48 protein-coding genes and 1 other RNA gene (2 of these 49 running past the window's edge) are annotated in these 57,194 nt (G+C 71.7%); 17 read left to right on the top strand and 32 right to left on the bottom strand.

Annotated features, from left to right (window positions below):
• Window positions 1–498 carry the 3' portion of a VC0807 family protein gene (locus ABZ860_RS09820; protein WP_357217537.1) on the top strand. Its footprint begins 186 nt before the window's first position, so the window shows 498 of its 684 coding nt (coding positions 187–684); its start codon lies off the left edge, out of view; its stop codon occupies window positions 496–498.
• Window positions 495–1,481 carry a hypothetical protein gene (locus ABZ860_RS09815; RefSeq protein ID WP_357217534.1) on the top strand — a complete coding sequence of 329 codons (987 nt, stop codon included), beginning with the start codon at window positions 495–497 and terminating at the stop codon, window positions 1,479–1,481. The genes ABZ860_RS09820 and ABZ860_RS09815 overlap by 4 nt, the downstream gene beginning before the upstream one ends.
• Here ABZ860_RS09815 and ABZ860_RS09810 read toward each other — a convergent pair.
• From ABZ860_RS09810 to ABZ860_RS09790, 5 genes are read right to left on the bottom strand one after another with little or no spacing between them, the layout of a single operon-like run.
• Entirely contained in the window at window positions 1,469–3,064 is a 1,596-nt protein-coding gene (locus tag ABZ860_RS09810; RefSeq protein WP_357217531.1) for an acyl-CoA synthetase, read from the bottom strand. The two genes, ABZ860_RS09815 and ABZ860_RS09810, sit on opposite strands and share 13 nt — an antisense overlap.
• 36 nt (window positions 3,065–3,100) lie before the next feature.
• Complete coding sequence (locus tag ABZ860_RS09805; RefSeq protein WP_357217528.1) at window positions 3,101–4,249, bottom strand: thiolase domain-containing protein; 1,149 nt, start codon at window positions 4,247–4,249, stop codon at window positions 3,101–3,103.
• A gap of 9 nt (window positions 4,250–4,258) precedes the next feature.
• Window positions 4,259–5,299, bottom strand: a complete 1,041-nt coding sequence (locus ABZ860_RS09800) for a thiolase domain-containing protein (RefSeq protein ID WP_357217525.1) — start codon at window positions 5,297–5,299, stop codon at window positions 4,259–4,261.
• The gene (locus ABZ860_RS09795; protein ID WP_357217521.1) at window positions 5,299–6,213 is read right to left on the bottom strand and encodes an OB-fold domain-containing protein; all 915 of its coding nucleotides are present in this window, start codon (window positions 6,211–6,213) and stop codon (window positions 5,299–5,301) included. Before ABZ860_RS09795 ends, ABZ860_RS09800 begins: the two co-directional genes overlap by 1 nt.
• A 1-nt stretch (window position 6,214) precedes the next feature.
• Complete coding sequence (locus tag ABZ860_RS09790) at window positions 6,215–7,762, bottom strand: acyl-CoA synthetase (RefSeq protein ID WP_357217518.1); 1,548 nt, start codon at window positions 7,760–7,762, stop codon at window positions 6,215–6,217.
• 273 nt (window positions 7,763–8,035) lie between these two features.
• Here ABZ860_RS09790 and ABZ860_RS09785 point away from each other — a divergent pair, with 273 nt between their 5' ends.
• The 3 genes from ABZ860_RS09785 to ABZ860_RS09775 all read left to right on the top strand — a co-directional run bounded on the left by ABZ860_RS09785 (window position 8,036) and on the right by ABZ860_RS09775 (window position 11,090).
• Window positions 8,036–8,851, top strand: coding sequence for a crotonase/enoyl-CoA hydratase family protein (locus ABZ860_RS09785; protein WP_357217514.1), 816 nt, complete (start codon window positions 8,036–8,038; stop codon window positions 8,849–8,851).
• A 70-nt stretch (window positions 8,852–8,921) separates the two neighbouring features.
• Window positions 8,922–10,346: a serine hydrolase domain-containing protein gene (locus ABZ860_RS09780; RefSeq protein ID WP_357217511.1), complete on the top strand. Its 1,425-nt coding sequence runs from the start codon at window positions 8,922–8,924 to the stop codon at window positions 10,344–10,346.
• Between the two features lie 15 nt (window positions 10,347–10,361).
• Entirely contained in the window at window positions 10,362–11,090 is a 729-nt protein-coding gene (locus ABZ860_RS09775; protein WP_357217508.1) for a MerR family transcriptional regulator, read from the top strand.
• A gap of 42 nt (window positions 11,091–11,132) precedes the next feature.
• Here ABZ860_RS09775 and ABZ860_RS09770 read toward each other — a convergent pair whose 3' ends face one another.
• Window positions 11,133–12,356 carry a damage-control phosphatase ARMT1 family protein gene (locus ABZ860_RS09770; RefSeq protein ID WP_357217505.1) on the bottom strand — a complete coding sequence of 408 codons (1,224 nt, stop codon included), beginning with the start codon at window positions 12,354–12,356 and terminating at the stop codon, window positions 11,133–11,135.
• A gap of 47 nt (window positions 12,357–12,403) precedes the next feature.
• Window positions 12,404–13,519 carry a nitronate monooxygenase family protein gene (locus tag ABZ860_RS09765; RefSeq protein ID WP_357217502.1) on the bottom strand — a complete coding sequence of 372 codons (1,116 nt, stop codon included), beginning with the start codon at window positions 13,517–13,519 and terminating at the stop codon, window positions 12,404–12,406.
• Between the two features lie 260 nt (window positions 13,520–13,779).
• On the opposite strand from ABZ860_RS09765, the gene ABZ860_RS09760 reads away from it, so the two are divergent.
• The gene (locus ABZ860_RS09760) at window positions 13,780–14,742 is read left to right on the top strand and encodes a LysR family transcriptional regulator (protein ID WP_357217499.1); all 963 of its coding nucleotides are present in this window, start codon (window positions 13,780–13,782) and stop codon (window positions 14,740–14,742) included.
• Between the two features lie 117 nt (window positions 14,743–14,859).
• On the opposite strand, the gene ABZ860_RS09755 is transcribed toward ABZ860_RS09760, so the two are convergent.
• Window positions 14,860–15,177: a transcriptional regulator gene (locus tag ABZ860_RS09755; RefSeq protein WP_357217496.1), complete on the bottom strand. Its 318-nt coding sequence runs from the start codon at window positions 15,175–15,177 to the stop codon at window positions 14,860–14,862.
• Window positions 15,174–15,620, bottom strand: coding sequence for a hypothetical protein (locus ABZ860_RS09750; protein ID WP_357217494.1), 447 nt, complete (start codon window positions 15,618–15,620; stop codon window positions 15,174–15,176). Before ABZ860_RS09750 ends, ABZ860_RS09755 begins: the two co-directional genes overlap by 4 nt.
• A 295-nt stretch (window positions 15,621–15,915) precedes the next feature.
• Between ABZ860_RS09750 and ABZ860_RS09745 the strand changes: the two genes are divergently transcribed.
• On the top strand, window positions 15,916–17,070 hold the full coding sequence (locus ABZ860_RS09745) for a S1 family peptidase (RefSeq protein ID WP_357217492.1): 1,155 nt from the start codon (window positions 15,916–15,918) through the stop codon (window positions 17,068–17,070).
• Window positions 17,071–17,129: 59 nt separating this feature from the next.
• On the opposite strand, the gene ABZ860_RS09740 is transcribed toward ABZ860_RS09745, so the two are convergent.
• The 4 genes from ABZ860_RS09740 to ABZ860_RS09725 are packed head-to-tail and all read right to left on the bottom strand — an operon-like array spanning window position 17,130 to window position 21,158.
• Window positions 17,130–17,906 (bottom strand): decaprenylphospho-beta-D-erythro-pentofuranosid-2-ulose 2-reductase, encoded by a 777-nt coding sequence (locus ABZ860_RS09740; protein WP_357217490.1) that lies wholly within the window; start codon window positions 17,904–17,906, stop codon window positions 17,130–17,132.
• Between the two features lie 22 nt (window positions 17,907–17,928).
• Window positions 17,929–19,284, bottom strand: a complete 1,356-nt coding sequence (locus tag ABZ860_RS09735) for an FAD-binding oxidoreductase (protein WP_357217488.1) — start codon at window positions 19,282–19,284, stop codon at window positions 17,929–17,931.
• Window positions 19,263–20,177, bottom strand: coding sequence for a decaprenyl-phosphate phosphoribosyltransferase (locus tag ABZ860_RS09730; protein ID WP_357217631.1), 915 nt, complete (start codon window positions 20,175–20,177; stop codon window positions 19,263–19,265). The genes ABZ860_RS09735 and ABZ860_RS09730 overlap by 22 nt, the downstream gene beginning before the upstream one ends.
• A gap of 51 nt (window positions 20,178–20,228) precedes the next feature.
• Window positions 20,229–21,158 carry a DUF3068 domain-containing protein gene (locus tag ABZ860_RS09725; protein ID WP_357217485.1) on the bottom strand — a complete coding sequence of 310 codons (930 nt, stop codon included), beginning with the start codon at window positions 21,156–21,158 and terminating at the stop codon, window positions 20,229–20,231.
• Window positions 21,159–21,373: 215 nt separating this feature from the next.
• On the opposite strand from ABZ860_RS09725, the gene ABZ860_RS09720 reads away from it, so the two are divergent.
• Window positions 21,374–22,651 (top strand): acyltransferase, encoded by a 1,278-nt coding sequence (locus tag ABZ860_RS09720; RefSeq protein WP_357217483.1) that lies wholly within the window; start codon window positions 21,374–21,376, stop codon window positions 22,649–22,651.
• A 1,938-nt stretch (window positions 22,652–24,589) separates the two neighbouring features.
• The gene (locus ABZ860_RS09715) at window positions 24,590–25,327 is read left to right on the top strand and encodes a class I SAM-dependent methyltransferase (RefSeq protein WP_357217480.1); all 738 of its coding nucleotides are present in this window, start codon (window positions 24,590–24,592) and stop codon (window positions 25,325–25,327) included.
• On the opposite strand, the gene ABZ860_RS09710 is transcribed toward ABZ860_RS09715, so the two are convergent.
• The 5 genes from ABZ860_RS09710 to ABZ860_RS09690 form a co-directional block, all read right to left on the bottom strand.
• Window positions 25,268–26,263 carry a DUF3068 domain-containing protein gene (locus tag ABZ860_RS09710; RefSeq protein WP_357217477.1) on the bottom strand — a complete coding sequence of 332 codons (996 nt, stop codon included), beginning with the start codon at window positions 26,261–26,263 and terminating at the stop codon, window positions 25,268–25,270. The two genes, ABZ860_RS09715 and ABZ860_RS09710, sit on opposite strands and share 60 nt — an antisense overlap.
• Complete coding sequence (locus tag ABZ860_RS09705) at window positions 26,260–30,399, bottom strand: alpha-(1->3)-arabinofuranosyltransferase family protein (protein ID WP_357217475.1); 4,140 nt, start codon at window positions 30,397–30,399, stop codon at window positions 26,260–26,262. The genes ABZ860_RS09710 and ABZ860_RS09705 overlap by 4 nt, the downstream gene beginning before the upstream one ends.
• An 8-nt stretch (window positions 30,400–30,407) precedes the next feature.
• On the bottom strand, window positions 30,408–31,697 hold the full coding sequence (locus ABZ860_RS09700) for a glycosyltransferase family 4 protein (RefSeq protein WP_357217472.1): 1,290 nt from the start codon (window positions 31,695–31,697) through the stop codon (window positions 30,408–30,410).
• Window positions 31,698–31,920: 223 nt separating this feature from the next.
• Window positions 31,921–32,052, bottom strand: coding sequence for a hypothetical protein (locus ABZ860_RS09695; RefSeq protein WP_357217470.1), 132 nt, complete (start codon window positions 32,050–32,052; stop codon window positions 31,921–31,923).
• A gap of 134 nt (window positions 32,053–32,186) precedes the next feature.
• Window positions 32,187–33,791 carry a hypothetical protein gene (locus ABZ860_RS09690; RefSeq protein ID WP_357217466.1) on the bottom strand — a complete coding sequence of 535 codons (1,605 nt, stop codon included), beginning with the start codon at window positions 33,789–33,791 and terminating at the stop codon, window positions 32,187–32,189.
• Between the two features lie 144 nt (window positions 33,792–33,935).
• On the opposite strand from ABZ860_RS09690, the gene ABZ860_RS09685 reads away from it, so the two are divergent.
• Window positions 33,936–34,559, top strand: coding sequence for an NAD(P)H-dependent oxidoreductase (locus ABZ860_RS09685; RefSeq protein ID WP_357217463.1), 624 nt, complete (start codon window positions 33,936–33,938; stop codon window positions 34,557–34,559).
• A gap of 129 nt (window positions 34,560–34,688) precedes the next feature.
• On the opposite strand, the gene ABZ860_RS09680 is transcribed toward ABZ860_RS09685, so the two are convergent.
• Window positions 34,689–36,896, bottom strand: coding sequence for an acyl-CoA dehydrogenase (locus tag ABZ860_RS09680; RefSeq protein ID WP_357217628.1), 2,208 nt, complete (start codon window positions 36,894–36,896; stop codon window positions 34,689–34,691).
• 169 nt (window positions 36,897–37,065) lie between these two features.
• Between ABZ860_RS09680 and ABZ860_RS09675 the strand changes: the two genes are divergently transcribed.
• Together ABZ860_RS09675 and ABZ860_RS09670 are read left to right on the top strand one after the other, a co-directional pair.
• Window positions 37,066–38,148 (top strand): trypsin-like peptidase domain-containing protein, encoded by a 1,083-nt coding sequence (locus tag ABZ860_RS09675; RefSeq protein ID WP_357217460.1) that lies wholly within the window; start codon window positions 37,066–37,068, stop codon window positions 38,146–38,148.
• Window positions 38,149–38,226: 78 nt separating this feature from the next.
• Window positions 38,227–39,267 (top strand): adenosine deaminase, encoded by a 1,041-nt coding sequence (locus ABZ860_RS09670; RefSeq protein ID WP_357217458.1) that lies wholly within the window; start codon window positions 38,227–38,229, stop codon window positions 39,265–39,267.
• Window positions 39,268–39,282: 15 nt separating this feature from the next.
• Here ABZ860_RS09670 and ABZ860_RS09665 read toward each other — a convergent pair whose 3' ends face one another.
• From ABZ860_RS09665 to ABZ860_RS09655, 3 genes are read right to left on the bottom strand one after another with little or no spacing between them, the layout of a single operon-like run.
• The gene (locus ABZ860_RS09665; protein ID WP_357217456.1) at window positions 39,283–39,687 is read right to left on the bottom strand and encodes a type II toxin-antitoxin system VapC family toxin; all 405 of its coding nucleotides are present in this window, start codon (window positions 39,685–39,687) and stop codon (window positions 39,283–39,285) included.
• A gap of 14 nt (window positions 39,688–39,701) precedes the next feature.
• Complete coding sequence (locus ABZ860_RS09660; protein ID WP_357217453.1) at window positions 39,702–39,989, bottom strand: hypothetical protein; 288 nt, start codon at window positions 39,987–39,989, stop codon at window positions 39,702–39,704.
• A gap of 48 nt (window positions 39,990–40,037) precedes the next feature.
• Window positions 40,038–40,592 carry a UTRA domain-containing protein gene (locus tag ABZ860_RS09655; RefSeq protein ID WP_357217450.1) on the bottom strand — a complete coding sequence of 185 codons (555 nt, stop codon included), beginning with the start codon at window positions 40,590–40,592 and terminating at the stop codon, window positions 40,038–40,040.
• A gap of 134 nt (window positions 40,593–40,726) precedes the next feature.
• On the opposite strand from ABZ860_RS09655, the gene ABZ860_RS09650 reads away from it, so the two are divergent.
• Both ABZ860_RS09650 and ABZ860_RS09645 read left to right on the top strand, forming a co-directional pair.
• Window positions 40,727–41,323, top strand: a complete 597-nt coding sequence (locus ABZ860_RS09650) for a helix-turn-helix domain-containing protein (protein WP_357217447.1) — start codon at window positions 40,727–40,729, stop codon at window positions 41,321–41,323.
• A 107-nt stretch (window positions 41,324–41,430) separates the two neighbouring features.
• The gene (locus tag ABZ860_RS09645) at window positions 41,431–42,603 is read left to right on the top strand and encodes an MFS transporter (RefSeq protein WP_357217444.1); all 1,173 of its coding nucleotides are present in this window, start codon (window positions 41,431–41,433) and stop codon (window positions 42,601–42,603) included.
• Between the two features lie 52 nt (window positions 42,604–42,655).
• On the opposite strand, the gene ssrA is transcribed toward ABZ860_RS09645, so the two are convergent.
• The 5 genes from ssrA to ftsE all read right to left on the bottom strand — a co-directional run bounded on the left by ssrA (window position 42,656) and on the right by ftsE (window position 47,409).
• Window positions 42,656–43,041, bottom strand: a transfer-messenger RNA (tmRNA) gene (ssrA, locus tag ABZ860_RS09640).
• A 313-nt stretch (window positions 43,042–43,354) separates the two neighbouring features.
• A complete protein-coding gene (locus ABZ860_RS09635) occupies window positions 43,355–45,262 on the bottom strand; it encodes a penicillin-binding transpeptidase domain-containing protein (protein ID WP_357217441.1) in 1,908 nt (635 codons plus the stop codon).
• A 3-nt stretch (window positions 45,263–45,265) separates the two neighbouring features.
• The gene (gene smpB, locus ABZ860_RS09630) at window positions 45,266–45,748 is read right to left on the bottom strand and encodes an SsrA-binding protein SmpB (RefSeq protein WP_357217438.1); all 483 of its coding nucleotides are present in this window, start codon (window positions 45,746–45,748) and stop codon (window positions 45,266–45,268) included.
• A 57-nt stretch (window positions 45,749–45,805) separates the two neighbouring features.
• Window positions 45,806–46,705 (bottom strand): permease-like cell division protein FtsX, encoded by a 900-nt coding sequence (gene ftsX, locus ABZ860_RS09625; RefSeq protein WP_357217435.1) that lies wholly within the window; start codon window positions 46,703–46,705, stop codon window positions 45,806–45,808.
• A 14-nt stretch (window positions 46,706–46,719) separates the two neighbouring features.
• Window positions 46,720–47,409 (bottom strand): cell division ATP-binding protein FtsE, encoded by a 690-nt coding sequence (gene ftsE / locus ABZ860_RS09620; protein ID WP_079315626.1) that lies wholly within the window; start codon window positions 47,407–47,409, stop codon window positions 46,720–46,722.
• A 179-nt stretch (window positions 47,410–47,588) separates the two neighbouring features.
• Between ftsE and ABZ860_RS09615 the strand changes: the two genes are divergently transcribed.
• Complete coding sequence (locus ABZ860_RS09615; RefSeq protein WP_182898828.1) at window positions 47,589–47,777, top strand: hypothetical protein; 189 nt, start codon at window positions 47,589–47,591, stop codon at window positions 47,775–47,777.
• On the opposite strand, the gene prfB is transcribed toward ABZ860_RS09615, so the two are convergent.
• The gene (gene prfB, locus ABZ860_RS09610) at window positions 47,771–48,889 is read right to left on the bottom strand and encodes a peptide chain release factor 2 (RefSeq protein ID WP_357217432.1); all 1,119 of its coding nucleotides are present in this window, start codon (window positions 48,887–48,889) and stop codon (window positions 47,771–47,773) included. The two genes, ABZ860_RS09615 and prfB, sit on opposite strands and share 7 nt — an antisense overlap.
• Before the next feature lie 83 nt (window positions 48,890–48,972).
• Here prfB and ABZ860_RS09605 point away from each other — a divergent pair, with 83 nt between their 5' ends.
• A complete protein-coding gene (locus ABZ860_RS09605) occupies window positions 48,973–50,061 on the top strand; it encodes a hypothetical protein (RefSeq protein WP_357217430.1) in 1,089 nt (362 codons plus the stop codon).
• A gap of 13 nt (window positions 50,062–50,074) precedes the next feature.
• Here the strand turns inward: ABZ860_RS09605 and ABZ860_RS09600 are convergent, their stop codons facing one another.
• The 4 genes from ABZ860_RS09600 to ABZ860_RS09585 all read right to left on the bottom strand — a co-directional run bounded on the left by ABZ860_RS09600 (window position 50,075) and on the right by ABZ860_RS09585 (window position 56,829).
• A complete protein-coding gene (locus ABZ860_RS09600; RefSeq protein ID WP_357217428.1) occupies window positions 50,075–55,018 on the bottom strand; it encodes an NAD-glutamate dehydrogenase in 4,944 nt (1,647 codons plus the stop codon).
• A gap of 26 nt (window positions 55,019–55,044) precedes the next feature.
• Entirely contained in the window at window positions 55,045–55,866 is an 822-nt protein-coding gene (locus ABZ860_RS09595; RefSeq protein WP_357217425.1) for a tryptophan 2,3-dioxygenase family protein, read from the bottom strand.
• 187 nt (window positions 55,867–56,053) lie between these two features.
• Window positions 56,054–56,251, bottom strand: coding sequence for a zf-HC2 domain-containing protein (locus ABZ860_RS09590; RefSeq protein ID WP_357217423.1), 198 nt, complete (start codon window positions 56,249–56,251; stop codon window positions 56,054–56,056).
• Entirely contained in the window at window positions 56,251–56,829 is a 579-nt protein-coding gene (locus ABZ860_RS09585) for a sigma-70 family RNA polymerase sigma factor (RefSeq protein ID WP_319018409.1), read from the bottom strand. The genes ABZ860_RS09590 and ABZ860_RS09585 overlap by 1 nt, the downstream gene beginning before the upstream one ends.
• A gap of 129 nt (window positions 56,830–56,958) precedes the next feature.
• Between ABZ860_RS09585 and ABZ860_RS09580 the strand changes: the two genes are divergently transcribed.
• A protein-coding gene (locus tag ABZ860_RS09580; protein ID WP_357217420.1) for a DUF4142 domain-containing protein crosses the window boundary here: on the top strand, window positions 56,959–57,194 show its 5' end (the start). Its footprint extends 367 nt past the window's final position; only the first 236 of its 603 coding nucleotides appear in the window; it begins with the start codon at window positions 56,959–56,961; its stop codon lies beyond the right edge, outside the window.

Here is a 57,194-nt window from a genome sequence, read left to right as displayed (position 1 = left end):
GTGGTCGCCGGGATCGTCAGGGACCGCACCCTCAACGGGCTGGCCGGGCTGACGCTGGCGGTGAACGTTGTGGGCATCGCGCTGAGCTTCGTCGCCGGCGACGCCCGCATGATGATCGGCAGGGACTCGGCGCTCAGCGGCGTGATCAGCCTGGTCATGATGCTCTCGGCGTTCACCGCGCGCCCGGTGATGACCCCGGGCATGCGCGCGTTCATCACGCGGGGGAACGCGGTGCGGGAGGCCGCCTGGGAACGGCTCGCGAGCACCGCCCGGTTCCGCCGCGCCGAGCGCCTGTTCACCGGGATCTGGGGCGGGGCGATGCTCGCCGATTGCGTGGCCCGGCTCATCGGCGCGTTCACGCTGCCGGTGTCCACCATGGTCTGGCTGTCCAACGTGATGCTGGTCGCCGCCCTCGTGGTCGGGCTCCTGGTCGCGGGCGCGTTCGGCTCCGGGCCGATCATGATGATGGTCAACGTCGAGGCGAAGGAAGCGCGATGAGGGGCAGGGGCATCAACTACGACACCGGTTTCCTCCCGGGCGGGCACATCAGCCGGGAGACGTTCGACCCGGAGACGGTCCGCGCGGAGATGCGGGTCATCGCCGAGGAGTTGCACTGCACCGCGGTCCGCATCACCGGCGGGCACCCGGAACGGCTCAGCGTCGCCGCGCGGCACGCCGCCGACGCGGGGCTGGAGGTGTGGTTCGCGCCCTTCCCTTGCGAGATGACGACCCGGGAGCTCGCGCCGTTCTTCCTTGAGTGCGCCGAGCGGGCCGAGGAGGTGCGGCGCGACGGCGCGGAGGTGGTGCTCGTGACCGGGTGCGAGCTGAGCTTCTTCTGCGCCGGATTCCTGCCCGGGGAGACCTTCTTCGACCGCATGGCCGCACTCGGCACGGGGGATCCCGAGCTGTACGCCCGGTTCGCCGAGATCCCCGCGCGGCTGAACCCGTTCCTGGCGGAGACCGCCGAGGCCGTCCGCGCCGCCTTCGGCGGGCGGGTGACCTACGCCTCGGGCGACTGGGAGGACGTCGACTGGAGTCCGTTCGACCTCGTCGCGGTGGACGCCTACCGCGACGGGCGCAACGCCGCGACCTACCGCGAGGAGCTGCGCTCCCGCTTCCGGTTCGGCAAGCCGGTGGCGGTCACCGAGTTCGGCACGTGCGCCTACACAGGGGCAGGCGCACGCGGCGGCATGGCGTGGGCCATCGTGGACTACAGCGTGAATCCGCCCCGGCTGAACGGCGACTACCGGCGCGACGAGGGCGAGCAGGTCCGCTACCTGCGCGAACTGCTCACCGTGTTCGAGGAGGAGGGCGTGGACAGCGCCTTCTGGTTCACCTTCGCCGGCTACACGACGACGTACGACCCGGACCCGCGCAGCGACCTCGACATGTCCTCCTACGGGGTGGTCCGGCTGCTGAAGGACGGCGGACGCGAGCCGAAGGAGGTCTTCCACGCCCTCGCCGCCGCCTACTCCGGCTGACGCGCTCCGGACGCGATCCGGCCGGCCCACCGGTAGTCGGCCTTGCCGGCCGGGGAGCGGACGATCTCCTCCACGAACGCGTAGGTCCGCGGCACCTTGTAGCCCGACAGCCGGGTGCGGCAGTGGGCGTCGAGCTGCTGCGCCGTCGGCGTGGTCCCGTCGTACGGCTGGACGACGGCCGCCACCCGCGAGCCCCAGCGTTCGTCGGGGATGCCGGTGACGACGGCGTCGAACACGGCGGGATGTCCCTTGAGCACCGCCTCGACCTCCTCGGGGAAGACCTTCTCCCCGCCGGTGTTGATGCACTGGGAGCCGCGGCCCAGGATGCGGATCGTGCCGTCCTCCTCGACGGTGGCGAGGTCTCCGGTGAGCAGCCACCGGACGCCGTGGGCATCGGTCACGAAGGTGCGGGCGGTCTTGTCCGGGTCGTTGTGGTAGCCGGAGGCGATCCGGCCGGTCCTGGCCACCGTGCCGATCCGCTCCGAGCCCGGCTCGACCGGGGTCAGCGTCTCGTCCAGCACGGCCAGGGAGGCGCCGGCGTTGGGCCGGTAGCGCAGGCCCGACTCGGGCGACGACCCGTCGACGGCCGACGCCGTGTATCCGGACTCCGTCGAGCCGAAGTTGTCGAGGATCATCCGGCCCGGCAGGAGCTCCTCCAGCCGGGCGCGTACGGCCCCGCTGAGGATCGCCCCGGTCGAGCTGAGCGCGAACAGCGACGACAGGTCGTAGGAGCCGGCGGCGAGCTCGTCGGCGAGCGGGCGGGCCATCGCGTCGCCGGTGATGTTCAGGCTGACGACCCTCTCCCGTTCGATCGCGCGCAGCACGGCGGCGGCGTCGAACCTGCGGACGTACACCATCGTGCCGCCCATCCACCAGGCGATGAAGGTGCCCACCTGCGCGGCGCCGTGCATCAGCGGAGCGGCCGTCATCATGACGATCGGCGACGCCGCGCCGCGCGCCTGCTCGATCACCGCCTCGGGCGTCTTCAGCGGCTCGCCGTACGGGTTGCCGCCGCCGAAGGCGTAGAACAGGTCCTCCGACCGCCACATCACGCCCTTGGGCATGCCGGTCGTGCCGCCGGTGTAGATGACGTACAGGTCGTCGCCGGACCGGGGCGGGAATCCCCTGCCCTCGGGCTGCCCCGCCACCGCCTCCTCGTACGGCACCGCGCCCGGCACGGCCGTGGGGCCGCCGACGGCGACAAGGTGGCGCATCCCGGGGACCTCGGGCGCGGTGGCCGCGACGCGGTCGCCGAACTCCACGTCGAACAGCAGGGCCGCGATCCCGGAGTCCCGATAGAGGTAGAGCAACTCCGACTCGACGTACCGGTAGTTGACGTTGACCGGCACGGCCCGCAGCTTCAGCGCCGCCAGCAGGCCCGCGACGTACTCCACGCCGTTGTAGAGCTGCATGCCCACGTGCGTGCCGTGGCCGACGCCGTGCGCGGTCAGGTGGTGGGCGAGCCGGTTGGCGTGGGCATCGAGCTCGGCGTAGGTCAGGCGGTCGTCGCCGCAGACCACCGCCACGCGGTCCCCGATGGCGTCGGCGAGCCCCTCGAAAAGATCGGCGTGGTTGAACTCCATCCGGCGGACCTCCCGCTCGTCAGGGTCTGAGCTAACTCACGGTCTGCTGCTTCCGACGATCCACATCGCGAAGAACTGGGCGCCTCCGCCGTACGCGTGGCCGAGCGCGAGGCGCGCCCCCTCGACCTGGTGCTCCCCCGCCATGCCCCGCACCTGGAGCGCCGCCTCGGCGAACCGGATGAGCCCGGACGCCCCGATCGGGTTGGACGACAGCACGCCGCCGGAGGCGTTCCAGGGGGTGTCGCCGTCGAGGGCCGTGCATCCCGCCTCGGTGAGCTTCCAGCCCTCCCCCTCGGCGGCGAAGCCGAGGTTCTCCAGCCACATCGGCTCATACCAGGAGAACGGGACGTACACCTCGGCGACGTCGATCTCCCGGCGCGGGTCGGCGACGCCGGCCTGGCGGTAGACGTCGGCGGCGCAGTCGCGGCCGGCCCGGGGGCTGACGACGTCGCGACCGGCCAGCATGATGGGCTCCGAGCGCATCGCCGTGCCGTGGATCCACGCGGGCGTGCCGGTCACCTTGTCCTCGGCCGCGAGCACGATCGCGCAGGCGCCGTCGGACGACGGGCAGGTCTCCAGGTAGCGGATCGGCTCCCACAGCATCGGGGTCGACTCGACCATCTCCCGGTCGATCCCGGGGATGCGCAGGTGGGCGTAGGGGTTCTTCAGCGCGTTCAGCCGGTCCTTGACCGCGACCAGCGTGCCGATGTGGCCGGGCGCGCCCGACCTGCGCATGTACTCCCTGATGTGCGGCGCGAAGTAGCCGCCCGCGCCCACGACCAGGGAGGCGTTGAAGGGCAGGTGCGTGGACAGGGCCCAGGTGGCGTTCGACTCCGACTGCTTCTCGAAGGCGACCACCAGCACCCGCCCGTGCACCCCGCCCTGCACCAGCGAGGCGCCGACCAGCGCGGTCGAGCCGCCGACCGAGCCCGCCGTGTGCACGCGCATCACCGGCTTGCCGGCCGCGCCGAGCGCGTCGGCGAGGTAGGCCTCCGGCATCATCACGCCCTCGAACAGGTCGGGGGCCTTGCCGATGACGACGGCGTCGATGTCGGCGAACGTCAGGCCGGCGTCCTCGAGCGCCCGCAGGGCGGCCTCGCGGACCAGCCCGGCCAGCGACACGTCCCGCCGTCTGGTCTGGTAGCGGGTCTGGCCCACGCCGATGACGGCACAGCGGTTTCCCACGGCGACTCCCTACGCGGACGTTTCGAGCACGGCGACTTCGAGCACGGCGACGAGGTTCTGCTGCAGGCACGGTCCCGAGGTGGCGTGCGCCACCGCACGGCCGGCCGAACCGTCGAGGATGCGCCGGGCCGCCTCGCCCACGCGGATCAGGCCGGTGGCCATGACCGGGTTGGCCGCGAGCGGCCCGCCCGACGGGTTGACCGTCACCTCGCCGGACAGGCCGAGCGCCGCGCGCAGGATCGGCTCCTCGTGGCTGAACTGGGCGTGGAGCTCCGCCACGTCGACCGGGCCCTTGCCCACCCCGGCCGCCCGGCCCGCCTCGGCCGTGGACACCGACCGGGAAAGGTCGCGCATGCCCAGGTAGTGGGGCTCGGCGCGGTGCGCGATGCCGGTGATCCAGGCGGGCCGCCCGGCCAGCTCGCGGGCGCGGTCCCCCGCGGCCAGCACCACGGCCGCCGCCCCGTCCGTGACCGGCGCGACGTCGTACGGCCGGAGCGGCTCGACCTCGTAGTCGTCGCCCGACGGGTCCGGCAGATCGAGGGCGTACGGGTTGGCCCGGCCGTTCGCCCGGCTGCGCCGGACGATCTCGTCCAGCGCCGCCCTGTCCGCGTTCGCCACGGAGGCCTGCAGCGCGGCGTACGACACCTGGTCGAGTCCCAGCGGCGCCAGATAGTACGGGTCGAGCTGGAGCGTCATGATCTCCCGGATGTCCGACATCGACGACTTGCCGAAGCCGTAGACCAGGGCGGTGTCGATGTCGCCGTGCTGAAGGCGCACCCACGCCTCGTACAGCGCGAAGGCGCCGTCCATCTCGACGTGGCTCTCGCTGATGGGCGGCCAGGCCCCGACCGCGTCGAGCGCCGAGACGAACGAGAACGGCGCCCCGGCCAGGTAGTCGCACGAGCCGGAACACGTGAAGCCGAACCTCTTCAGCCCGGTCGCCCGCTTGACCTCGTCGATCACCGGCAGCAGCAGCTCCGGCTCGGCCAGCCCGGTGTCGTGACCGGTGTGGACGGTCTGGGCGAAGGCGACGACCGCGACGTCCCGCATCAGGCACCACCTCCGCTTTCGTCGAGATCGGCGTCCGGCTCCCCGGTCGGCTCGAACCACTTCACGTTGGTCATCGACAGCGTCCGCTCCTCGGGCGGCACCCACACGGCGCGCACCCGCATGCCCTGCCGCACCTCGCGCGCCGGCACCCCGCCGATCAGCGCGATCATCGGGGTGTCCGCGTCGTCCAGCAGCACGTACGCGGAGACGAACGGCACCTCGGGGGCCCGGGGGTCGGGCAGGTTGTTGATGGCGAAGGTGGTGACCGTGCCGGTGTCGGCGACCTCCACCTCCTCCTCGATCACCGAGCCGCACGCGGGGCACGACTCGCGGTAGGGCACGTAGACGGCGGCGCATTCGGCGCACCGGCCGCCGACGAACCTCCCGTCGCGCACGCCCTCGAGAAAACGGGTGAGCGCCCGGCCGGGCGTGACGCGATACTCGGCGCGCACGGGCGCGACGAGCGAGGTGACCTCGGGCAGGAAGCACTCGATGTCGGTGATGTGCCCGGTGGTGGCGGCCCGCCAGCGCGGGCGCACCCGCATGCCCGGCCGCAGCGCCTTCGGGCTCCCGGCGTCCACCGCGTGGACGAGGGCGGTGTCGGCGCCGTCGAGCCGGATCAGCGCCCAGGCGAACGGCCGGTCGAGCGGGTGGCCGGGGCGCGGGGAGCTCACCCAGGCCCACGCCTGGACGGTCCCGGCCGGCCCGACCTCCACGTACTCCTCGGTGACCGGCTCGCCCGTGTCCGGGTCGTACTCCAGCGGCGGCACCAGCACCCGCCCGCCGGCCGTACGGACCCCGACCAGCCGCCGGTCGCGCAGTTCGGTGAGGAACCGCCCGATGACGGGCCCGGTCGTCCGGGTGTAACCGCCGGGGAACTCCAGGACGTGCGTCGCGACCAGGTCCTCGGACATGTCAGATGGCACGGTCCCTGCCTTCCCAGTAGGGGGCGCGGAGCTTGCGTTTGAGCAGCTTGCCGTTCGGCTCGCGGGGCATCTCGTCGATGAAGTCGATCGAGCTCGGCCACTTCATCCGCGCCAGGCGGCCCTCCAGCGAGCCGAGGATCTCCGCGGCCAGCTCGGGCCCGGGCACCGCCCCCGGCGCGGGCTCGACGACGGCCATGATGCGCTCGCCCCACTCGTCGTCCGGGATGCCGAACACGGCCACGTCGGCCACCTTCGGGTGGACCATGAGCTCGTTCTCGATCTCGGCGGGGTAGATGTTGGCCCCGCCCGAGATGATCATGTCGGCCTTGCGGTCGCAGAGGAACAGGAAGCCGTCCTCGTCGAGGTAGCCGATGTCGCCGACGGTGAAGTACTCGCGAAGCCGGTTGGCCGCGGTCTTCTCCGGGTCGCCCTTGTACTCGAAGGAGACGCCCATCTTCATGTAGACGGTGCCGGGCGTGCCGGTGGGCACCGGCGCGAGCTCGTCGTCCACGATCAGCAGCTCGCTGCCCGGCCAGGCCTTCCCGACCGTGCCCGGCCGCTTCTTCCAGTCCTCGGGAGTGGCGATCGTGCCGCCGCCCTCGGTGGCGGCGTAGTACTCGTAGATCACCTCGCCCCACCACTCCAGCATCTGCCACTTGACCGGCACCGGGCAGGGCGCGGCGGCGTGGATCATCCACCGCAGCGACGACAGGTCGTAGGAGCGCCGCGTCTCCTCCGGCAGCGACAGCAGCCGTTTGAAGTGCGTCGGCACCATGTGGGAGTTCGTCACGCGGTGGCGCTCGCACAGGCGCAGGGTCTCCTCGGCGTCCCACCTGTCCATGAAGACGAGCGTGTGCCCCATGTGCAGGGCCGTACCGGCGAACTGGGTGACCGCCGTGTGATAGCTCGGCGAGGTGACCAGGTGGGCGTTCGGGCGGCCCGGCGTCACGCCGAACAGCCGCAGGAGCCCCGTCATCAGCTCGGCGGAGTCGTCGGGGTCGAGGCCGGTGAGTGCGCGCCGAACGCCCTTCGGCCTGCCGGTGGTGCCGGAGGTGTAGTGCATGGTGGCCCCCGCCGTACGGCCGGGGGGCGTGGTGTCCGGCCTGCCGTCGGTCAGCTCGGCCACCGGCCGGAAGCCCTCCACCTCGCCGTGGGAGAAGCACCGGTCGGCGGCGATTCCCGCCTCCCGGGCGCCTCTGACGGCCTCCGCGGCGTACCGCTCGTGGGCGAAGAACGCGGCGGCCTCGCTATCGGCCACGATGTAACCGATCTCGGGCCCGGTGAGGTGCCAGTTGACCGGTGTGTAGTACCACCCCGCCTGCAGGGCGGCGAGATAGAGCACGAGGCCGTCCGCGCCGTTGGGCAGCAGGCCGCAGATGCCGTCGCCCGGCCGCAGGCCCAGCTCACGCAGGCCGTGGACCATGCGGTTGGCCCTGGCGAGCAGTTCGCCGGCGGGATGTTCCGTTCCGTCGGGATCGACCGCGGCGATCCACGCCGGGTCGGCCTGCGCCAGCCTCCAGAAACCGAGTGAGCCCATATGCCAGCTCCTTATGTGGCCGCGTCTCCCGCTCACCATCGGGGCGCTCACACCGCCCGGTCGTGCCGGAGGATCGCTCGGGCCCCGCGACCGGGCGTCCGCGGCGTGAGCGGCCCCGGAGTGAAGCACGCCGGCACGACGCTGACAAGACCTGGCAATGCGGAGCGACTCAGACGAGAATCGGTTCTAGTTCTTGCGGGCAGACTAACCCCGCGCGCCATGTCTAACAAGCGCTTGATTGAATCGGTGACGCCGCCCAGCTGGAGGACACCTGTGGAGCTCCTGCCCATCAGCACCCCGCACTGCCGGATCGAGCGCGACGGTCACGTGGTGATCGTCACGATGGACCGGCCCGAGGCCAGGAACGCGCTCTCGCAGGACATGCTGGTGGGACTCGCCGAGGCATGGCGGTACATCTCGGACGAGCCGGAGGTGCGGGTCGGCATCCTCACCGGCGCGGCCGGCACATTCTGCGCCGGGGCCGACCTCAAGGCCATGGGCACGCCGTCCGAGGACGAGCGGGTGCGCCGGCGGGCCGCCGAGATCCCCGACTACCACTGGAAGGGCCTGCTGCGCGATCCGGAGGCGCTGCCCGCCAAGCCCGTCGTGTGCGCGGTCGAGGGGTACGCCGTGGCGGGCGGCACCGAACTGCTCGTCGGCACCGACCTGCGCGTCGCCGGCGAGAGCGCCACGCTCGGGCTGTTCGAGGCGCGGCGGGCGCTGTTCCCGATGGGCGGCAGCGCCGTACGGCTGCCGCGCCAGATCCCGTACGCGTTCGCCATGGACGTGCTGCTCACCGGCCGGGCGATCACGGCGGCCGAGGCGCTCGCGATGGGCATGGTCAACCGGGTCGTGCCGGACGGTCAGGCGCTCGCGGCGGCCCGTGAGATCGCCGATCAGGTGGCCGCCTGCGGGCCGCTGGCCGTACAGGCGATCCTGCGCGCCTACCGCGAGACGCTGGGCATGCCGGAGGCCGAGGCCTTCAAGGTCTCCGACGCGATCGGCTGGCCGGTCATCGGCTCCGAGGACGCCAAGGAGGGCTCCCGCGCCTTCCGCGACAAGCGCCCGCCGGTCTACCAGGGGCGTTGACGCCCTCCCCTGCGGGCGCCCACGCCGCCTCTTGACCTTGCCCCAGGGTCAAGGTTCGACGATGCTCCGCATGAACGACAACGCACTGCGCACCGTCGCAGCCCGGATCCGCGAGCTGGCCGCCGACCACTGCGAGTCCGGGAACATCCCCGGGTTCGTCGCCGGCGTCCACCACGCGGGCGAGCAGGTGATCGTCGCCCATGGCACCGCGAACGCCGCCACAGGCGCCCCGATGCTCGAGGACACCGGATTCCTCCTCGGCTCCGTCACCAAGGTCCTGACCACCACGCTGGTCCTGCGGCAGGTCGACCGGGGACTGCTCGACCTCGACACGCCGGTGGTGAAGTACCTTCCGGACTTCGCCCTGACCACACCGGGCGTGGCGGACAGGATCCTGGTCCGGCACCTCGTCTCACACACCAACGGCATCGACGCGGACCTGTTCTTCCCCGACGCCAGGGGCCGCGACGCGCTGAAGACCTACGTCCAGGGCCTCGCGGGCAACTGCGGCTCCCTGTTCGAACCCGGCGAGCGGCTCAGCTACAGCAACGGCGGCATGATCGTCGCGGGCCGCCTGCTGGAAGTGGTGACCGGCATGCCCTTCCCCGAGCTGCTCGGGCGCGACGTCTACGCGCCCGTCGGCATGGAGAGCTCCGGCACCTCGGCCGAGCAGGCCATCCTTCGCAGCACCGCCATCGGTCACTTTCCCGATCCCGAGACGATGGCGGCACGGCCCACGGGCATGTTCATGCTGCCCGACACCTGGGGGCCGGCCGGGGGCACACCGATCGGCACCATCGCCGACCTGCTCGCCTTCGGGCGCACCCACCTCGCGGGCGGTCTGTCCCCATCGGGCGCACGTGTCCTGTCGGCCGAGTCGACCGCGCTGATGCAGCAGGTCTCCTACGACATGGCGACCCCGAACGTCCCGCCGATGGGCCTGGGCTGGGTGCGGTACCCGTTCGGCGACACGACCGTGCTCGCCATGTCGGGCGCGTCGCCCGGCGGCGTGTCCATCCTGTGCGTCGTACCCGAACACGACCTGGTCTTCGCCGCCTACGGCAACACTCCGGGGGCGATCGTGCTGCACGACCGGATCCTGCGGCGGCTCCTGACCGAGCATCTCGGCGTCCGGATCCCCACCTTGATCACCGAATCGGTCCAGGGCGTCGACCTCACCCCCTACGTGGGCACCTACCGCTCCAACCAGCTCCGCATCGACGTCCGCGTCGTGGACGGTCAGCTGGAGGAGCGGACGACGTACGAACCGGCGGACGAATCACAGAAGCGGATATTCACCGAGTTCGCCGGCGGCATGACCTCCGCCCCGCCGCAGCGCTACGTGCCGATCCGGCCCGGCCTTTTCGCACCCGCCGGATACCCACTGGAGACGTTCGACGGATACCTGCGGCTGCTGCTCGTCTCCTACCACGACGTCCGCGACGGCCGGGCGCGATTCCGCAACGGCGGCGGCCGCCTGACCCGACGGGCGTGACGGTCCGGTGGGAGGATGTCCGGCGTGATCACGATTGGCCGGCTCGCGGACTACGCCGGAGTGACCGTCAAAGCCATCCGGCACTACCACAAGCGCGGGCTGCTCCCCGAGCCCGGCCGTGACTCGTCCGGCTACCGGCGCTACACCGCCGAGGACGCCGTCGACCTCGTCAAGATCAGGACTTTGGCGCAGGCGGGCGTGCCGCTGGCCCGCGTCAAGGACCTCCTCGACGCCGACCCCGACGCGCTCACGGCGGCCATCGAGGAGATCGACCGCGATCTCCGGGACCGCATCGCGCAGCTGCAGCACGTCCGCGACCAGCTCGTGCAGCTGCGCGGCGGCGACGGGCTCTTCGTCTCCCCTGAGGTCGCCGGCTATCTCGACGACCTGCGCCGGCTCGGCGTCAGCGAGCGCCAGATCCACCTGGAACGCGACGGCTGGATCCTCATGCAGACGGCCTCACCCGAGGACGCCGCCCTGTGGATCGCCGAGAAGCGCGAGCTCATGACCGACCCGGACTTCCGCGCGCTCTACCTCGAACACGACGCCGCCTACGACTGGCCGCCGAGCGATCCCCGCCTCCCCGCCCTCGCGGACCGTACGCGGGACTGGTTCGCCAGGCATCGGAGCCGGTCCGAGACCCGCCCCGTCCGCAACCCGGACATCGCCCGGCTGGCCGTGCAGACCCAGCCCGGAGCCTCGTCCCCGGCCTGGGACCGGCTGACCCGACTCATGGAAGGCTAGGCGCGTGTCCTGAGCGCGGCACCGGCGGACGAGAAGGCCCGGTCAGGGGCGGGCCTGGACCATGGCGTGGGTGCCGGTGGTGCGCCAGGGCCGGCCGGTCGCGTCCAGCTCTGCCAGCGTCCGCTCCGGCACGCCGACGAGCGCGTCCGACTTCAGCGTGCGCAGCGCGACGACAGGCCCGGGGAAGTAGGCGGTGACCGCGGCGAACGGTGTGGTCGCCGGCCACATCCGGTCGCCGACGAGCCGCCGGTAGTTCAGGTCGCCCTTCATGACGGTCAGCGAGGCCGACGCGAACTCCCCCCGCAGGTCGTCCGGCATGTCCGAGTAGGGCAGCGGAGCGCAGGCGAAGGGATGCGCCCGCAACCTGAGACGCCCCTCCTCCATCGCGGTCCACAGGCGCGCGCCGGCCTCCCCCGCCCGGCCGGGGGCCGCGGCGAGCCGCCGCAGGCACGCGAGCACGTCGGCGGGGGTGGCGTCGGACACGAAGTACGGGAACGGCTTGACGTGGAGGACGACCTCGCCCGCGAGCCCGCAGGCGAGAAGGTGGTCGGCCAGCACGAGGTCGGGCAGCAGCTCGCGCCCCGCGTTGTCGGCGACCAGGCAGATCCTTCCCGGCGCGGCGGCCTCGATCAGCGACCACAGCAGCGGGCGGTCGTCCACCACCAGGTCCGTCGCTGTCTCCTGGTCGCCCTTGAGGGTGATGCCGAAGGACAGGTCCGCGCGGTTGCCCCAGAGCGAGCCGAGCAGCAGCGCCTCGGCCCTCTCGCCCCGGGAGAGCGTCGCCGTCCCGTCGAGCGCCGCCAGCTCCCCGTCCACAACCGGGCCGTCGAGTTCGGCCTGCTTCATGGGGCCGAACGGATCGACCCCGCGCCACGGGCCGTCGCCGAAGTATCCGGTGGCCTCGATCACCTTCCGGTAGAAGTAGCTCTCCCCCCACAGGAACGGCACGTCCACGTAGCGGCGGCCGATCTTGCCGTGTCCCCACTCGGCCCAGGCGGCGCCGTCGTGCGCCGACGGCTCCAGCGGCGTCATGACGTCGCGCACGACCTCGTCGAGCAGCCGGTCGAGCGCGCGCCGCCGGTCCGGATCGTACGGCAGCGCCCGCGCGACCTGGCGGACGAGCACGGGATGCCGCTCCCTGAAGACGCTCAGGGCGTAGGAGCCGGGAACGTTCCCCATGATCGGCGGCGGGATGGGCGGGGCCTGCGCCACGGTCTCGTCACCGGCACGGCTCATCGCGGCGTCCTCCCCGAGCTCGCGGAACATCCCCAGCAGTAAAGCAGCAGGGCGTCGCGCGAGCGGGGGGCGGGGCCTCACTCGTCGCGGGTGATGCGGCCGAGGCGTTCCATGGCCTCGATGTACTCCTCCACCATCTCGAAGACGACCTGTCTGGCCGGCTTGACCTGGTTCATCGCGCCGATGATCTGACCGGCGGGGAACGTGGCCAGCTCGGTCGCGTCCGACCTGCCGATCCGCCGCAGCGCGTCGGAGATCAGCATGAACTGCAGCGGCATCGGCAGCGTGCCGGGCGACTCGGCCGACTCCCACGCGTCGGTCCACTCGTTCTTCAGCAGGCGGGCGGGCTTGCCGGTCCAGCTCCGCGACCTGACCGTGTCGCGGGAGGTGGCCGCGATGATGCGCTGCCGCACGGTCTCGGAGGTGTCGGCCTCCTCCACGGCCAGCCAGATCGAGCCGGTCCAGACGCCTTCGGCGCCGAGCGCCATGCCCGCGGCCATCTGGCGGCCGGAGCCGATGCCGCCCGCGGCCAGGACCGGCACGTCCACCGCGTCCACCACCTGCGGAATCAGCACCATCGTGGAGATCTCCCCGGTGTGGCCGCCCGCCTCGGTGCCCTGCGCCACGACGACGTCCACGCCGACCTCGACCTGCTTGATCGCGTGCCGGGGCGTGGAGGCGAGCGCCGCCACCTTCACGCCCTTCGCGTGCGCCTGCTCCACGACGTCGGCCGGCGGCGGGCCGAGGGCGTTGGCGAGCAGCGCGATGGGATGCCGGAGCGCGACCTCGACCTGCGGCCGAGCGGTCGCGTCGGTCCAGCCGAGCAGCACCTTGCCGGAGTCGGAGCCGTCCAGCGGCGGCACACCGTGCCGGGCCAGCAGGTCCTCCACGAAGGCCCGGTGCCCCTGCGGGATCATCCCCTGCAGCCGTGCCACCAGTTCGGCCGGGGAGTCCACGTCGAGGTCCGCGCCCTCGTAGGAGGCGGGCATCACCACGTCCACGCCGTACGGACGGCCGTCCACGTGGTCGTCGATCCACTTCAGCTCGATCTCGAGCTCTTCGGGGGTGAAGTACAGGGCGCCGAGCACCCCCATGCCGCCGGCGCGGCTGACCGCGGCGACGACGTCCCGGCAGTGGCTGAAGGCGAAGATGGGGAACTCGATACCGAACATGTCGGTGACACGTGTCCGCATGCCTTCGAACGTACGACGCCGCCCAGTGAACTGCAACGCGTTCTAGTAAGCCGGGCCGGACGGAATCCTACCAGCCGGTAACTAGCCGTCGAGTGGCGGCCGAAAGCCGTGCGAGAACACGTTCCACACGCTGGCCGCCTCCCTGGGAGCGGCCCAGGCCGCATCAGGAGTCACAGTGGTGACGGCATCTCACGGACTTAAGTCAAATTTCGTGACAATGCGGGATTGCGGCCATACCACCGGGGTCGTACCGTCCCTCTATGGATCTGGAGATCCGCCACCTGAGAATCGTGCACGCGGTCGCCGAAGCCGGGAGCGTCACGAAAGCGGCCACCCGGCTCGGCCTCGCCCAACCGTCGCTCACCGCTCAGCTCAAGCGCATCGAGCGCTCACTCGGGGGTCCGCTGTTCGAACGCGATCGCAACGGCGCCCGTCCCACTCCTCTCGGCGAGATGGTGCTCGCCCGTGCCCGGGTGCTGCTGCCCGCCGTACGGGACCTCCAGGAGGACGCGGTGCGGTTCGCCAACACCTCCGTCAAACTGCCCGGCTACCGCCTCGGCGCGACGAACGGGCCCATACTCGGCGGGCTGGTCGAGCGCCTGACCGCCGACCAGCCGGGCATCCCGGTCACCACGCGCACGTCCTGGTCGGCCGGTGAGCTGACCTCGCTCGCGGTGGCCGGCCGGCTCGACTTCGTGCTGCTCGGGACGTGCGGCGACAGCCCGCCTCCTCCTGCCGAGGCGATGAACTGGACCACGGTCGGCACCGACCCGGTCTTCGTGCTCCTGTCCGAGGATCACCCCCTCGCGGGGGAGAAGGAGCTGGAGCTGTCCAGCCTCGCCGGCGAACACTGGACGGTCGCCCCCGGCGACGGCTGTTTCGCCGACTGCTTCGCCGCCGCCTGCGCCCGGGCCGGCTTCGTCCCCGAATCCATCTACGAGACGGACGTGGCGACCTGCCTGCATCTGGTGGGGGTCGGCAAGGCGGTCGCCCTGTGCCAGGCCACCTTCCGGCTCACCTCCGGGCTGGTCATGATGCCGCTGGCCGGTGCGCCGCTGCGCTGGCGGCACCTGCTCGGCTGGCACGCCGACTCGATCGGCGCGCGGGCCGCCGCCCCCGTCATCGCCGCCCACGCCCGGGCCGCGTACGCCGACGCCGTGCGGCGCAGCGCCCGCTACGCCGACTGGCTCGTCACCAACCCCGAATACGGCACCGTTCCCTGACATTGCGACGGCGGCGGGCCACCAACACCCGCCGCCTCGGTGCGCGGACCCGAGTGGAGGGTCCCAGAGGGTGACCACGGAGAGTGATCGCGAGGAGACGAAGACGAGGCAAGTCGATCAATCCTGCTCCTGCGGGTCGCCGACGATGACGCGCAGGGCCGCGACGTGTGCATGATAGGCAGCGCGGCCCGACTTGGTCAGGGACAACCACACCCGCTGGCGGGTGTCGCGCACGGCCTTGATCTGCTGGACGTACCCGGCCTCCATCAACACGCTGACGTGCTTGCTCAGCACTGAGGCACTGACCTGCAGCCACTGTTGCACCACGCCGAACTCGACCTTCTCCGCCGGCTCCAGCAAGGCGCAGATCCGCAAGCGGTTGGGCGCGTGGATGATGGCGTCGAAGCCGTCGTCGGCCCCGCCTGCGGCCTTCATGCCGATGCCCGCGCCCGCCGGTTGTGGAGGATGCCGTAGACGATCGTCCAGCACGCGCCTGTCACGGCGGCGATCAGCCAGGCTGTCGAGCCCCACCGTTCGTCAAGGAGCTCGCCGGCGAGCCAGAGCACGGCCAGCGGCGTCGCGAGGACCAGTTGCTGGCCTAGCGTGAGTTCCCGCGGCGCGACGCCGGACCGGTCGACCTGCCTGTTGTAGATGCGCTCGGTCACCAGATACCCGACGACCAGGACGGCGATCAACGCCAAGCCGACGATCTCATGCAGCGCCTGGAGGAGCAGGACTCCCCCCACCAGCAGACCGAGCGTGGGGAAGAACCATGCGGGGATTGGCGTGTATCCGGCGGAACGGGCCTGCTGGGCGGTCTGCAGTGCGGCAGCGGCCTCGACGGGGGAGGGACGCGGAGAGTCCTCTTGTGTTTCCATGATGGAAAGAATCTCCCAGACTTTCCAACCTGTCAACAGTAGAGTTTCCCGCATGGAAAGCCTGAGGGCGTTCGCCGGTCGCGGGCGCGTGCGTCCGACTCCCCGCTCACACCTGATGTGCCTCTCGGTCGCCGCGCTCGCGCGCCCGGAGGTTCGGGAGCGGTTATTTCCGGGCCAGCGAATCCCCAGACGGGGGCGGTTCCATAACTCGGCGGTAGGGGCGAATTGATAGATCCACCTGACAGTGGAGGTCGGTTACGTTGACGGCACCCCCCGAAGACAAGGAGAGCCCCACATGCTCCACAGACGCACCGTACTCGCCGGATGCGCTCTGGCCGTCACGGCCCTCGCCACGGTCGCCACCCCCGCCATGGCCGCGCCGAACGACTCTCCCGCCTCCTCCGCCGTCAAGCCCCCGCCCGCCATGGTGGACGCCATGCAGCGCGACCTCGGGCTCACCCCCGCCCAGGTCGACGCCCGCCTGGCCAACGAGGCGAAGGCCATGTCCGCCGACGCCAAGGTCCGTGCCGCGATCGGTGACGCGTACGCGGGATCCTGGGTCTCCGGCGCCACCTCCGAGAGCTTCATCGTCGCCACCTCCGACGCCTCCAAGGCGGGTGCGGTGCTGGCCGCCGGCGCGCAGCCGAAGATCGTCAGCCGCAACCTCGCCGCCCTCGACTCCGCCGAGGCCGCGCTGGACCGGGCCGCCGCCAAGGCGCCCGCGTCCACGTCCGTCTGGTACGTCGACGTGCTCAGCAACAGCGTCGTCGTGCTGTCCTCCAACACGGCCGAGGCCGAGGCGTTCGTGGCCGCGAGCGGCGCCGACAAGTCGGCCGTACGCGTCGAGCAGTCGAACGAGCAGCCGCAGACCTTCTACAACGTGCGCGGCGGCGACGCCTACTACATCGGCAGCTCGGCCCGGTGCTCGATCGGCTTCTCCGTACGCAGGGGAACCACGCCCGGCTTCGTCAGCGCCGGCCACTGCGCCACCGTCGGCAGCACGCTGTACGGCTACAACCGGGTCTCCATGGGCAGCTTCCAGGGCTACTCGTTCCCCGGCAACGACTACTCGTGGGCCGCGGTCAACAGCAACTGGACGGTCACGCCGTACGTCAACAACTACAGCGGCGGCAACGTCACCGTGAAGGGCTCGTCCGTGGCCCCCGTGGGCTCGTCGATCTGCCGGTCCGGTTCGACCACCGGCTGGCACTGCGGCTCCGTCCAGCAGCTCAACGCCAGCGTCCGCTACTCGCAGGGCACCGTCAGCGGCCTGACGCGGACCAACGTCTGCGCCGAGCCCGGCGACTCCGGCGGCTCGTTCATCTCCGGCAACCAGGCCCAGGGCATGACCTCCGGCGGCTCGGGCAACTGCTCCTCCGGCGGCACCACCTACTTCCAGCCCGTCAACGAGGCCCTGTCGGTCTACGGCCTCACGCTGGTCACCGGCTGATCCAGCCCATCGGAGGAGGCTCCCCCGCCGCCCGTTCCCGGGTTCGTCGGGGGAGCTGCTCAGCGGGGGAGCCTTCGCCACAGCGGCCGGGGCAGCATCCGCATGACGGCGAACGCGAGCCGCAGCCGCGCGGGGACCCACACGGTCCCCTTCCGCGTGTCCAGGGCCTCCACGACCGCGTCCGCGACCTCGGCCGCCGTCACCGACATCGGGGCGGGGGTCATCCCCCGCGTCATCCGGCCGATCACGAACCCCGGCCGGACGACCACGACCCGGGCCCCGGAGCCGTGCAGCGCGTCGGCCAGCCCCTGGGCGAAGCCGTCCAGCCCGGCCTTGGCCGAGCCGTACACGAAGTTGGCCTTCCGCACCCGCACCCCGGCCACCGACGACAGCACGACGAGCGTGCCGTGGCCCTGCTCCCTCAGGCGCCGTGCGGCGGCCAGGCCGATCGAGACGTGGCCGCCGAAGTTGACCGCGACATCGCGGGCGGCGGCCACCGGGTCGGCGTCGTAGACCGCCTGGCTGCCGAGCACGCCGAACGCCGGGATCACCACGTCGAGGTCACCGGCCTTGGCGGCGGCCTCCTCGATCAGGGCGGCGTGCGTCTCCGGCCGGGCGGCGTCGAAGTCCAGCACGTGGACCTCGGCCCCGAGCCGTTCGAGATCCTCCGCCGGCGCGGCGGCGCCGCCGTCCTTCATGGACGCGGAGGCGCCACGTGCGGCGAGCACGACCCGGCGGGCGCCCCGCCGGACCAGCCGCTCCACGATCGCGAGGCCGATCTCGCTGCGCCCGCCGAGCAGCAGGACGGTGTCGACCGAGCCCAGCGCGTTTCTCATCGCCACTCCTATCGCCGCTCCTTCAGCACAGGCGCAGCCTACGGGCCAGGTCGGAGACGAAGACGCCGTCCGGGTCGGCCCGGCGCCGGATCTCCCGCCATTCCCCCAGCCGCGGGTACGTCGCCGCCATGGTGGCGGCCGACATCCGGGAGTCCTTGGCCAGGTAGAGGCGGCCCCCGGCCGCCGCGACCCAGCCGTCGAACTCGGTCAGCATGGCGGCCAGCCCGCGCTGCCCGGCCGGGATGTCCAGGGCCAGCGTCCAGCCCGGCATCGGGAACGACAGCATGCCGGGCGTCCCCTCGCCGAACCTCTTCAGCACGGTCAGGAACGACACGACCCCCGCGCCGGACAGCCGCTCGACCACCCGGCGCAGCGTGTCCTCCGCCCCGAGCGGCACCACGAACTGGTACTGCACGAAGCCGCGCGGGCCGTACATCCGGTTCCAGCCGGCCACGCCGTCGAGGGGGTGGAAGAACGGCGCGACGCCCTGGACGATCCGGCGCGGGGCGGCGGGGGCCTTGCCATACCAGGCGGCGTTGAAGGCCCGCACCGTCGCACGGTTGAGCAGGCCTCCAGGCGCCCAGGGCGGAGCCGCAAGCAGCGGCCGCGGCGCGAAGGCGAGGGGGTTCCCGCGCGCGCGGGCGGGCAGGTCGCCGGGCACGGCGTGGTCGCCGCGGGTGAGCACGCCCCGGCCCATCCGCCCGCCCCGCGCGAGCAGGTCGATCCAGGCGACTGTGTAGCGGTGGCCGCCATCGGTCGCGGCCATCGTCTCCAGGGTCTGGTCGAGGTCGCGGGTGCGCTCGACGTCCACCCGCATCCACGCGGTCTCGATCGGCACGCACTGGAACGTCGCCTCGACGATGACGCCGGTCAGCCCCATGCCGCCCACGGTGGCCCAGAACAGGTCGTCGCCCGGTCGAAGCGTGCGCACACTTCCCTCGGCGGTGAGCAGGCGCAGCGCGCGCAGGTGGGCCCCGAAGGAGGAGTCCACGTGGTGGTTCTTGCCGTGCACGTCGGCCGCGACGGCCCCGCCGACCGTGACATACCGGGTGCCGGGGGTCACCGGGACGAACCAGCCGCGCGGGACGAGCGCGGTCATGAGGTCGTGGAGGCTGACCCCCGCCGACGCGGTGACGAGCCCCGTGGCACCCAGGCTCCACGACGGCTCGAGCGCCGTGCAGTCGAGCACGAGCCCGCCCGCGTTCTGCGCGGCGTCGCCGTACGCGCGTCCGAGGCCGCGGGCCACGACTCCGCGCCGGCCGGCCTTCGCCACGAGTTCGGCGGCCTCCTCGGCGGTGCGCGGGCGGGCCACCGTCGCACGCGTGGGCGCCGTGCGCCCCCATCCCGTCAGCAGCGTCATGCCAGTTGGATACCGCATGCCAGCAGGATCAGCATCAGTGCGAGGAAGACCTGGAGCGGGCGGTCGCGCAGCACCAGTTCCTCGGGCTCCTCCCCCACCCCGCGGTCGACCAGCAGCGCGTGCCGCAGCACGACGAGCACGAACGGCACGATGCTGAGCGCGCAGAACGCCTTGGCCGGCCCGGTGTGCTCCTGGAGCGCCCACAGGCAGTAGGTGACGATCATCGCGCCCGAGGCCATGACGCGCACGTGACCGAGGTAGCTCGCGGTGTACGTCTCCAGCGTGGCCCGGGCGACCTGGCCGTCCCCGGGCCGGGCGCGCAGCTCGGCCTCCCGCTTGCCGGCCACCAGCAGCAGCGAGCCGAGCGAGACGACGACCAGGAACCAGCTCGTCACCGGCACGGCCACGGCGACCGCCCCCGCGTACGCGCGTACGACGTGGCAGCCGGCCACCGCGACCAGGTCCACCACGGGCTGGTGCTTGAGCCAGAGGGTGTAGGCGAAGGTGAGTGCCAGATAGGCGGCGACGACCGCGGCGAGCGGCCACCCGCCCGCGAGCCCGGTGAGCAGGCCGGCCGCCAGCAGCGCCGCGCCCGCGGTCCGCGCGAGCCGTACGGACACGATCCCGGCCGCGATCGGGCGCAGCCGCTTGCGGGGGTGGCGCCGGTCGGCGGCCACGTCGGCCGCGTCGTTGAAGAGATAGGACCCGCTGGCGGCCAGGCAGAAGGCGGCGAACGCGACGAGCGAGCCGCGCAGCCCGGCCCCGGTGGTCAGCACGCCGGCGGCGGCCGGAGCGGCGAAGACGAGCGCGTTCTTGAGCCACTGCCGGGGCCGGCAGGCCCGCAGCAGGCCCGCCGCGCGCGAGCGCCGGGAGGGGGTGCCCGCCGGAGGCGCCGCCACCGGCGGGCCCATCGGCGGGTTCAGCGCGCTGTCCCGCTTCACGGGTCGGCCGGCTTTCCCCGGTCAGTCCACGCGGCCCGGCCGCAGCAGCAGCCACACCCCGACGACGGCGAGCGCGAGCCCGAGGATGAGCGCCACCAGCGGGAGCGTCGTCTTGATCAGCGTGATCTGGGCCATGTTGTCGCGAGCCGTCTGGACGAGCTCGCCGACGGTCTGCGGCGTGAACGAGGCGGTGGCGATGAGGGCGGGCATGCGCTCGACGCCGTCGGCCGTCTTCAGCACCTCATGGCGCTGCTGCTCCTGCTTGACCGGGACGCCGGTGGTCGGCTCGACCCAGAAGGTGTTCACGCCGTCGTAGACGCGGTCGACCTGGATGTCGCCCTTCCCCTTCATGCCGAGCACGGAGGCGGGCGCGCTGAGCTTCTCGATGGGCGTCGGCGGGACCTTCTGCACGAACCGGTAGACCGGCAGGCCGTCGACCGTGTCCTCGCCGTCGAACGTGGCGTCGTACGCCTTGCGGGTGTCGGTGTTGAACACCTGGTAGGTCTTCTTCTCGACGCCGAACGGGAACAGGAAGATCTGGCCCTGCAGCTGCACCGGCTGGGCTCCGGAACCGCTGTTCACGCTCGTGCCGCAGCAGGTGACGCCCTGGCCGTTGTATTTGTTGAACGCGCTGCGGAACTGCGTCATGGAGATCTGCGGGTTGTTGTTGGTCACGTCGTTGGCGTTGGTGAACTGGTCCCACACGACGTGGTCGTCCTTGGCCTCCTTGACATCGCCCCTGGTCGTGACCGTGATGTCGAGGGTGCCGGTGAGGACCTTCAGATCCCGCTTGCTGAAGTACCGCGCGTTCTCGGCGGTCAGCCGCGTGATGCTGTACTGGTTCGCCGGCGCCTGCACGAGTTTGTCCGCGACCTGGAACCTCAGCAGCGGCGCGAGAACGACAAGGAACGCCCCGAGTCCTACGAGGACCACTCCCAATCCGCGGCGCATCGCTCCTCCTGGGGCAGGCCAGTTACTGCCTATTTGTCCTGAAACACGTTCCTATTTCGCTGTATGTTAGACGGGGCGGTGACCAACGTCACGAGGGATGCGGAAAAGTGACCGAAACAGGTTCTAGCTCGACGGCGACTCGTGACATGTTACCGGCCGGTTCGCAACCCGTTCGTGACACACCCGTGCTTTCCGGTCAGGTGCCCTCCGGCCATGTGGACGCCCTCGACGGCGTGCGGGCGCTCGCGGCCGTCGCCGTCCTCGTCTTCCACGTCGCGATCGAGTCGGCGGCGGCGCTGCGGGACAACTTCTTCAGCAGCCTGCTCGCCCGGGGAGACGTCGCGGTCCCCATCTTCTTCGCGCTGTCCGGGCTGCTCCTCTACCGGCCCTACGCGCGCGCGGCGCTGCTCGGCGAGCGTCCCCCGGGCACCCGCGTCTACCTGATCAAGCGCGCCCTGCGCATCCTCCCGGCCTACTGGCTGGTCGTGGTCGTGGCGATGACGCTGTGGGCCGGGCCCCACCTGGGCGACGTCAAGACGTGGCTGCAACTGCTGCTGCTCGGCCAGACCTACGAGATCCACCCCTGGTGGTTCGGCCTGGGGCCGCGCGGGCTCGCCCAGATGTGGAGCCTGTGCGTCGAGGCCGCCTTCTACGTGCTGCTGCCGCTGGTCGCCGCCGCGCTGGCGGCGTACGCCCGGCGCGGCGGCCCCGGTCTCGACGCCCGCGCCCGGCGGCTGCTGACGGGCGTCGCCGTGCTCGCCGCCTCGTCGTTCGCGTGGGCGCTGCTCACCTACTTCCCCGTCTATCGGCCCTACCTGAACACCTGGCTCCCCCGGGCCTGGGTGTTCTTCGCGGTCGGCATGGCGCTGGCCGTCGTCTCCGAATGGGCCCGGCAGGAGACCGGCGAGAACGGCCCCGCGCGCCGGTTCGTCCGGGCCGTGGGGGCGTCGGCGGGCTCGTTCCTGCTCGTCGCCGCCCTCGCGTACGCCGTGGCGGCCTCGCCGCTGACCGGCACGCGCTTCAGCGGCGTGGACGGCGTCTGGGCGGACCTGTCGGAGCTCGCCCTGTACGCCACCGTGGCGGCCGGGCTGGTGACCCCGGCCGCGCTGCTGCCGGCGGAGGGCTCGCCGTACGGCCGCTTCCTGAGCAGCCGGGTGATGCGCTTCCTCGGCCGGGTGTCCTACGGCGTGTTCCTGTGGCAGTTCGTGGCCCTGTATCTCTGGTACGACTTCACCGAGCAGCAGGCGTGGAGCGGGAACTTCGCCGGCAACCTGGTCGTGGTCGGCACGCTCACGCTGCTGCTCGCCACGCTCACCCATCGCTACGTCGAGGAGCCGGCGAGGCGCCTGGCACGCCTGGCGACTTCTTCACGGAGTTCTTCGGGGACTTCTTCACCGAGTCCTTCACAGCGGGACTCTTCGAAGGAGACGCCGAGCGGGACGGGGATGGAGACGGAGATGGCGACGGGGACGGCGACGGCGCCGCGGCCGTAGGGGCGGGTCTGCCCGGCACCGGGTCGCCGTAGGCGAAGCCCTTCAGGCAGACCGCCGCCGGGTCGTCCAGGCGGATCAGCAGCCCCTTGCCGATGGCCGTGACCGGGAACTGCACCAGCGCGCCGCCGGAGCCGGTGGCGTGGAACCGCAGCTGCCCCCGCTGCCCGCTCATCTCGTAGCTGCCGGTGCCGGCGCGCCTGGCGGTGTAGGCCAGCCCGGCGACCGGCCCCGGCCCGCCGAAGGACACGACGTCGGGGAAGAAGATCGCGTCCCCGAGGAGCGGGAAGCACGAGCGGTCCCCCGGCGGCACCACCCCGACCGACGCCTTCACCTCGGCCGGCGCGAGCCCACCCTTGTCGTCGAAGACGAGCGCGTGCTCCGACGGCTCGGGCACGCGCATCCGGGCGCGCAGCGCGGGCCGGGCGAGCGGGGCCAGCAGGTGGTGGCTGAGCCTGCGGTTGCCGTTCCACGGCAGCACGATGTCCCCGGGAAGCGGGCTGGAGTAGATCACCGCCGTGTCCGGCACTTCGGCGAGGGAGGCCCGCACGGCGGCCAGGTAGGCCCGCACCCGGTCTCCCGACAGCGTGTCGCGGTAGTTCTGGATCGACACGATCGACATCGCGAGATAGGCGCCCGCGAGGAGCCCCGCCGCCGTCGGCAGCCCGCTCCCTGCGGGAACCGGGCGGCGGTAGGGCTCGGCCTCGTCCCGCGTGGGCAGCAGGGCGAGCCCCAGGCAGACCGCGAGCACGATCGCGGCGTCCGCCACGTACCGGGTCTCGGAGCCGACGACCTGGGTGAGCCCGGTGCCCCGCGCGATCGCCGTCGGCACGCCGTCGGCGGCCACCAGGTAGCCCGCCAGGATCAGCCAGGCGCGCGCGGCCCGCCGCCGCCACAGCACGGTGGCGACGACCAGTGCGGCGAGCACGGCCCATCCGGCGGCCACCAGCAGCGGGCTGGGGTCGGCCAGCCCGCCGTTGGGCAGCACCGGGCCCCACGACAGCGGCCCGCCGACCACCCCGGCCGGGAAGACCTCGCCGAGCATGCGGCCCAGCAGGTCCGCCGCGTTGCCCGGCGCCGGCACGGCCGCGCCCTCACCCGGCGCGGTGCCGCGGCGGGCGAGGTACAGCGCCGCGTATCCGCCCATCAGCAGCGCATACGAGCCCCACAGGCGCCAGTGGGAGCGCAGCTCGCGGAGCATGAGCGCGACCCACGGGCCCGTCCACGGCCGCAGGTGCGACGTGGTGAGCGCGAACAGCAGGAACGGGACGAAGACCCCCTTCGTGCTGAACGCCATGCCCACCAGGACCCAGAAGAAGGCCCGGCGGGCGTGCCGCGCCCCGCCCTCCCCGGCCCACCTGACCTGCGCCGCCAGCGCCATGACCATCGCGAGCTGGAGCGGCACCGCGTTGATCGCGGCCGACCACCAGCCGAAGGCCGGGACCGTCAGCGGCGAGAACAGGGCGAAGGTGAGCGGCAGCAGGATGCCGGGCCGGGTGCCGAACAGCCGCACGAGCAGCCGCAGCAGCATGACCGCCACCGCCGCCTGGATTGCGAACGTGACCGCCGAGACCAGCAGCCAGTTGTACGGCGACAGCCGCGACAGCACCCAGGTGAGCCCGAGCGCCCCCGGCATCAGGTGGCCCTTGTGGACGCGGAACAGGAAGTCGAACGTCAGGGTGTGCTCGTAGGCGTCGCCCACGAACAGGAAGTCGTCCTCGACGAAGGAGGAGGACGTCAGGACGGGGATCCGGACCGCCAGCGACGCCACGACCAGCAGGACCGCCGCGATCATGACAGGGTTCGCCAGGCCCTCGCGCCATCGCGGCAGCGCGACGCCGGGCCGTCCGGTACGCATGATCTCGCTCATCGCGATTCTCCCAGCACTGTGGGACAAAAAGGGATGTTATGCTCCGGCGCACCCGACAGGAGAGTGACGTCGTGCACGCCGAGCCGTTCCGCGCCGACCTGGCCCGTTCGATCCGCCTGTTCAGCGCCTTCCGCAAGGAGCAGACCGACCCCGACTTCTTCTACGGCCTGCTCGCCCAGGACACCGTCGCCCAGCTCGCGGCGTACGCCGACCTCGACGGCGCGCTCGTCGCGGACGTCGGCGGCGGGCCCGGCTACTTCACCGACGCGCTGCGCGCCGTGGGCGCGCGGCCGGTGTGCGTCGACTGCGACGCCGGGGAGATGAGCGCGCGCACCGGCGCCGTCCCCGACGGCGCGGTGCTCGGCAGCGCCCTCGACCTGCCGATGAAGACCGGCTCTGTCGACGTGTGCTTCTCCTCCAACGTGCTGGAGCACGTGCCCGACCCGTGGCGGATGGGCGACGAGATGGTGCGGGTGACGCGGCCGGGCGGCATCGTCTACCTGTCGTTCACCAACTGGCTGTCGCCGTGGGGCGGCCACGAGACCTCGCCGTGGCACTACCTGGGCGGGCACCACGCCGCGCGCCGCTACGCGCGCCGCCACGGCCGCGCTCCGAAGAACGTGTACGGCACGAGCCTGTACGCCGTCTCGGTGGCCCGGGCGCTCGCGTGGGCCAGGCGGCATCCCGGCGCCGACCTCGTCGACGCCCTGCCGCGCTACCACCCCCGCTGGGCGACCCCGGTGGTCCATCTACCCGGCGTTCGCGAGATCGTGACCTGGAACCTGCTGCTGGTGCTGCGCCGCCGGTGACCTCCTCGGCCGGGCCGCGATCCGTGCGGCGACGGCGAGCACCACGGCGAGCAGGGCGGCGAGCAGGCCGCACGCCAGCGGGATCCACTCGCGCGTCAGCAGGATCCACCGGCGGAACCTGGCCGCCTCGTCCGCGAAGGCGCGCACTTCGGCGGTGCTCGTCATCAGGTCCGCGTCGAAGGCGACCTGCCGCTCGGCCTGGTCGGGCGTGCGCAACGTGTCGCGCCGCCGCTCCTGCGTGCGCACGGTCAGCCCGCTCTCCGGCTCGACCCAGATCGTGCGGGTGATCTCGGTGTACCTCGCCACGGCGACCCGCTCCTCGCCGGGCATGCCGACCGTCGTGCCGGGCACCGGGCCGGGCAGGTCGGCGGTCTTCACCGGCCCGGCCGAGTAGGTGTAGCGGTAGGTCGGCACGCCCTCGACGGTCTCCTCGCGCTCGAACCGCATCGGCGCCTCCCGCCGCAGCACCGGGTCGAACATCGTGTACGAGCGCGGCTCGGCCCCCGCGGGCAGGCGGAAGGCCAGCCCGGTCTGCCGCACACCGGGGTCGTCGTCGACGTACTCCCCGCAGCACTCGACGGCCAGGCCGGTCCGCCGGTCGAAGGCCGTGCGGCGCTCGTGGTAGTCGACGCGCTCGCCGTCGCGGGTGTCGAGCGAGGAGAACTCCACCCAGACGGCCGTACGGTCGTCGCCCGCCTGCGGATCGCCGTAGACGGCCACCGTGTTCTGCACCGGGACGTTGCTGTGCAGGCGGAAGGTGGCGGTGTCGAGGTAGGTGGCCGAGGGCGAGACGAGCCGCTGGACGCGGGTCTGCTCCAGCGGCAGGACAGTGGTCCGCGGATAGACGTAGAAGTGGAACAGCGCCCCCACGGTGATCAGGAAGGCGATGCCCGCCAGGAGGAGCGTGCGCCGAAGCCGCACGAGCGCGCCGGTCATCGGGCCGCCTCCCCCTGCTCACGCACAGCACCGTCGCGTACGGCGGCCAGCAGCCGGGCGAGCACGACGAGACAGAGCACGTCGGCGGCCAGGCCCTGGCCGGCGGCCTGGGCGAGCCCGGCGAAGCCGAGCGCGACGAGCACCACCCAGGCCGAGGCGGCGTGGCGGGCGAAGGCCCGCAGGCGGCTCGGACCGGCGTGCTGGGCGCCGGCGATCCCACGCAGCCACAGGAACGCCGCCAGCGCGGCGGCGACGACGACCACGCCCGCCACGCCCCCGGCCCACAGGCCGGCGAGCGGCGCCGCGATCCACACCCACAGCGCGCGGACGCGGCCCGGCCCCACGGCGCGCAGCCGCGACCGGCCGCGCACCAGCGCCAGGGCCACCACCACGAGGGCCAGGCCCAGCCCGGCGAACAGCGCCGTGCGGTAGGCGGGGTCGGGCTCGTAGCGCAGCACCACCTCGCCGCCGCCGGCCGGCAGTTCCCAGGCCTGCCGCCAGCCGTCGAGCCGTGCCGGGGTCAGCCGCGCGCCGTCGAGGTAAGCCTGCCAGCCGGCGTTGTAGTTCTCGTTCACCACGAGGTAGGAGGGCGCGGCGGCGGTGACCTTGAGGCGGCGCTCCTGCGGCCCCCACGACGTCACCGTGGCGGGGGTCGCGCGCACCGCCGCGCGGTCCTCCTCCGCTCCGTCGTCCAGCACCACGGAGCGCACCCGGAAGCCGTCGCTCGGCGCCACGCTGACCCGGCTGCGGCCCTCGGTCAGGTGCACCGGCGCGCACCCCGAGTAGGTCAGCGGACGGCCGTTGAGCACGTCGTCGAGCGTGCCGCCGACCACCCGGGTCGGCACGTCGTCGCCGTCCACCCGCAGCGTCGGGCCGTAGCCGCAGGGCAGCCGCAGCGGGATGGCGCCGAGGCCGCCGAGGGGCTTCACCCCGGGGACGGCGATCTCGGCCACCTCGATCGCGCGGGAGGCGGGCGCGGTGAACTCGACGGTGAACTTCCGCGTCTTCAGCGCGGGGAACGCGAACACGCCGTCGCGGTCCACCCAGCCCTGCACCGCTCGCTCTCCCGCGCGCAGCGTGAGCTTCACCGGCGGGATGCCCTGCGCCGAGTCGGGGAACAGCACCCGGATCCGGGAGAACGTCCGGGTCCTGCCCAGGTCGATCGACAGCGTCGGATGCCGGTCGAACGGCTGGGCGTACCACAGCGTCGAGGGGTCGCCGTCCATCGCCTGGCGGCCCAGCACGGCCCCGTGCTCGGTCGCCGTGGACGACGCGCTGACGTGCGGATACTGGTTCGGCAGCGTGGTGATCAAGTCCGCCGCCCTCGGATCGGTGAGCACGGCCTGCCCGCGCACCGTGCGCACGCCGTCGCGCGCCACCGGGATGAGCCGGTCGAACCCGTAGCCGTCCTCGCCGAGGATCTGCAGGCGCGAGGAGCAGGTCCAGGTGACCGAGCCCCGCATGCACGCGTCGGCGTCCCCGCGCTTGGTGAGCAGCACGGTCCCGGGGTCGCCCGTGCCGGTGTCCGGCACCGAGATCGTCCGCACCGCCCGCACGCCCGGGATGCGCAGGTCGGTGATGCCGACCCGGCTGCCGAGCGCGGTCCTCGGCTCGTACGCGAGCCTGGTCACCCGGATCCGCAGCCAGGAGCTCTTCCCCGGCGCCGGGCGCAGCGGCTGAAGCGCGTCGGTCCGCGCCACCGCCACCCGCTGGACGCCGCGCTCGGTCTCCAGCGCGACCTCGGCCACCGGCGGGCCGATCGCCCCCTGCTCGAAGGCCGCCGAGATCTCGGTCAGGTCCACCTGACCGGTGAAGCGGACCTCCAGCCACTCCCCCACCGCGCCGTGCCAGCCGTCCGAGCGCCACCCCGTGCGCGGGTCCTCGTCGAGCGCGGCGTACGGCTGCCGCCCCGGGTCGCGCTGGCCCACGGCGGCCGTGACGGCGGAGTCCGCCGACGAGGCGGTGACGTCCTTGACGTCGAGGTAGCGGGCGGTCGAGGTGGCCGCCGACCAGGCCGGATCGGTGAGGTCGGTCGTGACCGGCGCCTGGTTGCCCGTCAGCGTGGCCGACGCGATGCGCCGTACGTCGCCGACCACGATGTCCCGTTTGCGCAGTGTGTCGGTGAGGATCGTGTCGCGGCCGGGGATCGCCGCCGCGCCCGGCTCGTCGCCCACGAGCACCGGCCGGTCGTCGGCGAGCAGGCCCTCCTCGGCCATGTCGAGCACGGCCTCGGGTGCGCCCTCCACGTGCAGCGTGCCCGCACGGGGCACGGTCGCGGCGAGCGGGGCCGACCCGGGGATCTGGTAGACCTCCAGCGCCGGGTAGGGCTGGTCGAGCCAGCCCGAGGCGGTGCCGTTCGCGGTCAGGCCGACCAGCGGCCCGAACTCGGCGGTCCTGGACAGCCCGGAGTCCTGCAGGGTCTGGTGCACCCGGGCAGGCCAGGCGGTCCCGAGCGTCTCCCTGACCAGGTCGTTGCGGATGAGCAGGTAGGTCACCCCGGCGCGGCGCAGCGCCTCGGTCAGGCCGCGCGAGCCGCGCCCGGTGGCGAAGCGCTCGTCCACCGCCTGCACGAGCCTGGCCAGGCCGGGCGATCCCCACGGCACGTTGGCGTGAGTGGCCCAGCGCACGGTCAGCAGCGACTGCATGGGCTCGTCGAGCGGGCGGCCCCACAGATACTCGCCCCGGGCCGAGCCGGGCATGGCGAGCACCATGCCGTCGCCCGCGTTGCGGTTCAGCCAGGCCGCCGCCTGCCGCCAGTAGGCGGGGAGGTCCGCGAAGGAACCCCGAGCGGTGACCCCGGCCGTCCCGACCGGCACGAGCGTGAGCGCGAGCAGCCCGGCCGCCACCGCGGTGACCGGCCTGCGCAGGCGCACCGGCCCGGCGATCGGCAGCGCGGCCAGCCCCAGCGCCAGCGGCAGCCGGATCAGCGCGTCGAACTTGTGCAGGTTGCGGAAGGGCGCGAGCGGCCCGTCGAGCAGGTCCCTGACCTGGCCGGTCCAGGGATGGGCGAGGTCGCCCGCGTGACCGGCGGTGACGATCAGCAGGCCCGCGATCACGCACAGGACCAGGAATGTCCGCTCGGGGGTCGCCCTGCGGACGACGCCGGTCAGGCCGAGCCCGGCCACCAGCGCCGTGGCGGCGACCAGCGACGGCACGGTCGCCTGCTCGTAGGACGCCGGCAGCCACGGCTGCCCGTCCACCGGCAGGAACGAGATCCAGCTCGACGTGCCGCGCAGCGCGTTCAGCAGGGAGGTGACGCTGGTGGTCGCCGACGCCGTCTCGATGAACGGCAGGAACGAGAAGATGTAGCGGCCGAGCAGCAGCAGCGGGACGAGCCACCACATCGACACGAGGCCGACGAACAGCAGCCACCACCCGAGCAGGGCCCATGTGCGCCCACCGTGGCGACGGCTCAGCAGGTACAGGAGCGGGACGACGAGGACGGCCAGCTCCGCCGCGGCGTTGACGCCGCCCGCGAACAGGAACGCAACGGCCGACAGTGCGGCGGCCCTGCGTGAGCTCGCGCCCTCCCGGGTGCCGTTCACCAGCGGCAGCAGCACCCACGGCAGCACGGCGCTCGGCTGGAACTCCGAGGAGTTGATCCCGATCAGGGCCAGCGCGTGCGGGGCCAGGGCGTAGGCGAGCGCGCCGAGGATCCGGGTGCCGGGCGAGCCGATGCCCAGGGCCCGGGCCAGCCGCTCGGTCCCGAGGAACGCCGCGCACAGCACGAGCGACATCCACAGCCGCTGGATGTCCCAGGCCGGCATGTCCATCGCCCGGAAGAGCACGTAGAACGGGCCCATCGGGAAGAGATAGCCGTACGCCTGGTTCTGCAGGTGGCCGAAGTAGGCCGGGTCCCACAGGTGCAGCGCGCGCGAGAGGAACCCCAGGGGGTTCACCGCCATGTCGAGCTTGGTCTCGGAGATCACCGCGCCGGGCGCGGTGTTGAAGGCGACGGCCGCCAGCAGCAGGCAGCCGGCCAGGAGCCGGAGCCGGTGCCGCAGCGCCCGGCCCGGCGCCGCGGGAGGGGCGGAGCGAGCCGGCTCCGGGGCCCCGGCGATCGCATCCGGCGCGCGGCTCACCCCTTCCCCGGCGGGACCGGGCTCCCGCGGCTCGACCGAGACGTCAACGGACACGGGCGCGCTCAGGGCTTCTCACGGGGGTCGGCCGCACACGTCTCGAGGGTTCGCGCGGGAAGCCTGCCGAGCTCGGCCGCGACCAGTCCGGTCATGGCCGCCCCCGTCTTCCCCCAGGTGAACTCGCCCGCCCAGAGACGGCACGCCCGGGCCATCCGCGCCCTCGTCAGGGGGTCGTCCAGCTCCCGCAGCGCCTGGCCGACCACGTCGGCGAGCCGCTCGCCGTCGCGCACCAGCCACCCCGTCACGCCGTGCCGTACGGAGTCGCGCAGGCCAGCCACGTCGTAGGCGACGGTAGGCACGCCCAGCGCCGCCGCCTCGATCACGGTCAGCCCCCATCCCTCGAACTCCGAGGCCGTGACGTTGAGCCTGGCGCCGCTCAGCACCGCGTTCTTCTCCGCCTCCGGCAGGAACCCGTGCAGGTGGACGCGTCCGGCGACGTCGGGCCTGCCCGCCCGTTCGGCCAGCCGGTCGTGCTCGGGGCCCCGCCCGACGACGTGCACGTGCAGGCCGGGACGGCCCGGCGCCAGCTCGGCGGCGAGCTCGACCACCCGCTCGACGCGCTTGTGGCCGACCAGGCGGCCGAGGTAGACGACCGCCGGGTCGCCCGGCACCGGCTCCCGCGCGACGGGCCTGGCGGTCGGGCTGCCGTTGGGCACGACCTCGATCGGGGCCAGCCAGCGAAGGCGCTCGCGCAGCTCGTCGCGGGAGGACTCGGAGACCGTCACCGTCGTGCACCGCCGATAGAGCAGCCGCGCCACCGGCCCCTCGATGAAGCAGCCGATCCGCGCCAGCCACCGGGGAAAGAACGCGTAGAACTGCCGGTCGTGCACGTGGTGGACCACGCAGATCACCCGCGTACGGCGGCGCGCCACGACCGGCGAGAAGAACGGGATGCCGTTCATGCAGTCGACGACCACGTCGAACCTGCGGCGGTGCAGCAGCAGCCAGAGCGGGACGAGGAGGTAGACCAGATACTTGTTGCCCATCCTGCGCAGCTCGATGCCGTCACGCGACTCGGCGCGGGTCTGGTACCGCTCCCGGCTGGTGACGAAGTGGACGCGCGCCCCCTGGCCGACGAGGTAGGCGGACACCCGCCAGGCGTACTCCTCCGCGCCGCCCGCGACGGTCTGGCTCGGCTCGCGGAAGTTCAGCACGGCCACGCGCACGCCGTCGAGCAGGGGAACGGCGGCCGGAGCCGCGCCTGCGCCGGCGGCCGCCAGGTGCGGCCTGTCGGGCGGCTCGGGAAGGGGGGCCGGGTGCCCCGAGGACTTCGCCTTCGCACCCTGTGCGACCACGACCACTCCTTCGGGTGACGCGTCTCGGCGGCGAGTTCGGGGAGGCACCGCGGGACGCGGCCGCCGGGACGGATGGTCCCGGGCGCGGCGGATGAGGCGGTGCGGGCGAATCGGGGCACGGACGCATGAGGGCATGGCGAGACCACGCCCCTGACGAACTGGGTCTTCGCGGGGAGTCCTTTTCGAGGGAGTCCTTATGGAACGGGCGTCAGGTCTGGTGCGCTCACCTGTCGCCGTAGTTGTAGAGCGGCTTGTTGGGCGGCTCGGCGGAGGGCGCGGCCACGTTGACGACCGCCATGGAGGCGGCGCCAGCGAGCACGGCCCCGACCGCGAGAGCAGCCAGCACCTTCAACACGGATGCTTCCTCCTTGTCGGAACGCGCGGTGCGCCGAGATTAGAACGTGATACAGCTCCTACACCATAGCCTTGGTCAAACCGTGATAAAAAGACTTACCGTCCAGTATGCCACCCCTTGCCGATCTTGCCTGATCACAGGCGTACCAGGAGTAGTTCGCGGCCTCTGTAGACGGGAGTCGCCCCCGGCAACCGGGACAAGAACGTGTTCTCGCCAACTCCACCGGCGAGCACATACCGCACCCCCTCCCGCTTGAGCGCCCCGGTGAGCGGCACCGCAGCGGGCCCGGCCAGCAGCGCGCCGATCCGCCGCGCGCGGGGGCTCTCTGCGGCCACCCGGATCCGTCTCCCGCCGCCCGTGCCGACGACGAGCGCGTCGTTCCACACCACCGGCCGGGAGAACATCTTGGTGGCGGGGTCGAGGACCACCCGGCCGCCGTTCCAGGAGAACGCCCGGTAGGCGCTCCAGGGCAGCGACAGCACCGCGCCGGGAGCGGGGTCCCCGTCGACGACGGCCTGGACGCGGCGCCACTCCTCGGGATACTCGGCCGTCCCGAGCCTGCCGAACGCGCCCAGCGCGAACGTCGGCAGGACCAGCACCGGCACCGCCGTCGCGGCCGCCGCGACCGGCGCCGGCATGGCGGCGCGCAGGGCCGCCACCGCCACCGCGACCCCCATGGCCTGCGCCAGCGCGAGCGGCGCGACGTACACCTGGCCGTCGCGCAGCGGGCCGAACCCCGCCCACCATCCGATCAGAGCGCGCGGCACGCCGGGCGCGAAGGCCCCGGCGCACGCGATCAGGACACCGGCGCACGCCGCCACGGCCAGCCCCCGCCACCACGCGGGCCGCCGCACGAACCCGAGCCGTACGAACCCGGCGACCGCGACGAGAGCGAGGGCGAGGCGGACGGCGGCGAGGGCGGACATGTCCTGTCCGGGCACGGTGGCGTGGGAGTTCCAGATGCCGCCGAGCGTGAGCAGGCTGCCGAGCGTTCCGAACGGCCCGTCCGCCCGGGGCGCGAAGGCGGCCACCCCGGCGGGATCGGCCGCGGCGTCCGCTCTGAGCACCGAGACGAGCGCGGGGACGAGCCACGGCAGGCTGAGCACGGCCAGGACGCCCAGCGGCGGCGACACCGCGGACAGCACCGCCCGCACCCCTCCTCCCCCGCCGCCTCGCCGCCGGCCCAGCGCGGCCACCGGGAGCACGGTCAGGGCGCTGACGAGCATGGCCTGGAACCCGCCCACGGCGGCGGGCAGGAGGGCCGCCGCGAGCCGCGCGGCCCCGCCGCGCGCGGCGGCGCGCACGGCCCAGGGCAGCCCGGCGTATCCGAGCAGCAGCGCCCACTGCCCGATGAGCAGGCGCTGGGCCAGGTAGGCGTTCCAGGCGTAGAACGCCGCCGCGGCCAGCCGGGGCACGACCGCGCCCTCCGGCAGGGCGTCGCGCGCGAGAGCCGCCGCCCCCGAGGCGGCCAGCACGAACAATCCGAGCAGGATCGCCTTCTGGACGATCTCCGCAGGCAGCAGGACCGATAGCAGCGCCACGACCTGGTCGCTCGGCACGGCCCGGGGGAACCCGTCGCCGAGGCGCAGCGGCGGGCCGGGGACGAACACCATGTCGTAGCGGAGCACGAACCCCGGCCCGAGGGCGGGCCCGAGCGCCAGCACCCCTGACGCGAGTCCCAGCGCAGCCGGCCCGAACCGCGCGAGCACCGACCCGGGGGCGGCGCCGTCACGTCCCACGAGGTCAGGCCGGGCAGATCGGAAGGGCCGCCACATGCCGTACAGGCTAGTGGCGCGTCGTCACTCAGACCCTCCTTGACCAACCGGACTCCAGTCCGTATCGTTGACCGCAGTAATCGGACCGCAGTCCGGAAAGGAACGGATATGAGTGGATTGCTGTATATCTCCGCCTCGCCCCGCGGCACCGAGTCGATCTCGTCGGCCATCGCGGAGACCTTCGTCGACGAATACCTGACGACCCACCCGGGCCACGTCGTCGACCGCTTCGACCTCTGGGACGGCACGCTGCCCGAGTTCGGCCCCGCCGCCGCGCGGGCCAAGATGACCGTCTTCGGCGGCGGCACGCCCGAGGGCGAGCAGGCCGAGGCATGGGCCGCCGCCGTCAGGACGTTCGAGCGCTTCGACTCCTACGACCGGTACCTGTTCAGCGTGCCGATGTGGAACTCGGGCGTGCCGTACAAGCTCAAGCAGTTCATCGACGTCGTCAGCCAGCCCGCGAAGGTCTTCGACGTCCATCCGGAGACGGGTTACCGCGGTTTGCTGACCGGCAAGCGGGCGGCCGTCGTCTACACCAGCGCGGTGTGGGGGCCGGGGCTCGGGCCGGAGTTCGGCAACGACTTCCAGTCGACGTTCTTCGACGGCTGGCTGAGGTGGGCGGGCGTCGCCGACATCCAGGAGATCCGCCACCACCCCACGCTCACCGGCTCCTACGACATCGCGCGAAAGCAGGCCGACGAGCGCGCCCGCCAGATCGCCCGCACCTTCTAGTAGTGCCGGCCTAGTGGTGCCGGCCGGCCCCCATCTGCTCGCGGCGACCATCCCGATCGCCTGACGAAGCGCCGGCGGCGGCCGGTCGCGCGGGCGCCTGGAACGCCCGTACGACCGGCCGCCGCGGGGCTACTTGCCCGGCTCAGGGTCGCGGGGCAGGCCGAGCATGCGCTCGGCGATGATGTTGAGCTGCACCTCCGTGGTGCCGCCGTAGATCGTCATCGCGCGGGTGGCGAGCACGGCGCGGTTCCAGTAGCCGGCGTCGCCGAGCTTCCAGTCGGCCGCGGTGACGGCGGCCGGGCCGAGCAGCGAGACCGCCACCTCGGAGACGTGCTGCGCGTGCGCGGTGGACAGCAGCTTGCGCACCGACGCGTCGGCGCCCGGCTCGCTGCCGGCGAGCTGCTTGAGGGTCACCCGCAGCGACAGCGCGTTGATCGAGTGCGCCTCGCAGACGACGCGGGCGAGGTCCTGCCGCTCGGCGGCGGTGAGCTCGCGGCTCAGCCGGCCGGCCAGGCCGAGCAGGTCGGGCACCGAGGCGCCGGTGCCGCCCGAGCCGGACGACAGCGAGACCCGCTCGTTCGACAGCGTGTTCCTGGCGACCCGCCAGCCCTCGTCGACCTCGCCGACGACCAGGTCGTCCGGCACGAAGACGTCGTCGAGGAACACCTCGTTGAACAGGTTCTCCCCGGTCATCTCGGTCAGCGGCCGCACGGTGACGCCGGGCGCCTTCATGTCCACGAGGAAGTAGGTGATGCCGTCGTGCTTGGGCTTGGAGGTGTCGGACCGGGCGATGCAGATGGCCCACTCGGCGACGTGCGCCACCGAAGTCCAGATCTTCTGGCCGTTGAGCTTCCAGCCACCCTCGACCTTCTCCGCCTTCATCTGCAGCGACGCGAGGTCGGAGCCGGCCCCCGGCTCGGAGAAGAGCTGGCACCAGATCAGCTCGCCGCTCAGCGTCGGCGGCAGGAACCGCTCCTGCTGCTCCGGCGTGCCGTACGTGACCAGCGACGGCACCACCCAGGCACCGATGATCATCTGCGGCAGCTTGATCTTGGCCGCTCTGACCTCCTGGTGGATCAGCACCTGCTCCAGCGGGGAGGCCGCACGGCCCCAGGGCTTGGGCAGGTGCGGCATGACGAAACCGGCCTTGGCCAGGGCCCGCTTCTGCTCGGCGCCCTCCAGTGGGGCGATCTCGGCGAGCTCCGCCCGGATCGACTCGCGCAGCGGCTCCGACTCCTCCGGCAGGTCGATCTCCATCTCCCGGGCGACGCCCTGGAGCGCGAGCGCGGCCACCCGGTCGGACCACTCGGAGGAGGAGCCAAGCAGCGCGCGGATGGTCAGCGCCCGGCGGTAGTACAGGTGCGCGTCGTGCTCGAAGGTGTAGCCGATGCCGCCGAACGTCTGGATCGCGTCCTTGGCGCACTGCACGGCGGCGTCGGGCGCCATGACGGCGGCGATCGCGGCGGCGTAGTCGCGCTCGGCGCCCTCCGCCCGGGTGGCGTCCCAGACCGTGGCCCGCGCCTGCTCCAGCGCCACCAGCATTCGCGAGATCTTGTGCTTGATGCCCTGGAACTGGCCGATCGGGCGGCCGAACTGCACCCGGACCTTGGCGTAGTCGGCGGCGGCGGACACACACCAGGCGGCCACCCCTGCCGCGTCCGCGCCGAGGACGACCGCGGCCGCGTTCCGCACCTCGGCGCCGGTCAGGCCGGTGAGCACCCGCTCGGCGGGCACCCGTACGCCGTCCAGCTCGACCTTGGCCACACCCCGGGTGAGGTCGAGCGACTTGACCGCGGTGACCGTCGCCTGGGCGGCGTCGACGGCCACCCACTCCTCGCCGCCGTCCGTCACCACCGGCAGGACCAGCACGTCGGCGACCACCGCGCCGAGGACGTACCCGGCCGCGCCGCTGATCGTCAGCGCGTCGCCGTCGCGGACACCGGTGATCTCGGCCTCGAGCGCCACCGCGCCGGTCAGCGATCCGTCCGCGAGCCCGGGCAGCAGGTCGGCCTGCGCCTTGCCCTCGGAGGCGAGGATCGCGGCACTGGCGAGCACGGTCGGCACCATCGGGCCGGGCGCCACCCGCTCCGACAGCGCCTCGATCGCCACGGCCGCCTCCAGCAGGCCGTAGCCGGAGCCGCCGAACTCCTCCGGGACGTGCAGCCCGAGCAGCCCCTGGCCGGCGAGAGCGGGCCAGAAGGCCGGGCGCTCCTCCGTTCCCGGATCGGCGAGGACACCCACCGTGCTTCGCACGAGGTCGGCGGGCACGGCCCGCTCGGCCCATCCGGTCACCGACTCGCGAAGCGCCTCGTGCTCCTCGCTCAGCCCGATCGCCATAAGATCCTCCAGCACTAGATCCTTGTAGAACCATATTCTAGAGGAATATTCGCTGGCTAGGCCGGGTTCCGCGGGCTCCGGTATCGGCCGTTCCCGGCACCCGTCATGACCTGCGCCGGTCCCGGCGTGCCGCCTTGCGGCGACCGTTCCCGCAGGTAGACAGGGGACTATGCAGCTCTCACGGAAGGTCCTCCGCACGGTCGCCGCCCCGGCCGTGGCCGCGCTGGTCGCGGGGGGATGCGCGCCGGGGACCACCCCGGGCGAGACCGCCTCTCCGACGGCCCCTCCGAAGACGGGGACGGCCGCGCCCATGCCGTCCCGCCCGATCGAGCTCGAGACGGCCTACGAGCAGGTCATCAAGAGGGTCCTTCCGTCGATCGTGCAGATCACCACAGGACAGGCGCTGGGCTCGGGCATCGTCTACGACACCGACGGCCACATCCTGACGAACGCCCACGTCGTGGGCGCCGCCACGGAGTTCCAGGTCACGCTGGCGACCGGCGGCAAGCCGAGGAAGGCCAGGCTGGTGAGCTCCTATCCCCCGGGCGACCTGGCGATCATCCAGGTCGAGAACAAGAACGGGCTGACGCCCGCGACCTTCGGCCGCTCCGCGAACCTCAAGGTCGGGCAGATCGTGCTCGCGATGGGCAACCCGCTCGGCTTCTCCGGCAGCGTGACCCAGGGCATCGTGTCGGCACTGGGCCGCACCGTGACGGGCGAAAGGCACGCCGGCGGCGGGGCCGCGACCATCACCAACGCCGTCCAGACCTCCGCGCCCATCAACCCCGGCAACAGCGGCGGCGCGCTGGTGGACCTGTCCGGCCAGGTCATCGGCATCCCGACGCTGGCCGCCGTCGATCCCAACCTGGGCGCCGCGCCCGGCCTCGGCTTCGCGATCCCGAGCGACACCGCGACCGACATCGCCCGCCAGATCATCCAGCACGGCCGGGTCGTCAACAGCCATCGGGCGGCCCTGGGCGTACGGGTCGGCACGGCGGTCGACGCGGACGGCAACCCGATCGGCGTGGCCGTCGGCTCGGTGTCCCCCGGCGGCGGCGCGGCCACGGCGGGCATCCGCCCCGGCGACGTGATCGTGAAGGTCAACGGCACGCCCACGCCCACCGCCAGCGACCTGTCGCAGGTCCTGGTGGCACTCAAACCGGGCGACAAGGCTCGGGTCGAGCTGATGCAGCCGGACGGCACCAAGAGGACGGTGACCGTCGTGCTCAGCGAGTTGCAGGCCGGGGGGTGAGCCCGATCCTGACAAAGTGGTGTGAGATACCGCGGAAACGCTTGGAGGTGGCTCCTACCTGCTTGTTACGTTCTGTCCGTGATCTCCCCGCAACTCGCCCGGTTCATCGCCGGGCTGCCCAAGGCGGAACTGCACGTGCACCACATCGGTGCGGCGTCACCGCACATCGTCGCCGAACTCGCCGCGCGTTACGAGGGGACGACGACCGTGCCCGCCGACCCCGCACAGGTCGAGGCCTTCTACGACTTCCGCGACTTCGCTCATTTCCTCCAGGTCTACCCGCAGATCGTGGACCTGGTGAGGACACCCGAGGACCTGTGGACGCTGATCTACGGCGTCGGCGGCGACCTGGCCGCCCAGCGGGTGCGGTACGCCGAGCTCACCGTCACCCCGCAGCCCCACCTGGCCCGGGGCTTCGCCCCCCAGGAGTTCTGCGAGGTGATCGAGGACGCCCGCCGCAGGGTCGAGGCGGACTTCGGCACCATCCTGCGCTGGTGCTTCGACATCCCCGGCATCCCGGGCCCGCCCGCCGACCAGACGCTCGCCATCGCGCTCGACCAGCGGCCGGACGGCCTGGTCAGTTTCGGTCTCGGCGGCGCGGAGGCGGGGGTGCCCCGATCGTGGTTCGCCCCGCACTTCGCCGCGGCCCGCGCCGCCGGCCTCCACTCGGTGCCGCACGCCGGCGAGGTCGTCGGCGCCGACCACGTCTGGCAGGCCGTACGCGACCTCGGCGCCGAGCGGATCGCGCACGGCGTCCACAGCGTGCAGGACCGCGCACTGCTGGAGCACCTGGCCGAGCACGAGATCACGCTGGAGGTCTGCCCCACCTCCAACGTCTGCACGCGGTCGGTGCCCAGCCTGGCCGAGCATCCGCTGCCCGCGCTGGTCGCGGCCGGGGTGCCGATCACGGTGAACACCGACGACCCGCCGATGTTCGGCACCGACCTGAACCGGGAGTACGCCGTGGCGGCCGAGCTGCTCTCCCTCGACGAGAAGGGCGTCGCCGATCTGGCCCGCGCCGCGGTCGAGGCGTCCTTCCTCGGCGCTGAGGGCACGTCGGCCCTGCTCGCGGAGATCGACGCCTACGCCGGTCAGAACTCGTGGGCGCCGCTCACCTGAGCGCTTCGGGGTGAGTCAGCCCGTCGCGCCCGGAGGCCGCGAGACGGCCACGACTTCCACCATGCCGTCGAGACCGGTGAAGTCCTTCGGATTGGCTGTGTAGAGAGGAAGCCCATTGCTGGCGGCGATCGCGGCGATCATCAAGTCGGCCACCCTGCCGCGTGGCTCCCGGCCGGAGATGCGAACGGCAGCGCATATCTGGCCGTATATGCGGGCAGCCTCGGCGTCGTAGGGCAGCGCGTCAAAAGTGGCCTCGACATGCTGCAGGACGGCTATTCTCCGGGCCCGCTTGATCGGGTCAGCGGTGGCATGCGGCGCGTCCGACAACTCGCCGAGCGTGACAGCCGTGATCAGGGATGCTTCCGGAAGTTCGGCGGCATCGAACAGGGACAGGACGGCCACGATGTTGGTGTCGAGCACACCTTCCGCATGTCTCACAGGCCGGTCCCCTCCAGCGGATCGGCGGGCAACTCCTGATCGATCACGGCGTCCAGGTCGGCGCGGAGTTCGTCGACATCGAGGACAGGCGCGGTAGCGAAAACGGCCAGCACCTCCGCCGTTGGAACGGCCCGGCGGCGCTTGATCGGGATGACGTCGGCAAGCGGTTCACCGTTGATCGTCAACACATACTGCTGTCCCTGCCGCAGCCCCCGGGTGATGCTGCCGGAGTCGCTGACGAACTGCCGCACACTGACATCGACAGGTCTGGGTCTGGCGCTCATCGTTCCATCCTAACGACCCGTACTACGCCGTACCACAGTACACGTCGGTCAGAACTCGTCGGCGCCGCTCACCTGAACGATGTCGAAGACGTGCCGGGAGGCGGCGCAGACCGTCTCCAGCACGTGGATCGGCAGGTCGTCGGACGAGTACGCGGCCCGCACGATCTGGACCACCCACTCGCCGGGGTCCAAGCCCAGAACGGCGCCCTCGTCACCCCGGGGCGGCCGGGCCACCAGGTGCTCCTCGGCCCGACCGAACCGGTGGCCCCGCTCCTCGATGCGCGCCTGCAGGCTCGGTGCCAGGAAGCCCGGCTCGCACAGCGGCGTGTCCGCGAAGAGGTCGAGCCGCAGGAAGCTCGTCGCGATCCGCACCGGCACGTCGCCGGCGAGCAGCAGCTTGCGCCGGGCCAGCACCGGCGTGCCCGGCTCGACCCGCAGACCGGCGGCCACGTGCTCGGACGCGGGCTCCGGGCCGACGTACAGCATCCGGCGCCCGGCCCGCACGCCCTGCCGCTGCGCCTCGGTCAGGAACAGCGAGGCCGATCCCCGTACGGCAGGCTCCGACGGCAACGACCGCCGCACCACGATTTCCGGCTCCCCCACGGCGCCCCCTCCCACGTCACACCCCGACTCTAGGTACTCGTCCTGCCTGAGAGCCACTCCAGGGGTGGGCTCCACGGGGTGACACGGGCAGGAGTATTGAAACGGTCGGTTCAAAACTTTGCTAGGCTGCCTGCATGGCCCGGCCGAGGACGTTCGACGAGGAGCGGGCCCTGGACGCGGCGATGCGCACGTTCTGGGAGAAGGGCTACGAGGCCGCTTCCACACAGGACCTGTGCGACGCCACCGGACTGGGCCGCAGCAGCATCTATAACACCTTCAAGAGCAAGCAGGATCTGTTCGAGCGCGCACTGGGTCGCTATCTCGACAGCATGACCACCGCTCACCTGGCCATCCTGGAGGACTCGACGAGGAGCGGCGCCGATCGCATCCGCGCCCTGCTCGCCCTGGTCGTCGAGGATGAGACCGCGAACCGGACCGGCGGTCGCGGCCCGGGTTGCCTGGGCGTGAACACCACGGTGGAAGCGGCCGCCCACGAGACCCGGGCGGCCGAAATGCTGGAGCGTGACACGACCCGGCGACTGTCGGCCCTCCGCACAACCATCGAGGAGGGCCGCCGCGACGGAAGCATCGCCTCGGCGCGCCAACCGATAGCGCTGGCCCGATTCGTCAACGCGGCCATCGCCGGCATGCGCGTCTCCAGCCAGGGAGGCGCGGACCGCGCGGCCCTGGAGTCCATCGCCGAGATCACCCTGGACGCCCTGACCCGCTGAACCGCCGCCCGGACCGCCGACCCTGGCACCATCCACACCCGGACGGTGCCTTCGCACGCCCCGATTTTGAACCGATCTATCCAAAACTCTGCAGATGGAGAACGTACATGCCTCGTGCCGTATACGTGCTGGCGCTCGGCATCTTCGCCATGGTGACCAGCGAGTTCGCGGTCGCCGGGCTGATGCCGGAGATGGCCGCCGGGCTGGACGCCACCGTTCCCCAGATCGGCTACCTCATCACCGCGTTCGCGGTGGCGATGGCGGCCGGGGGGCCGTTCCTGGCCGTGGCGGTGGCGAAGCTGCCGCCGCGCACGGCGCTGACGGCACTGCTCGCGGTATTCCTGGCGGGCAACGTGCTGGCCGCCACGGCGACCGGCTACGGCACCATGATGGGCGCCCGGATCATCACCGGCATCGCCTCACAGGCCTTCTTCGGCGTCGGCATCTCGTTGTGCGCCCGTCTCGCCCGGCCCGAGATCCGCGGCCGGGCGATCGCGGTGGCCATGAACGGCCTGATGCTGGGCACCCTCTTGGGGCTGCCGCTGTCCACGATGATCGGCGAGCGGTTCGGCTGGCGGGCGGCGTTCTGGGCCGTCTCCCTGCTCGCTCTGACCGCCGCCGTGGCAACCCTGATCGGTGTGCCGCACCTGAACCGGGTCGAGGGCGGCGGTCTCCGCCAGGAGGCCGGCGTCTTGACCAGGCCCAGGCTGTGGCTGGTGCTGTCGACCAGCACGCTCATCATCGGCGCCACCTTCTCGGCCTTCAGCTACTTCAACCCCATCCTCACCGAGGTCACCGGGTTCTCCCCCGGAGCGGTCCCCCTGCTACTGATCGCCTACGGAGCCGCCACCGTCGTCGGGAACACCGTGGTCGGCCGCCTCGCCGACCGCCACACCGTTCCCGTCCTCGCGATCGGCCTCGTCCTCAACCTGGTCTTCCTCACCGGCTTCGCCGCCTTCGCCGACCTGCCCGGCCCGGCGGTCGTCTGCATGATGGGCGTCGGCCTGGCCGGCGTGACCATGAACCCGGCGATGGCCACCCGTGTTCAGCGCACCGGCAACGCCGGCCCGCTGGTCAACACGGTCCATTCCTCATTCATCACCCTCGGCATCATCATCGGCTCCTCCGTCGGGGCCGTCGTCATCGACGCCTGGGGGTTGCGGGCCCCGCTGTGGCTCGGCGCCACGCTGGCGCTGGCCGGTCTGGCCACCCTCCTGCCCGACCTCGTCCACCGTCCCTCCGACCCGCTCGCTCAGGACGAACAGCCGCAACGGGTCTAGACGCGAAAGGGCGGGGAGGAAGCGGTCGCTTCCTCCCCGCCCTTTCGCGGAGATGTGGAGGTGGCGGGAATCGAACCCGCGTCCTTCAACACCAAGACAGGGCTTCTCCGGGTGCAGCCTGTTGCGCTTTTCTCGGCCCCGGCAATCTCACAGGCGAGTCGCCGACGGGCCCAGTCACTGTTTGATTTCCCGTACGGCCCCGTGACCGGGCCGGACGGTTGAGCCTTCTAGCGATGTCAGTTCCGGGCCGAAGGCACTCCCGGGCTGACAGAGGTTTCTCGCTGCTTAGGCGGCGAGAGCCAGGGAAGCCTGGCTGACCTCAGTGCTCTTCTTATTGGCACTTATTTGTTCGCGGTCACAGTGTTGACGGGGTTATGTCCGCAGTCCCCGACCCGCTTCCCCTGACTTGCAATGTCGAAGTCGAAACCGGTCACCCCCTGTGCAGTTGTCAATCCAGGCCCGAGGACCTGGCGTCACAAGCTTACTCATGACAACACCGGTGACGCGACTCGAATTCCTTGCCCACCCACCGGCGGGCCGGTGGGACGCCGAGGCCCCCGGGAACGCGGCCTCTGGCACGCGCCCCGGGGGCCGACCGGCAGGGTCGAGCCGGTCCAGACGGGCAGGGCTCCCCCCGAGATGGAGCCCTGTCCTCATCACGGCGACTGGGCCCGCAACCCCCCAAGCGGGTCCCAGTCACCTAGAAAGACGCCGGTCGCCGCCCTGATGGTTGCTCGCCTCCGGGCATTTTTCAGGTCTGGGGCTGGGCGTCGCGGAAGAAGCTCCCGGCGATCGCCGAAGCGGCCGCCGTATCGCCGCTCTGCGTCAGCACGGCGACCGCGACGTCTCCCTGCCAGCCCACGAACCACGAGAGCCGGGTGCGCTCCTTCTTCTCCGTCTGGGTGACCTCGGCGGCCACGCCGTACACGGGGTCGCCGGGAGCGGAGGCGGCGGAGGCCGCGCCGGACGTCACACCGGCCCGCATGAGCGTGCGCAGCTTCGCGATGATCGCGGGGTCGAGCGTCACGGGCTGCGCGGCGGACGGCGTGGCGCCGTTCCCGGCCGCCGGGTCGGGAGCGACGGGCGAGGTCACCAGCACCGGCGGCCGCCACGTGCCGGACTTGACTGCCGCGGCGACCAGAGCCATCGACAGCGGGCTCACGCGGGTGCCCTGCCCGGCCATGATCTTCGCGATGGCGGCGTCGCCGTCGGGGTCGTCCATCGCCCCGCTGAACGTCTTCAGCGGCAGCTTCCAGTCGCCGCCGATGCCGAACTGGCTCGCGCTGGCGGACAGGCGCTGCCCGCTGATCCGCCGGGCCAGCGACGCCAGGGCGGTCACGCAGCCCTGCGCGAAGTCGGTCTGGAAGGTCGGCGTCGTCACGCCGTCGACGCCGGGTTGCTGGAACCGGGCTCCGCCCACGGTGCGGTCGGCGCTGCACGGCACCTTCTGCTTCGGGTCGAGGCCCGACTGGAGCAGTCCTTCCGCGGCGACGACCGAGAAGGCGGTGCCGGCCGCGAACTTGCCGGCCAGCGCGTCCTTCTCCTGGTGCAGCTGGTTGGTGGAGACGGCGAGCACCTGGCCGGTGGACGCCTGCACCGCGACGAGCGCGGCCGGGCGGGGCCCCGCCACCGCGGCGTCCCCCACGCTCTGCAGCCGGCTGTCGATCGTGGTCTGGACCGACGAGTTCTCCCGCCCCGGCCACGCCTTGAGCTCCTTGACCTGTCGCCCGGTCGCGTTGTCGAGGATGACGACCCGGGTCTCGGTCGAGCCGGTGAGCTGGTCCTGGTAGGCCTTCTGCAGGCCGTCACGGCCGAGCGTGTCGCCGGCCCGCTGCGGCCCGCCGAGCCGCTGCTCCGCCTCCGGGGTGATGGCCGTGACCACCCCGACGATCTGGGTGGGCGACTTGGGGGCGACCGGCGGGTTGTCGATCTGGAACTCCAGACCTTGGATGGCCTCCAGCTTGGACCTGATCTGGGCGAACTTCGTCCGCCCGAACGTCGCGAGGGGGACGAAGTCCTGCGGGGGCGACGACAGGATGCGGCTCAGCAGGCGATCCTGGGCGAAGCCGGTGACCTTCGACAGCTGGTCGCAGAGCCGGCCGGGGTCCTTGACCTTGGCGGGGAAGACACCGGCGACGTGCAGGACGGTCTCGTCCTGCAACGAGTTGCCGTTCCGGTCGAGGATCGGCTTGCGGCCCTTGGGGACGGTGGCGACCGCGAGCCGCTGCCCGGGGTGCAGGTCGGGGTGGATGACGCTCGGCGACCACCGCACCCTCCACTGGCCGCCGACAAGGTGCAGGGGCAGGTTCCCGTCGTACTGCCAGAGGGGGTTGTTCTCGCCGAGGTCCACCTCGGCGTGGTAGCCGGCCTGTGCGGTGTCGCCGTCCTGGCTGATCCCGCGCAGGGCGAAGCGGATCGAGGCGGCGTCCAGTTGCAGCCGGGCGTCCTCCAGCGCCTTGCGCACCGCAGCCTGGTCGCCGTCGGCCCGCCGCGCGGCGGCCGCGTAGTCCCCCGTCTGCCAGCCGACGAGGAAGTCGCGCACCGCCTCGTGCGGCGACGGCTCCTCGAAGCAGCCGGTCAGCAGGGGCGCGGTCAGCCCCAGCGCGAGCGCGGCCCGTACGGCTCTCGCCCGGACGGCCCCGAATGGTCGGAAGGACACGGCCTAACGGCCCCCCCGGCGGCGTACCGCGTTCGACATGGCCCGCGCCATCTCCCGCGTGGCCTGCTTCTCCATGAGCGTCTGCCGCTTGTCGTAGTCCTTCTTACCCCTGGCGATGCCGATTTCGATCTTCGCCCGGCCGTCCTTGAAGTACATCGACAGCGGGATCAGCGTGAGGCCCTTCTCCTTCAGCGTCGCGTCGAGCTTGCCGATCTCCTTGCGGTTCAGCAGCAGCTTGCGGGTGCGCCGGGCGGCGTGGTTGGTCCAGGTGCCCTGGCTGTACTCCGGGATGTACACATTGATCAGCCAGACCTCGCCGCCCTCGACCGAGGCGTAGCCGTCGGTCAGGTTGGCCTTTCCCGCCCGCAGGGACTTGACCTCGGTGCCGGTCAGGACGAGCCCGGCCTCGTAGGTGTCCTCGATGAAGAAGTCGTGCCTGGCACGCTTGTTCTGGGCGATCAGCTTGCGCCCGGTCTCACGTGGCATAAGGGGAGCCTACCGTCGCCGCGAGGGGCGGAAACGAGCTGCGCGGCCGGTGCGGGATCACACCCGCAGGTAGCGGCGCAGGGTGACGAACGAGGCGAGCACACAGATCAGCACGCCGATGGCCATCGTGCCGGTGATCACGCCGGCGACCGTGTCCCAGCCGAGCGGCGCGGCCATGTAGGTCTGGATCGACTCGAAGATGAAGACCTTCACGATGATCAGGATCACGCCGGACAGGACGCCGCCGATGAGACCGGCGATCAGGCCCTCCAGCACGAACGGAAGCTGGATGTAGATGTTGGAGGCGCCGACCAGCCGCATGATGCCGGTCTCTCTCCGGCGGTTGTACGCCGACAGCCGGACCGTGTTGCCGATCAGCAGGGTGGCCGCGATCACCATGAGGATCGCGATGCCGAGCGCCACGTTGCGCAGCGTGTCCATGAAGCCGAAGACCGACTGGAGCAGGTCGCGCTCGTTGACGACGTTGGAGACGCCGGGCTGCCCCTTGAGGCTGCTCGCCACGGCCGCCGCCTTCTCCGGGTCCTTCAGCTTGACCCGGAACGACTCCGGCATGTCCTCGGGCTTGGTCACCGAGAGCAGCAGCGTGTTGTTCTCGGTGCTCTGGAAGTTCTTGAACGCCTGGGCCTGGTTCTCGAACTGCACCCGCTCGACGTCCGGGAGCCCCTTGATCGTCTGCTCCAGGGTGCTCTTCTCGTCCTGGGTGACGGCGCCCCTGTTCTTACAGGGTTCGAAGGGCGATCCCTTGGTGCACAGGTAGACCGACAACTCGACCTTGTCGCTCCAGAAGCCGGTCAGCTTCGAGACCTGGGAGTTGATCATCAGTCCGACGCCGAGCAGCGCCATGCCGACCGCCACCGTCACGATCACCGCGATGGTCATCGTGAGGTTGCGCCGAAGGCCGATCCAGACCTCGGAGAAGATGAAGTTGGCCCGCATGGTCCCAGTTACTCCTAATACGCCTGGCCGTACACGCCGCGCGACTGGTCGCGGACGATCTTGCCGTCCTCGAGCTCGACCACGCGCTTGCGCATGGAGTCGACGATCGCGGCGTCGTGTGTCGCCATGAGGACGGTCGTGCCGGTCCTGTTGATTCGGTCGAGCACCTTCATGATGCCGATGCTCGTGGCGGGGTCGATGTTTCCGGTGGGCTCGTCGGCGAGCAGGATCATCGGCCGGTTGACGAACGCGCGGGCCATGGCGACCCGCTGCTGCTCACCACCGGACAGCTCCTCCGGCATGCGGTGCGCCTTGCCCTCGAGGCCGACGAGCTCGATGACCTCGGGCACGACCTTGCGGATGAAGCGGCGCGGCTTGCCGATGACCTCCAGGGCGAACGCCACGTTCTCATAGACGTTCTTGTTCGGCAGCAGCCGGAAGTCCTGGAACACGCAGCCGATGCGGCGGCGCAGGTGCGGCACCTTGAAGTTGGACAGCTTCGACAGGTCCTTGCCCGCCACGTGGATGGAGCCGCTGTTGGGCCGCTCCTCCTTCAGGACCAGCCGGAGGAAGGTGGACTTCCCCGACCCTGACGGACCGACCAGGAACACGAACTCGCCCTTGTCGACGTCCACGCTCACGTGGTCGAGGGCGGGCCGGTTTTGGTTCGCGTAGACCTTGGTGACATTATCGAAATGGATCACGGGCGCATCACGGCTAGCCAGTCTAGGGGGTGGGACGGCCGGTCCGGGGGTCGCCGGTCACTTTGCTCTGGATCGACGTTCCGTTTGGCCAGAGGCCAGTCTAGGGGTAACACTGGCATGGAACGTCCATAACGGAAACAAAACGATTAGCCCTTGGGCGATGGGGCGGTAAAGCTGCTATGAGCTGCGAACATCTGATCTGCGCCGCGTGCGCGGGCCCCGTGGTGGAGGGGCGCTGCCCCGTCTGCCGTGAGGGCCGCGCCAAGGTTCACCACCACGGGTTCATGGGGCTGTCGCCCCTGGTCATCGCGCTTGTCGTGCTACTGGTCGTGGCGCTGGTCGCGCTCACGCACGTCAGCGGTTACTGACCGTCACCCGACTCCTGGCGCCGCGCCCAGCGGATCTCGCCCTCGATGAACTCGTCGAGGTCGCCGTCCAGCACGGCGGAGGGGTTGCCGGCCTCCACACCCGTGCGCAGGTCCTTGACGATCTGGTAGGGGTGCAGCACGTAGTTGCGGATCTGCGTGCCCCATGACGTCGTCGTCTCGCCGCGCAGCTCGTTCATCGCCGCGGCCTCCTCCTGGCGCTTGCGCTCGAGCAGCTTGGCCTGGAGGACGGCCATCGCCGTCGCGCGGTTCTGCAGCTGCGACCGCTCGTTCTGGCAGGAGACCACGATCCCGGTCGGGAGGTGGGTGATCCGCACGGCCGAGTCGGTCGTGTTCACGCCCTGGCCGCCCGGCCCGGACGACCGGTAGACGTCGATGCGCAGGTCGTCTTCGTTGATGTCGATGTGGTCGGTCTGCTCGACCACGGGCACCACGTCCACGCCCGCGAACGAGGTCTGCCGGCGGCCCTGGTTGTCGAACGGGCTGATCCGCACCAGCCGGTGGGTGCCGTGCTCGCCCCTGAGCGTGCCGTACGCGTAGGGGGCCTTGACGGTGAAGGTGGCGGACTTGATGCCGGCCTCCTCGGCGTAGGAGGTCTCGTAGACCTCCGCCGGGTAGCCCTTGCGCTCGGCCCACCGCAGGTACATGCGCAGCAGCATCTGGGCCCAGTCGGCCGCGTCGACGCCGCCCGCCTGCGCGTTGATGGTCACCAGGGCCTCGCGGGCGTCGTACTCGCCCGAAAGGAGCGTGCGGACCTCGAGCGCGCCGACCTCGGACCTGAGCGCGGCGAGCTCCCTTTCCGCCTCGGCCAGCGCGTCCTCGTCGCCCTCCTCGGACGCCAGCTCGAACAGGACCGGCAGATCCTCCAGGCGGCGGCCCAGGCCGTCCACCCGGTTGACCTCGGCCTGCAGGTGGGAGAGGCGGCTGGTGACGCGCTGCGCCTGCTCGGGGTCGTTCCACAGGTCGGGCGCGGCAGCCTGGTCCTCCAACTCCGCGATCTGCTTGCGCAGGGCGTCGAGGTCGAGCACGTCCTGAATGCCCTTCAGCGTGCCGCTAAGCTCGTTGATCTCTTCGGCTGGATCGATGACTGCCACGTCTGTAAAGGGTACGCGAATCGGAGACCCGGTCAGGCAGCACGCGTCGGTAGCATGTGGATCGATTGCATGGGGAGGCTGGCGTGAACGGGGTCGTTCGGAGTGCGCTGGCCCTTGCCCTCGTCGCCTGTGCGGCCGTCGCCTGCTCCGGCGGGGAGCCGGCCCGGCCGACGGCCAGCCCGGCGGCGGCCACCTCCGCCCTGCCGAGTCCCGGCGAGAGCCCCTCGCCGTCGCCCAGCCCCCCTGCGGTGACGCTGGAGGAGGCGTCCCGGGCGCTCGACGCGTTCCTCGACACCGACGACGTGCTGCGGCTGGCCGGGGCCGACCAGTGGGAGCTGCGGCTCACCCAGGACGGCCAGCGGCCCATCACGATCGCCGACATCCACTCCCAGGAGGGCAAGCCCGCCCGCTACACGTGGGATCGCCGTACGGTGCTCGTGCCCCGGCAGAGCGGCCGCTCCACCGCCTGGTTCGCCGCCACCGCCCGGCGGCGCGACGCGTCGGGCGAGGTCCGCACCGGCGTGTTCACGTTCGTACGGCAGGGCCAGGACGGGCGGTGGCTCAACAGCTTCGCGTCCCTGCTCTATCCCGGCCAGGACCCGCCCTCGGCCGCCCTCGACGCGGACGGGTACGCCACGGCGCTGGAGTCGCGCGACACCTCGGTGGCCATCAGCCCCAACCTGATGGGCCCGCTGCACGCCACGGTCGCCGAGGAGGGCCCCAAGGGCTACGCCTCCGGGCTGATCGCCCCCGGCCCGCAGACGACCGGCTTCTACGACGAGATCGTCAAGACCAAGGCGAAGGCGAAGGCCGACGACTGCATGGTCTACGAGTCGATCTTCGCCTCGGCTCCCAACTACCCGACCTTCGCCCTGCGCACGCGCGACGGCGGCGCGATGATGCTGTACACGCTGATCCGCACGTCCTCGTGGACCGTCAGCGGGCAGCCGCAGGGCCAGCCCCAGGGGCTGAAGTGCGGCGAGGGCCGCCCGGTGGGGATCCCCGCCGAGGCCCGCTGGCTGCTGAGCCCCGCCAAGGACCTGTTCATCCGGCAGAAGCGGCAGATCGTCGAGACCCAGCAGTACGTGAGCGCGGTGCCGCCCAAGGCGTCCACCGCGCCCGCGCACGTCGTCGGCTACGAGGGCATCGTCACCGGCGGCTCGAACCGCTGATCGGCGAGCACGGTCACGCCTCCGCGTGGGGGAGGTTGCTGGTGGACACCAGCGTCCGCACCGCGCGCAGCGCGACCGACAGCGTCGCCAGGTCGAAGGTGTCGCTCTCCCAGATCTCCGACAGCGTCTGCCGCGACCGCGTCACCGCGGCCTGGTTGGCCTCCGTCCAGCTCGCCAGCCGCTCCTCGGGCGACAGGCCCGGCCGGCTGTGGATCAGCACATCCCTGGTGAGCGTCGCGTGCGCGGCGTACAGGTCGTCGCGCAGCGCGCTCCTCGCCATCGAGTTCCACCGGCTGTCGCGCGGCAGCGCGATCACCCGCTCGCGCAGCCGGGCGAGCTGGAGCCGGTCGGCCAGGTCGAAGTAGACCTCGGCCACCTCGCTCACCGGCCGGCCGGTGTACGCCGCGATCTCCACGAGGTCGAACGTGGAGTAGGCCGGCACCATCGCCGCGACCCGCTCGGCCAGCTCGCCGGGCACGCCCCTGGCCACGAAGGAGTCCCTGCGCTCCTCGTAGGCCACCAGGTCGGGGCCGGTCAGCAGCTTGGGCAGGTGGGGCAGCAGGCCGCCGGCGCCCTCGATGAAGTAGCGGGCCGTGGAGGCGAGGTCGAGCGGCGGACGGCGGTTGCCGAGCAGCCAGCGGGTGCCGCGCTCGGACAGCTTGCGGCCCTCCAGCAGCATGGCGAGCTGGGTCGCGGTGTCCACCTCGTTGTCCAGCTCCTCGATCTGGCGCACGAACGACGGCAGGTCGAAGACCTCCCGCGTCACGAGGTAGGCCCGCACGATGTCGGCCGTCGAGGCGCCGGTCTCCTCGCCGAACCGGTAGACGAAGCTCGTCCCGCCGAAGTTCACCAAGTCGTTCACGATCCGGGTGGTGATGATCTCCCGGCGCAGCGGGTGGGAGTCCATGTACGCCCGGAGACGGTGGCGCAGGGCCGAGGGGAAGTACGACACCAGCCACGACGCCAGCGACGGGTCGTCGGGGATCTCCGACTGCAGCAGCTCGGCGTCCACCACGAGCTTGGTGTAGGCGAGCAGCACCGCGAACTCGGGGTTGGTGAGCCCGAGCCCGGCCTGGCGCCGCTCGGCGAGCACCTTGTCCGACGGCAGGAACTCCAGCTCCCGGTTGACCAGCCCCTCGCGCTCCAGCCTCCGCAGGTAGCGGGCGTGGATGTGCAGCATCTCCGGCGCCTGGGCGCGGGCCGCCGCGAGCACGACGTTCTGGGCGTAGTTGTCCTCCAGCACCAGCCTGCCCACCTCGTCGGTCATGTCGAGGAAGAGCTGGTTGCGCTGCTTGTCGGTCATGTCGCCGTCGCGGACGACCTGGTCGAGCAGGATCTTGATGTTCACCTCGTGGTCGGAGGTGTCCACGCCAGCCGAGTTGTCGATGAAGTCGGTGTTGATCAGCCCGCCGTTCAGCGCGAACTCGATCCGGGCGCGCTGGGTGAAGCCGAGGTTGCCGCCCTCGCCCACGACCTTGCAGCGCAGGTCGGCCGCGTTGATCCGCAGCGCGTCGTTGGCCTTGTCCCCCGCGTCGGCGTGGGTCTCCGACGACGCCTTGACGTACGTGCCGATGCCGCCGTTCCACAGCAGGTCGACGGGGGCCCGCAGGATCGCGCTGATCAGGTCGTTCGGCGCGAGCGCGCTGACGCCGTGCGGCAGGCCGAGCGCGGCGCGCGTCTGCGGCGAGATCGGGATCGACTTCGCGGTGCGCGGCCACACGCCGCCGCCCGCCGAGATCAGCGACCTGTCGTAGTCGTCCCAGGAGCTTCTGGGCAGCTCGAACAGCCGGCGCCGCTCGGCGAAGCTCCGCGCGGCGTCCGGGGCGGGGTCGACGAACACGTGCCGGTGGTCGAAGGCCGCCACGAGCCGGATGTGCTCCGACAGGAGCATGCCGTTGCCGAACACGTCGCCCGACATGTCGCCGACGCCGACCACGGTGAAGTCGGTGCTCTGCACGTCCACCCCGAGCGTGCGGAAGTGGTACTTGACCGACTCCCAGGCGCCCCTGGCGGTGATGCCCATGGCCTTGTGGTCGTAGCCGACCGACCCGCCCGAGGCGAAGGCGTCGCCGAGCCAGTAGCCGTACTCCTTGGCCACCTCGTTGGCGATGTCGGAGAACGTCGCGGTGCCCTTGTCGGCGGCGACCACGAGGTAGGTGTCGTCGCCGTCGTGCCGCACGACGTCGGGCGGCGGCACGACCTCCCCGGCGACCAGGTTGTCGGTGAGGTCGAGCAGGCCGGAGATGAACTGGCGGTAGCAGGCCACGCCCTCGGCCAGGAACTCGTCGCGCCCTCCCGTGGGAGGGCGTTTGACGACGAAGCCGCCCTTGGAGCCGGTCGGCACGATGACGGTGTTCTTGACCATCTGCGCCTTGACCAGGCCGAGGATCTCCGTCCGGAAGTCCTCCATGCGGTCCGACCAGCGCAGGCCGCCTCGGGCGACCTTGCCGAAGCGCAGGTGCACGCCCTCGACGCGCGGCGAGTAGACGAAGATCTCGTACTTCGGCCGGGGCAGCGGCAGCACGCTGATCGCCTGCGGATCGACCTTCAGCGAGATGTACGGCTTGCGCCTGCCGGTGACGAACTGACTGCCCGCGTCCCCGGCGTCGCGACCGTCGTCGCGCGCGGCCTGGAAGACGTTGGTGCGCAGCGTCGCCTGGATCATTTCCAGATAGGCCCGCAGGATGCGGTCCTCGTCGAGCGAGGCCACCTCGTCCAGCGAGGCGAGGATCTCCTCGGTCAGCGCGTCGCAGACCTCCGGCCTGCCGTCGTCCGGCCGCCGCGGGTCGAGCCTGGCCTCGAACAGCCGCACCAGCAGCCGGGCCAGCCGCACGTTGCCGCGCAGCACCCTTTCTATGTACGACTGGCTGAACGTCGTCCCCGCCTGCCGCAGATACTTGGCGTACGCCCGGAGGATCTCGGCCTGTTCCCAGGTGAGCCCGCCGGCCAGCACGAGCGCGTTGAAGCCGTCGTTTTCCACCTCGCCGCGCCACAGCACGCCGAACGCGTCCTGGAACAGCCGCTTGAACTCGTCGCGGTGCACCTCCTCCGAGGGGGTGTACCGCAGGCCGAAGTCGTAGATCCAGGCGTCCCTGGTGTCGGGGTCGTGGTCGCGGTCGATCTCGTACGGCCGCTCGTCCACCACCTCGACGCCCATCCGCGTGAGCAGCGGGAGCACCCGCGACAGCGAGATCGGCGCGCCCAGCCGGTAGAGCTTGAAGCGCCGCTCCCCCTCGGCCGCGCCGTACGGCTCGTAGAGGTTCATGCCGATGGCGTTCGGGTCCTCGCCGAGCGCCTCCAGCCGCTTGAGGTCGGCGACGGCCGTACGCGCGGGGAAGTCGGCCTTGTAGCCCTCGGGGAAGGCGGTGCCGTAGCGGCGCAGCAGCCGGGGCGCCTCCTCCTCCGGGCACAGCTCGGCGATCGCGGCGGCGAGGTCGTCCTCCCAGGTGCGGGTGGTGGCGGCCAGCCGCGCCTCCAGCTCCTCGACGTCGACCGGCGTCTCGCCGAGCGGCTTGCCGCGCTCGCCGCGGATCACCACGTGCAGCCGGGCCAGCGCCGACTCGCCGATCATCGTGCTGTAGTCGAGCGAGGTGCCGCCGAGCGCCTTCATCAGGATCCGCTGCATGTGCAGGCGGACCTTGGTGGTGTAGCGGTCGCGCGGCAGGAAGATCAGGCAGGAGATGTAGCGGCCGTAGTCGTCGCGGCGCAGGAACAGTTTGACCTGCTTGCGCTCGCGCAGCCGCAGCACGCCGAGCGCGATGGGCAGCAGCTCGTCCACGGAGATCTGGAAGAGCTCGGTGCGCGGGTAGGTCTCCAGGATCTCCATCAGATCCTTGCCGTCGTGGCTGTCGGGCGACAGCCCGGCACGTTCCAGCACCTCGGCGAGCTTGCGCCGCAGGACCGGGATCCGGGAGATCGACTCGTTGTACGCCACGTGGGTGAACAGCCCGAGGAACCGCCGCTCGCCGATCACCTCGCCCTCCGGCGAGAAGACCTTGATCCCGACGTAGTCGAGGTAGTGGGGCTTGTAGACGGTGGCCCGGCTGTTGGCCTTGGTGACGATCAGCAGCTGCTTCTCCCGAGCCTTCGCCCGCACCTTCGGCGGCAGGGCCGCGAAGCTTGCCGATCCGGCCTTGTCGGCCCGCAGGATGCCGAGCCCGGTGCCGGGCAGGCCGCGCAGCGCGGCGCCGCCGTCGGTGTCCTCCAGCCGGTATTCACGGTAGCCGAGGAACGTGAAGTGGCCGTCGGCCAGCCAGCGCAGCAGCTCCATGCCGTCCTCGACCTGCGCGGGATCGAGCGGCGGCGGGTTGACCGCCAGGTCCTCGGCGGTCTGCACGGCCAGGGCCCGCATCTTGGCGAAGTCCTCGACCGCGCAGCGCACGTCCTGCAGGATCCGCTGCAGGTCGCTCTCCAGCTCCTTGAGCACGCCGTGATCGGCCTGCCGGTCGATCTCGATGTGCATCCACGACTCGCGGATGATCTGCCCGGTGACGTTCTCCTTGTCGGGGCCGAGCAGCTCGCCGGTCATGTCCCTGCGCACCCGCATCTGCGGGTGGACGATCAGATGGGTGCCGATCTCGTGCCGGTCCAGCTCGGTGGTCACCGAGTCGACGAGGAACGGCATGTCGTCGGTGACGATCTGGACCACCGAGCGGCCCGGGTCCCAGCCGCACTCCTCAAGCGTGGGGGTGTAGACGCGGACCAGCGCGCGTCCCTGCGGCCGGTGCTGGGCCAGGTGGCGGTGGGCCATCGCGGGGCCGTACACGTCCACCGGGTCTCGGTCGGCCAGGTCCTCGACCGGGACGTTGCGGTAGTACCGCCTCAGGAAGGCCAGGGGGTCCTCGCCCTCCACGTGCAGCGCTCCCGGCGCGTGCGCGCACCTCTCGGCGGCGACGCGGAGAAGCTCGTCCAGCGCTTCATCCGATTCCTGCCGATTTAGCGCCATTTCGAGCGGCATGTCGCTACTCACTCCCTTGTGAGGATTCAAAGCCAGGCCCGGAGTTCCCAGAGCAGGGGAAAGAAGTGCAAACGCGTCCTTCCCCTCAAGTACGGTGCCCCGGAGGAGCCTCCCGTACCGGATTTCGTGCCGATCTGGCGCTCCACCATCTGCACGTGCCTCATCCGCCAGAGCGCGGTCGTCTCGTCGTGGGTGAGGAGATCTTCGGCCAGGTCCCACAGATCGTCGTACGATCCCCGGTCACGGGCCACGGCCAGCAGGGATTCCATGATCTCCTCGTCGGAGACCGGCAGGCCGCGCTGGGAGAGGGCGGTGAGGAAAGCATCCCACAGCGTCGGCTCGGCGAGCCGCCGCCGCAGCCTGGCGAGTTCGGCCTCGCTCGCGTCCCTCAGCCGGCCGAGGTACGCCGGGTCCTTGGCGCCCGAGAGGAACTCGAGCTCGCGGAACTGCACCGACTGGAAACCGCTCGCGGGGGCGAGGACCGACCGGAACTCCAGGAAGTCCTGCGGCGTCATGGTCTCCAGCACCTGGACCTGGTCGACCAGGACCTTCTCCACCGCGTGGACCCGGCGGAACAGGTGCCTGGCGCGCCACAGCGCGCCCTCGATCATCGCGTCCCTGATCCGCTCCAGCTCGTGCAGGAGGAGCTTGAACCACAGCTCGTAGACCTGGTGGACGGTGATGAACAGCAGCTCGTCACTGGCCCCGGACCGCTGCTCCTGCTGGGCGAGCAGCTCGGGCAGGCGGAGATAGCCGCCATAGGAAAGGCGCCCGCCCTCCTCGCCGAAGCTGCGCGGCGGGGGCAGGACGTCCCCGGACCCGGCCCGGCCGTACGGCGTCGCAGGCATGCGCCACTCCTCCACGATGGCGCGTCCCTTCCGATCCCCATTGACCGAAATCCCGGCGCCACCGCCCCCGATACCACCCCATAACGACACAAACGTCAACTTCGTCCGTGTGCTCGTGACCAGGGGATTGACCGCGCCCCATTTAACCAGCCCCACCCCCGCCGAGGGGTCTCATGTCGCGGGGCGGTCAGGGGTGGGAACGCTCCGAGGAGACGGAGCCGTCCTTGATGGCGTCGAGCATGCCGGGCAGCTCCTGGGTCTCCAGCAGTTCCGCCCGGCATGGCGCGCATTCGTCGAGGTGCCGCTCGAATGCCTCGGCGTCGTCGTCGTCCAGCACTCCCAGGGCGTACGCTGCCACGTCGAAGTGCGGCGACGACGCGGACATCAGCTGGCCACCCCCCTCTCCTTCAGGGCCGTGCGAAGCGCGCGCAGGGCGTAAAAGAGCCTCGATTTCACGGTACCCGGTGGGATGCCCAGAACCTCGGCCGCTTGGCTTACCGTCCGGTCGCGTAAGTATGTCTCTTCGATAACTTCCCGGTGCTGACTCGACAGGTGCCGCAACGCGTCCGCGACCACGATGGCCGCGAGCGTCCGGTCCGAGCCGTCCGGTACGGCGATGCTGTCCTCTTCGGGAGCCTCCACCTCCCTCGGCCGTACGCCGCGCCTGCGGCGCCCGTCGATCACGATGCGGCGGGCGACGGTGAGGAGCCACGCCCACAGCAGGGGCGGCTCCCACGTCAGCTTCGCCGAGTTGCGCCAGGCACGCACCAGCGTCTCCTGGACGACGTCCTCAGCCCATTGCAGGTCGTTGCCGGTCGTCTTGCGCACGTGACGCAGCAGCGGACCGCCGAACTCGCGGTACAGCTCCCGGATCAGACGTTCGTCCCGATCGGGGTCGTCGTTGTCAGCGTCGTAGTCAGGGGGGTCAAGACGCACGAACCGGCTGTCGAGTTGTCGACGCACGGCCACATATTTGCACCAGGGTTACTGGTTCGTACACCACATCCGTAACTCCAGTCATTTCTGACTATTTCCTGAACCGCACCCGAGGGGACCGCGTACCTCCGACCGAAGGTCACGAAAGGAGGCACGATGCGGTTCCGGTTTGGGGAACTCCTGGTGCTCGGCGTCTTCCTCTTCGCGGCGGCCGTCACGGTCGTCGTGGTCGTCCCCCGGAGCGCCTCGTCCCAGTCGGATTGGACGCAGGCGGGCTGGACGCAGACCCCCTACGGCCCGCTGGGCCCGGCCGACCGCGACCTGCTGGTCCGGGTGCGCTGGGCGGGTCTCTGGGAGATCCCCGCCGGCCGCTGGGCCCAGGACCGGGCCGG

The sequence above is a fragment of the Microbispora sp. NPDC046973 genome, assembly GCF_040644495.1.
GTDB lineage: Bacteria > Actinomycetota > Actinomycetes > Streptosporangiales > Streptosporangiaceae > Microbispora.
The sequence above is the reverse complement of the archived record's forward strand: the minus strand, read 5'-3'. Positions and strand labels throughout refer to the sequence as shown.

Coding starts and splice junctions, on each gene's coding strand:
- ABZ860_RS09815 (WP_357217534.1), top strand. CDS start 495: ATGAGGGGCAGGGGCATCAACTACGACACCGGTTTCCTCCCGGGCGGG.
- ABZ860_RS09810 (WP_357217531.1), bottom strand. CDS start 3,064: ATGGAGTTCAACCACGCCGATCTTTTCGAGGGGCTCGCCGACGCCATC.
- ABZ860_RS09800 (WP_357217525.1), bottom strand. CDS start 5,299: ATGCGGGACGTCGCGGTCGTCGCCTTCGCCCAGACCGTCCACACCGGT.
- ABZ860_RS09795 (WP_357217521.1), bottom strand. CDS start 6,213: ATGTCCGAGGACCTGGTCGCGACGCACGTCCTGGAGTTCCCCGGCGGT.
- ABZ860_RS09790 (WP_357217518.1), bottom strand. CDS start 7,762: ATGGGCTCACTCGGTTTCTGGAGGCTGGCGCAGGCCGACCCGGCGTGG.
- ABZ860_RS09780 (WP_357217511.1), top strand. CDS start 8,922: ATGAACGACAACGCACTGCGCACCGTCGCAGCCCGGATCCGCGAGCTG.
- ABZ860_RS09775 (WP_357217508.1), top strand. CDS start 10,362: ATGTCCGGCGTGATCACGATTGGCCGGCTCGCGGACTACGCCGGAGTG.
- ABZ860_RS09770 (WP_357217505.1), bottom strand. CDS start 12,356: ATGTTCCGCGAGCTCGGGGAGGACGCCGCGATGAGCCGTGCCGGTGAC.
- ABZ860_RS09765 (WP_357217502.1), bottom strand. CDS start 13,519: ATGCGGACACGTGTCACCGACATGTTCGGTATCGAGTTCCCCATCTTC.
- ABZ860_RS09760 (WP_357217499.1), top strand. CDS start 13,780: ATGGATCTGGAGATCCGCCACCTGAGAATCGTGCACGCGGTCGCCGAA.
- ABZ860_RS09755 (WP_357217496.1), bottom strand. CDS start 15,177: ATGAAGGCCGCAGGCGGGGCCGACGACGGCTTCGACGCCATCATCCAC.
- ABZ860_RS09750 (WP_357217494.1), bottom strand. CDS start 15,620: ATGGAAACACAAGAGGACTCTCCGCGTCCCTCCCCCGTCGAGGCCGCT.
- ABZ860_RS09745 (WP_357217492.1), top strand. CDS start 15,916: ATGCTCCACAGACGCACCGTACTCGCCGGATGCGCTCTGGCCGTCACG.
- ABZ860_RS09740 (WP_357217490.1), bottom strand. CDS start 17,906: ATGAGAAACGCGCTGGGCTCGGTCGACACCGTCCTGCTGCTCGGCGGG.
- ABZ860_RS09735 (WP_357217488.1), bottom strand. CDS start 19,284: ATGCGGTATCCAACTGGCATGACGCTGCTGACGGGATGGGGGCGCACG.
- ABZ860_RS09730 (WP_357217631.1), bottom strand. CDS start 20,177: ATGGGCCCGCCGGTGGCGGCGCCTCCGGCGGGCACCCCCTCCCGGCGC.
- ABZ860_RS09725 (WP_357217485.1), bottom strand. CDS start 21,158: ATGCGCCGCGGATTGGGAGTGGTCCTCGTAGGACTCGGGGCGTTCCTT.
- ABZ860_RS09710 (WP_357217477.1), bottom strand. CDS start 26,263: ATGACCGGCGCGCTCGTGCGGCTTCGGCGCACGCTCCTCCTGGCGGGC.
- ABZ860_RS09685 (WP_357217463.1), top strand. CDS start 33,936: ATGAGTGGATTGCTGTATATCTCCGCCTCGCCCCGCGGCACCGAGTCG.
- ABZ860_RS09680 (WP_357217628.1), bottom strand. CDS start 36,896: ATGGCGATCGGGCTGAGCGAGGAGCACGAGGCGCTTCGCGAGTCGGTG.
- ABZ860_RS09675 (WP_357217460.1), top strand. CDS start 37,066: ATGCAGCTCTCACGGAAGGTCCTCCGCACGGTCGCCGCCCCGGCCGTG.
- ABZ860_RS09660 (WP_357217453.1), bottom strand. CDS start 39,989: ATGAGCGCCAGACCCAGACCTGTCGATGTCAGTGTGCGGCAGTTCGTC.
- ABZ860_RS09650 (WP_357217447.1), top strand. CDS start 40,727: ATGGCCCGGCCGAGGACGTTCGACGAGGAGCGGGCCCTGGACGCGGCG.
- ABZ860_RS09645 (WP_357217444.1), top strand. CDS start 41,431: ATGCCTCGTGCCGTATACGTGCTGGCGCTCGGCATCTTCGCCATGGTG.
- smpB (WP_357217438.1), bottom strand. CDS start 45,748: ATGCCACGTGAGACCGGGCGCAAGCTGATCGCCCAGAACAAGCGTGCC.
- ftsX (WP_357217435.1), bottom strand. CDS start 46,705: ATGCGGGCCAACTTCATCTTCTCCGAGGTCTGGATCGGCCTTCGGCGC.
- ABZ860_RS09615 (WP_182898828.1), top strand. CDS start 47,589: ATGAGCTGCGAACATCTGATCTGCGCCGCGTGCGCGGGCCCCGTGGTG.
- ABZ860_RS09600 (WP_357217428.1), bottom strand. CDS start 55,018: ATGCCGCTCGAAATGGCGCTAAATCGGCAGGAATCGGATGAAGCGCTG.
- ABZ860_RS09595 (WP_357217425.1), bottom strand. CDS start 55,866: ATGCCTGCGACGCCGTACGGCCGGGCCGGGTCCGGGGACGTCCTGCCC.
- ABZ860_RS09590 (WP_357217423.1), bottom strand. CDS start 56,251: ATGTCCGCGTCGTCGCCGCACTTCGACGTGGCAGCGTACGCCCTGGGA.